The following is a 55,115-nucleotide window of genomic DNA, read 5'->3' as shown; positions in this document are numbered from 1 at the left end:
GACCGCCGAGAGCGTCGTCGTCGCCGATTTCAAGACCACGGCCCGGCCCCCGCGCGAGGCCGATGCGATCCCGGTCACGACGATCGCCCAGCTTGCCGCCTATGCCGCGCTGATGCGGGAGATCTATCCGGGGCGGGAGGTTCGGGCTCTGGTGATCTATACGGCGAGCCTCGCCTGTTTCGAACTGGAGGCCGACCGCCTCGACGCCGCGCTCGCGGCCCTGGCAGCCGGTGAGGAAGCCGCTTCCGCCGAGGGATCGTTCCCGCCATGAAATTCGTGCCGCATTCCCTCGCCCTGCGCCCGCGTCTGCTGATCGCTCTGGCCGCGGGAGCCTTGCTCGCGATGCTGTTGCCGGGCGACTGGCGCTGGGCGACGCGCCTGCTGGTCGCCTGGGATGCCGGCGCCGTCCTCTATCTCGGCCTGCTGGCAGCGACGATGTTCACGGAGACGGTCGATCAGATTCGGGCGCGGGCGGAGCAGCAGGACGAGGGCGCCGTCGCCATCCTCGTCATATCCTGCCTCGCGGCGACGGCGAGCCTTGCGGCCATCGCGGTCCAGCTCACGGGCATCGGGGCGGTGCCGGCGGCTGAGCGCGGCGCCCATCTCGCGCTCGGCGGCGTCACGATCCTGTGTTCCTGGACGTTGCTGCACGCCTTCTTCACCCTGCACTATGCCGGCATCTATTATCGCGGCGGCAAGACCGAGCCCTGCCTCGATTTTCCCGGCAGCGGCACGCCGAACTATGTCGATTTCCTGTATTTCTCCTGCACGATCGGCTGCACCTCGCAGACCTCGGATGTCGGCGTGACCACGCGCCGCGCGCGCGGCGTCGTGCTCGTGCATTCGATCCTGGCCTTCGTCTTCAACACCTCTATCCTGGCGATGGCGATCAATGTCGGGGCGAGCCTGGTCTCGGGAGGGTCGTGACGCGCCGGCCTCACCTCCGCCCTGCGGTGCACGCGCCTTGACCGGAGGGGCCGGCGTTCATAGCTTCGCTGGCGAAGGGCGACGATGCCGCCCATGGATTCGAAAGGCAGCCAGTCATGGCAACGAGCAAGGTAACCGACGCGAGCTTCGAGGCCGATGTCCTGAAGTCGTCCGAGCCGGTCGTGGTGGATTTCTGGGCGGAATGGTGCGGTCCCTGCCGCATGATCGGCCCGGCGCTCGAGGAAATCGCGACCGAGCTCGGCGGCAAGGTCAAGATCGTCAAGATGAATGTCGACGAGAACCAGCAGATTCCGGCTCAGTTCGGCATCCGCTCGATCCCGACGCTGATGCTGTTCAAGGACGGCAAGCTCGCCTCCCAGAAGGTCGGCGCCGCCCCCAAGAGCGATCTCTCGCGCTGGATCTCCGCGGCGGTCTGATCCGCCTGCTTCAGACATGAAAAAAGGCCCGCTTCCGATAAGGAGGCGGGCCTTTCGTCGTCATGCGCCGTCGAATGTCAGTTCTTGCGGGAATCGAGCGCGAAGGCGCCGGGGCCAGCGGTCGCGATGTAGAGGAAGATGAAGCAGAACAGCATTGCCGCCTCGCCGCCGTTCAGCAGCGGATAGAAGCCCTTCGAGCCATGGGCCATCCAGTAGGCGACGGCCATCAGGCCGGAGAGAACGAAGGCGGCTGGCCGGGTGAAGAACCCGACGAGGACGAGCGCGCCGCCGACGATCTCGATCACGCCGGCGGTCCAGGGCAGGCTCATGGCGGAGGGCAGGCCCCAGGACGGAGCAGCCGGGAAGCCGAACAGCTTCTGCGTGCCGTGCGAGATGAAGCTCAGCGCGGCGAAGATGCGAAGCAGGCCGAGTGCATAGGGCTGGAAGCGCGACAGAAACTGCATGCGGTGGTCCTTGGTTGGGGAGAACTGCGGATGGCTCAGGTGTTCCAGTTCCGGGTTCTAGGCGAGCCCCCTGAATTTGCGCAATATCCGATTTGATGACGATTTCGTTTGCGTGTTTGCAAGTTCGATCACGTTTGCGCGACGGCTGTGTCCGTGCCGCCGCAGTGCACGCTTTACGAACCCTTAAAAGCGCCATGTTTGAATCCTGTGTGACCTGACCGCATTGCGACGCGGCATGGCGGCCGAAAACGGGGCAGGATGAACGACCGGATTGCACGAGGCGAGCGGCGCGAGCCCTCCTTTGGATATGAGCGTGGCGAAGGCCATGTGGACGGTGACATGCGCCTTTCTCCAGACGATCGCCCTTCGCGTTTCCGGAATGCTCCGGCACAGCCCGAGCCGAGCCGACAGCTCCGCAACCCGCCCAAGCGCGGCAACAAGCGTAGCGGTGGCGGCGGTGGGGGCAAGCGCCGTGGCCGACATCGCCGCCGCTCGTTCCTGGGCGGGCTGTTCTACTGGACGATGGTGCTCGGCCTCTGGTGCGTTATCGGCCTTGGCGGGCTCATCGCCTATCACGCGTCGCAATTGCCGCCGATCGACCAGCTCACCGTGCCGAAGCGGCCGCCGAACATCGCGATCCTCGCCGCCGACGGCTCGCTTCTCGCCAATCGCGGCGAGACCGGTGGGCGCACCGTCACCATCGGCGAGATCCCGCCCTATCTGCCGCGGGCCTTCGTCGCGATCGAGGACCGGCGCTTCTACGAGCATTTCGGCATCGATCCGATCGGCATCACCCGCGCGCTCGTCACCAACCTGCGCGGGCGCGGCGTGGCGCAGGGCGGCTCGACCTTGACCCAGCAGCTCGCCAAGAACCTGTTCCTGACGCAGGAGCGTACCGCCGCCCGCAAGATCCAGGAGGCGATCCTGGCGCTCTGGCTGGAGCGCACCTACACCAAGGACCAGATCCTCGAGCTCTACCTGAACCGCGTCTATTTCGGCTCCGGCGCCTATGGCGTCGAGGCTGCCGCCCAGCGCTATTTCAACAAGTCGGCGCGCTCGGTGACGATCGCGGAGGCGGCGATGCTGGCCGGCCTCGTCCAGGCGCCGTCGCGCCTGGCGCCCAACCGCAATCCCGAGGCGGCCGAGAAGCGCGCCCAGCTCGTCATCGCCGCGATGGCCGACCAGGGCTTCATCACGCAGGCCGCGGCCAAGACCGCGCTGACGGCGCCGGCCGAGGTGCCGGAGCGCGTCGGGGCGGGCTCGGTCAACTACGCCGCCGACTACGTCATGGACGTGCTCGACGATTTCATTGGCGCGGTCGACGGCGATGTCACCGTCCTCACCACGATCGATTCGAAATTGCAGGCGTCGGCCGAGACGATCCTGGTCGATGCGCTGTCCGCGCAGGGCGCCAAGCTGAACGCGTCTCAGGGCGCGGTCGTCTCGCTCGCGCCCGACGGGGCGATCCGCGCCCTGATCGGCGGCCGCGACTATACCAAGAGCCAGTTCAACCGCGCCACGGCGGCGCGCCGCCAGCCGGGCTCGTCCTTCAAGCCCCTCGTCTATCTCACGGCGATGGAGAAGGGCCTGACCCCCGACACCATCCGCGACGACGCCCCGGTCTCGATCAAGGGCTGGGAGCCGGAGAATTATTCGCGCAACTATCGCGGCCCGGTGACGCTGGCGACGGCGATGCAGCATTCGCTCAACACGGTCGCCGCGCGGCTGATCCAGGAGGTGACGCCCAAGGAGGTCGTCCGCACCGCCCAGCGCCTCGGCATCTCCTCGGCCCTGCAGCCGAACCTGTCGCTGGCGCTCGGCACCTCGGAGGTGACGCCGCTGGAGATGACCGCGGCCTACGCGACCTTCGCCAATGGCGGTCAGTCGGTGCTGCCCTATGTCATCCGCGAGGTGCGCCAGACCACTGGCAAGGTCGTGTATGCCCGCAAGGCAACGAGCCTCGGCCAGGTCATCCAGCCGCAATATCTCGCGATGATGGATACGATGTTCACCGGCGTGATGAACGGCGGCACCGGCAGCAAGTTCAACATCCCGGGCTGGCAGGTCGGCGGCAAGTCCGGCACGACGCAGGATTACGGCGACGCCTGGTTCGTCGGCTTCACCGCCAAGCTCGTTACCGCCGTCTGGGTCGGCAACGACGACAATTCGAAGATGAAGCGCGTCACCGGCAGCGGCCTGCCCGGCGAGATCTGGGGCAAGTACATGAAGGCCGCCCATGCCGGAGCGCAGCCGATTCCGTTGCCCGGTGGCTTCTGGCAGGGCGCGCCGCGGCCGCTCGATCTGGGCGCGCCGGTCGCCGAGGCCCGCCAGCCGGAGGCGCCCCCGCCGACCAGCGACCGGGCCTGGGTGCCGCCGGCGCCGCAGGAGAAGAACTTCTTCGAGCGGCTCTTCGGCGGCTGACGAACCCTGTCGTCATTCCCGGGCTTGATCCCGAGATACTCTTGCTGGGCGAGAAGCGGGTCCTTTAGCTCTTCGCCGCGCGGATGCCCCGCGTCGCGCGGAACAGGACGAGGGCGGCGACGCCCAGCGCCGACATCACCAGTGGCAGCGGCAGCGCCGCGTTCTTCAGGAGATGCCCGACGAGCAGCCCGACGCAGGCCGAGAGCAGCATCTGGCACAGCCCGTTGAAGGAGGAGGCCGCACCCGCCCGATCCGGGAAGGGCATCATCGCCGAGGCCTGGGCTTGCGGCATGGTCAGCCCGACGCCGCAGGCATAGAGCGCCATCGGCACGACGACGCCGGCAGGCCCGCCGAATCCGGTGAGCACCCCGACCAGCATGGCGAGCCCGCCGCCGGCGAGGCAGGCGACGCCGATGGCGATGACCCCGTCCATGCCGCGCCGTCCGACCAGCCGCTGGGCGATGATCGTGCCGGTGATGTAGCCGAGCACGCCGAAGCCGAAGGAGAAGCCGTATTCGACCGGCGTCAGCCCGTAGACGCCGATCAGCACGAAGGACGAGCCTGAGATGAAGGCGAACAGCCCGGCATAGGCCAGCGCCGTCAGCGCGACATAGACGCGGAAGGCGCGGTTGTGCAGCAGCGTGCCGAACCCCTTGAAGATGCTGACAAGCGAGAGCGGCTGCGGCGAGCGCGCCCGCAGCGTCTCCGGCATCACGGTGATGATGACCACGGCGAGCACCAGCGCGAAGGCGAGCGAGGCGAGGAAGGTCGAGCGCCAGCCGAAGGCGACCTGCAGCACCCCGCCGATCACCGGTGCGACCGCTGGCACCAGCCCCATGATCATGCCCATCCGGGCGAGTTCGCGGCCGGCGCGCGGCCCGTCATAGAGATCGCGCACCATGGCGCGGCCGAGCACGATCGGCCCGGACGCGCCGAGCGCCTGGAAGGCTCGCGCCAGCGTCAGCGCGCCGATCGAGGGTGCGAAGGCACAAGCCAGCGTCGCGATTCCGAACAGGGCAAGGCCCGCGAGCAGCACCGGCCGGCGTCCAAGTCGATCCGAAAGCGGCCCCCAGAAGATCTGTCCGGCGGCGAAGCCGAACAGGAACGAGGAGAGCGTCGCCTGCGCGCCCGCCACATCCGTCTCCATCACCCGCGCGATCTCGGGCAGGGAGGGCAGGTAGAAATCGGTCGAGAGAGGCCCTAGCGCCGTCAGCATGGCGAGGATGGCGGTCATCGCCAGCGTATCGGGACGAAGCTTCATGCACGGCCTCCGGCGCAGCCGGAAGGGCCGCGCTGCCCTGCTACGACGTCAGCCGGTCATCCGGCAATGGCCCGGGCCCCCGGCCGATCCTGCGTCTCGCCGTGATAGGCGGTCGCCCGCATCGAGGGGCGCGCCGAGAACGCCTCATGCCAGCGCGTCAGCCTCGGCCGTCCGATCCGGAAATCCGGGAGGTCGCGGAATTCGAGCCAGGCGAGCGCCGTCGCCAGGCCGATATGGCCGATATGGACGGGCTCGTCGAAGCTTTCGCTGCGTTCCAGCAGGTCGAAGGATTCGACGAGCTTCGCGGTCTGTCCCTCGCTCAAGGGCGGATAGCGCAGGTGCTCCGGCCGTCGCAACGTCTCCCAGCGCAAAGCGATGCCGGCATCGCAGAGCCCCTGCGCGATCGCATGCAGGCGCAAAGCCTGCCAACGGGCCTTGCCCTCGGCCGGGATCAATCGACGGCCGTCATGAAGCCCGTCGAGATAGTCGCAGATCACCAGCGAGTCGAAGATCGCGCCGGCTTCCGGCGTGATCAGTACCGGCACCTTGCCGAGCGGATTGACCGCGAAGACCTCGGGGTTGCGATTGGTCGGGCTCGTCTCCTGATCGATGATGTCGAGGCGGTCGGCGACCCCCGCCTCATGCGCGAAGACGATGGTCTTGCGCGCATAGGGCGAATGGCTCTGCGAATGCAGCGTTAATCGCTCGCTGGGCGGCAAGCTCACGCGACGTCCTCCGGCTTGAGGCCGACGAGTTCGGTATAGCGCGCGGGGTCGGTCGCTCCTTCGGTATTGACGAGGAAGACGCGGGACTTGCTGTCGAGCTTCAGCGCTGCGCGGGCCTGCGGGTCGCGCAGTGCTGCCAGCAAGCCGGCCAACCCCGCCCCGCCGCTTTCGCCGGCGACGATGGCGGGGTCACCTGCGACGGGGCGCGCAAGCCGGTTCATCGCCTCGACGGCATCGGAATCCTCGGCCGTCATGAAGGCATCGGCGGCGCGGTAAAGCACGCGCAGCGCCAATGGCGAGGGATCGTAGCATTCGAGCATCGCCATCACGGTCGGCGCGCCATGCGGGATCTTGCCGGGCTTGCCGTTCTTGGCCGCCTCGAAGATGCAGGCGGCGCGCGACGGCTCGACCACCGTGAAGAACGGCCGCTCATCGCCAAAGCTCGTCTGCATCTGGGCGGCGAGCGCGGCCGCGATGCCGCCGACGCCGGCCTGCACGAAGACATGGCTCGGCCGCTCCGGTATCTGCGCCAGCCCCTCGCGGGCGATGGCGGTGTAGCCCTGCATGACGAGGCCGGGGATGCGCTCATAGCCGTCCCAGGAGGTGTCGGAGACGATGGTCCAGCCGCGCTCGGTCGCGACACGCGCCGCCTCGACCACGGAATCGTCATAGGTGCCGTCGACGCGCACCATCTCCGCGCCGAAGCGGGCGATCGCCGCGACGCGCTCGTCGCTGACGCCGCCATGGACGAAGATCACGGCCTTCGCGCCGAGCAGTTGCGCGCCCTGCGCCACCGACCGTCCATGGTTGCCGTCGGTCGCGCAGGCGAAGGTCATGCCGGTCGCCGCCTCGCGAACGGCGGGATCGTTCATGTCGGCATCGCTCAAGCGGCGCCCGAGCTTTTCGGACGCGGCTTCCAGCGCGAGCCGGATCACCGCGTAGGCGCCGCCGAGCGCCTTGAAGCTGCCCAGCCCGAGGCGCTGGCCCTCGTCCTTGATGGAAAGCGCGCCGATGCCGAGCGCGGCGGCGAGGCCCGGCAGGCTGTGCAGCGGCGTCGGCACATGGTTCGGCCGCACCGCCAGATGCGCCGCAATTGCATCGGCACCGGCCGGCCCCAGCGTCGCGACATCCTCCGGATGCAGGGCCGAGCGGTAATCCGGGTGATGGTTGAGCAGGAACATGGCGGCCTCGTCTGGCTGATTGCCTGAATGGATATTGCATCCCAGGTGAAAAAGGCGCTGGATTTGTCCCATGTCCTTGCAAGTTTCTTTCTCGGGATGAGGCATGGCCGAACCGACCGCTCATCAACTCGACGCTTTCGACCGTGCGATCCTTGCGATCCTCCAGCAGGATAACACCACGCCCCAGCGGGTGATCGGCGAGCGCGTCAATCTGTCGGCGCCGGCCGTGCAGCGCCGCATCCGCCGGATGGAGGCGACGGGTGTCATCCAGGCCAATGTCGCGGTCGTCGATCCCGCCGCGCTCGGCCATCCGATCACGCTCTTCGTCGAGATCGAGCTGGTCAGCGAGACGGCCCCCGATATCGATGCGGCCAAGAGCGCTTTCCTCGCCGCGCCGGAGGTGCAGCAATGCTATTACGTCACCGGGGAGGTCGATTTCATGCTGGTCGTGCTGGTGCCGAGCATGGCGGCCTATGAGGCCCTGACGCGGCGCCTCTTCTTCGCTGATCCCAATATCCGCAAGTTCCGCTCCTTTGTCGCCATGGACCGGGTCAAGACCGGTCTCGCGGTGCCAATTTCGTAGCCGCCCTGCGGCTCAGGCGGGGCCGCTATCGCCGAGCCGTCTTGTTCCGGCCGCTGCGATATGCGACCGCGGACGGACGTGACGAACGAGCCTGACGGGCCTTGCCGTGATCACCGTGAAAGCCACCGAAACGCCGGCCGGGACAGGCGATGCGCCGCAGGGCTGGCGCGCGCTCGTCCGCTCCAGCGAAATCGGTATCGTGGTACTGGCCTGTGTGGTCGGCGTCCTCGCGGGGCTCGTCGTGCTGGCGATGTCCTTCACGACGCAGCTCCTGCATGAGATGATCTTCGGGTTGCCGCATACGCAGCGGCTCTCGATCACGACCACGATCCCGCCCTGGCGCGCACTTGCCGGACCAGTTCTCGGCGGCCTCGTCATCGGCTGCGCCTCCTGGCTGTTCTTCCGCCGCCGCAAGCAGCCGATCGATCCGATCGAGGCCAATGCCCTGCATGGCGGGCGCATGTCCTTCCGCGACAGCGTCTTCGTCGCGCTGCAGACGATGGGCTCCAGTGGTGCGGGTGCCTCGGTTGGACTCGAAGCCGGCTACACGCAGGCGGCGAGCGGGCTCGCCTCGCATATCGGCCGGCGCCTGCGCCTGCGCCGCGCGGATATGCGCCTGATGGTCGGCTGCGCTGCCGGGGGCGCCATCGGCGCGGCCTTCGATGCGCCCCTGACCGGCGCCTTCTATGCCTTCGAACTGATCCTCGGCAGCTATTCGATCGCGGCCTTCGTGCCGGTGATGGCCGCGACCTTCATGGCGACGGTGACCCACAGCGTACTCGCGCCCGCATTGCTCGCGGTCGAGGTGCCGCCGATCGGGTCGATCACGGTGGCGGATTTGCCGCTCGTCGTCATGCTCGGCGCCGCCTGCGGGCTCGTCGGCATCGTCGTGATGCGCGCCGCCGCCTTCGTCGAGGCGGGGTTCAGGCGCTCGCGGATCCCGACCTGGCTGCGGCCTGCTTTCGGCGGCCTCGTCGTCGGCGCGCTGGCGGTCTGGAACCCTTCCGTCTTTTCGGCCGGCCACGGCGCGATCAATCTCTATCTCGGCATCGATGCCAGCCTCATGCTGTTCGCGCTGGTGCTCGTCGCCAAGGCGCTGGCCTCCTCGGTCTCGATCGGCTCGGGCTTTCGCGGCGGCCTGTTCTTCGCCTCGCTCCTGCTCGGCGTGCTGACGGGCCGCCTCTTCATCGGCGTGCTGACGCTCGCCTTTCCCAACCTCGCCGGGCACGAGACGCTGTTCGCGCTGGTCGGGATGAGCTCGCTTGCGGTCTCGATCGTCGGCGGCCCGATGACGATGACGCTGCTCGCGCTCGAGATGACCGGCGATCTCAAGCTGACGCTTGCCGTGGTCGGTGCGGCCGGCGCGGCCTCGCTGGTGACGCGCCGCCTCTTCGGCTTCTCCTTCGCGACCTGGCGCTTCCACCTGCGCGGCGAAAGCATCCGCGGCGCCCATGATGTCGGCTGGATGCGCGATCTCACGGCCGGCAGCATGATGCGCATCGAGGTGCCGAAGATCGCGGCCGATGCCACCATTGCCGAAGCGCGGCTGAAATACCCGCCTGGCTCGACCAGCTATCTCGTCGCCGTCGGCCCGGGCGATGCCTATGCCGGCATGGTGCCGCCCGGTGCGCTCTACGAGCCCGATCCGGCATTGGACGAGGAGGCGGCAGCGGAGCCCGCCCCCCGCACCGTTCGCCATCTCCTGCGCAACACGGATCGGATGCTGCTCGCCGACATGTCGGTGCGCGACACGCTGAAGCTGTTCAATGAGGCGGAAAGCGAGGCCTTGCCGGTCGTCGCCGATCGCGACAGCCGCCGCCTTGTCGGCATCCTCAGCGAGGCGCATGCGATCAAGCGCTACAGCGACGAGGTCAGCCGCCGCAATCGCGAATTGACCGGAGAATAGCCGGAAGGCTCAGGCTGAACGTAGTGCGACGCTCGCCACGACCTGCCAGTCGGCGATCGGCACATCCTGTCCGGAGGTCACGATGCCCACGCGGTCGAAGCGGATGGCGCGCCCGGCGAGGCGGGCGTTGATCTCGGCGATGGCTGCAGCCTTCGCACCCGCCTCGACCTCCCCATAGAGCAGCGAGACATGCGGCATGAAGCTCGCGAAGCCGCTGGGATCGAGCGACTGCTTCAGCTTCGCCAAAGCGGGCGAGACGGCGAAGCGGGCATAGAACGAGCGGAAATAGGCGTCGCTGCCTTCGACGACGGAGACCGGCTCCGCGAAGGCCTCGACCGCCCCGGCGGCCGCGGTGATCGCCTGCCTCAGCAGCTCGGGCGTCGTCTCGGTGTCGCCCTGCAATGTCAGATGCGGGGCGAAGAGCGGCGTGCCGAAACGGCCCGACAGCTCGCCGATGATTCCGGCCAGCATCGCTTCGTCCGCAGGCGCCGGCATCAGCCAGAGAGAATGAATCCGCACTGTCATCCGAGTTTCACAAAGCTCTTGCATAGACTGCGCCCCGTGCGTAACGTTTATTTCAACTGAGCCGGCGATGGAAGAAATATTCCATTGTCAGGCGATAAGAGCAGAGCCGGGGGAGTAGGCGCCTTGCAGCCGGAAACGCAAGCCAGAGCGGGTAGCGGCGCAGCCATCGGCGTGCGCGGTCTCAAGGTCGCCTATGGCGGCACGCGCGTGCTGCACGGCATCGATCTGGATTTCACGCCCGGCAGCTTCACCGCGCTCCTCGGTTCCTCCGGCTGCGGCAAGACCACGTTGCTGCGCTCGCTCTCCGGTTTCGTTCCGGTCGAGGAAGGCTCGATCGTCGTCGGCGGCAAGGATGTCGCCGGACTGCCGCCGGAAAAGCGCGGCATGGCTATGGTCTTCCAGTCCTATGCGCTCTGGCCGCATATGACCGTGCTCCAGAATATCGGCTACGGCCTCAAGCTGCGGGGCAAGTCGAAGGCCGAGATCGCCGCGAAGGTTGGCCAGATGCTAGGTTTCCTCGGGCTTGCCGGGTATGAGGACCGCAAGGTCACGGCCCTCTCCGGCGGCCAGCGCCAGCGCGTTGCGCTCGGCCGGGCGCTTGCGATCGATCCCGGCATCCTCCTGCTCGACGAGCCGCTCTCCAATCTCGACGCCAAGATCCGCATGGTGATGCGCCACGAGATCCGCGCCATTCAGCAGCGGCTCGGCCTGACCGCCGTCCACGTCACCCATGACCGCGAGGAGGCCATGACCATGGCCGACCGGCTCGTCATCATGCAGGCTGGCCGGGTCGCTCAGGTCGGCACGCCCGAGGAGGTCTATGACCGCCCGGCCAGCGCCTTCGTCGCCAATTTCATGGGCGCGGAGAATGTCCTGCCGCTCAGCATCAACCGCGAGGAGGGCCGGGCTTCCGTCGCGGCCGGCGAGGCCCGCGCGACGCTTGCAGGCGCTGCGGCAGCAGTGCTGCCGAACGGTGATGCGCTCGCCTATTTCCGCGACGACGTCGCGAGCCTCGGCGCCCTTGATGCGGCGGCGGCCGGCGGCGATCTCGTCGTCCCCGGCACGATCGCCGCGCGCGCCTATCCCGGTGGCATCTACCGCTACAAGGTCGAAGCCGCCGGCCGCCAGATCACGGTCGACGATACCGGCCGTCACGAACTCGGAACGAAGGTCGGGCTGCGCATTCCGCTGCAGCGCCTTCACATCTTCCCGGCGACCGAGGCCGGGATTGCCGCCTGACAGGGAGTCAGACCCATGCGCATCCTCACGCTTGCCTGCTCGCTTGCTGCGCTGATCGTGGCATCGCCGCTATCCGCGCAGACCCTCAACGTCGCCTCCGCCGGCGACCAGAACATGGTCGACTACGTCAAGGACTATCTCGGGCCGATGTTCGAGAAGGCCCATCCCGGCGTGAAGGTCGTCTCGGTCGGTACCGGCCCGGGCGATTCCGGTTCGCAGAAGATCTACGAGAAGCTCGACGCCCAGAAGGGCGCGGCCTCGACCGATTTCGACGTGCTCGTCATCCATCAGAAAGCGGCCGGCCAGATGGTCAAGGAAGGCCTGCTCAACAAGTACACGGCCAATGTCGAGACGGCCAAGCTCGCCACCGGTGACTCCGCGAAGAATTCGCTCGGCACCGATGTCAGCGGCTTCGTCATTCCGATGTTCCAGTCGCAGACCGCGCTCGCCTACAATGCCGACATGGTCAAGACGCCGCCGGCGACCTTCGCCGAGCTCGCCGATTGGGCCAAGAAGAACCCGAAGCAGTTCGGCTATAACGGCATCAAGGGCGGCATGTCCGGCGTCTCCTTCGTCGCCGGCTGGGTCTATGCCTTCGGCGGTGACGCCGAGAAGTTGATGAAGGGCCCCTATGACGCGGCTACCAAGACGAGCTGGGACAAGGCCTTCGCCGATCTCAAGGCCTTCAATGCCAATGTCGTGATCACCCCCGGCAATGCCGGCACGCTCGACATGCTGAACCGCGGCGAGATCGCGATCGGCCCGGTCTGGGTCGACATGTTCTATTCTTGGCAGGCCGACGGCAAGCTGCCGCCGAACATGAAGCTGAAGCTCGTCTCGCCCGGCATGCCCGGCCAGCCGATGTATTATGCCGTGCCGGAGAAGTCGGCCCAGAAGAAGCTGGCCGAGGCCTTCATCGCGCTCGCGACCTCGCCGCAGGTCCAGGCCGACGGCATCGTCAAGAAGTTCAACTGGTATCCGGGCATCGACGCCAAGAACCTCGAAGGCAAGCTCGACAAGGCCGCCTGGGACAAGCTCTTCACCGACGTCACCCCGGCTGAGCTCGCCAAGAACGGCAAGCCCTTCCCGATCGCGCCCTATTTCAACGACATCCTTGAGGGCTACGAGAAGAAGGTCGCGAACTGAGGTTCGCCTGACGGGGCGGCGTGGCCTCCGCGTCAACTCGTGCCACGCCCTCCGTCATCCTCGGGCTTGATCCGAGGATTTCATGACCAGCTCGCTCTGGTTTTCGAGATGGCCGGGTCAAGCCCCGGCCATGACACCCCTTCTAGCTCAGCGCGATTGGTTAGCCGGAACCGAGAATGTCCCTTTCCCAACGCAATCTCGCCTTGCTGCTGATCGCGCCCGGCCTCGCGCTCGTCGCGGCATTGTTCCTCTATCCGCTCTGCTTCTCGCTGATCTCGGCCTTCACCGGGCCTGAGGGAGGCTTTTCGCTGCAGGCCTTCGGCAAGGCGTGGGAGCTTTACTCCGGCGATGTCGTCTTCACTGTCATCATCGTTCTGTCGTCCTGCCTGCTGACCGGGCTTGCCGCCATCATCATCGCCGGCACGCTGACGATGGGTGAGAACCGCTGGATCGTCGGCACGCTGAAGGCGCTCTATCGCTGGCCGCTCTTCATCCCCTTCATCGTCGCGGCGCAGTGCATGCGCACCTTCCTCGCCAAGAACGGCCTGATGAACAACACCTTCGTCTCCATGGGCTTGATGGAACCGTTGCAGGCGGTGAGCTTCCTTGATTGGCGCGGCATCATCGCGACCTTCGTCTGGAAGCAGACGCCCTTCGTCGCGCTGCTGCTGGCCGGCGCGCTCGCCTCGCTTGACCGCGCCACGCTGGAGGCCGGCCGCAATCTCGGCGCCTCTCGCATGCGCGTCCTCGTTGAACTCGCCTTGCCGCAGGTGATGCCGCAGCTCCTCGTCGCGCTCGTCCTCTCCTTCGTGACGATGCTGTCGGTGCTCTCGGTGCCGATGATGGTGGCGGGCTCGCAGCCGACCATGCTGACCGTCGACATGGCCTTCCGCATCAACGCCTATGGCGACTACGCCACGGCCAATGCGCTTGGCGTCATCACCTATCTGATCTCGGCCGGCGCGGCGATCATCTACCTCAAGCGCGGCATGGCGAAGGAGAACGCGCCATGATCCGCGCCGTCTCCGGCCTGCGCATGGTCCTTGCGGCCTTCGCGCTCGCGGCCTTCGCCTTCTTCCTGATCGGGCCGCTGGTCAATCTGGCGCTCTGGTCCGTCGCCGAGCGCTGGTACACGCCCTACAAATTGCCGGTCGTCTACGGCACGCGCTACTGGGAGCAGGTCTTCCGCCCGACCGGCGACGCCATGGCCTCGCTCGGCACCTCGGTCTGGATCGCGGTGCTGACGGTGCTCGTCGCGCTCGCGCTCTCGATTCCCGCCGGCTATGCGCTGGCGCGATTGAAGCTGCCGGCGCGCGCCTTCTTCATGGTGCTGTTCCTGCTGCCGCAGGCCTTCCCCTCGGTTGCGATCTACATCAACGTCGCCCGCGTCTTCTATTCGCTCGGCATCAACGGAACCGTTTTCGCCGTGGTGCTCGTCCATGCCGCGCATGGTCTCGTCTATTCCGTTTGGATCGCGGCCGCGGCCTTCGCCGCCGTCGACAAGGATCTCGAGCTCGCCGCCCGCAATATCGGCGCGTCGCCGCTCAAGGCTTTCTTCTCGGTGACGCTGCCTCTGGCGGCGCCCGGCATCATCGCCAGCGGCATCTTCGTCTTTCTTGAGTCGCTGGACGAGTTCACCGGCACCTTCTTCGTCGGCGTGCCGCAGGTCACGACCCTGCCGCTCCTGCTCTACAGCGCGGCGATGGGCGGCAATTATCAGGTCGCCTCGATCACGGCGCTGATCCTGCTCGTGCCCTCGGTGCTGTTCATGCTGTTCATCGAGCGCTTCCTGCGTGCCGATGTGCTCGCCAAGGTCGGCGCCTGACCTCGGCCGTCTGAAGCCGCACGCCGTTCCAATTGGTTATCGATCAGGGCCGCTGCCACCGCAGCGGCCCTGATGCGTTTGCGCGCGCATCTCGAAAATCGGCTTGCCCGCAACTAATATACTAGTATATGAATCGCGAAACAAAGCCTTGGGAGGGCGCGCATTGACGGTCGGTGGCATCATGGCTGCGGGTTCGGGTTCATCGGGACGGCGCACGGCCGCCGCGGTGATCCGCGATGCGCTGCGCGCCGAGATTGTCTCGCTCGCCATCCCGCCCGGCACCCCGATCGTCGAGAAGGACATCGCAGAGGCCCATGCGGTCAGCCGCACGCCGGTGCGCGAGGCCCTGCTGAAGCTCGCCGACGAGGGGCTGGTCTCGATCTTCCCGCAGTCGGGCACTTTCGCCGCGCTGATCCCGTTCCGGGCCCTGCCCGAGGCGCTGGTGATCCGCCGTTCGCTGGAAGAGACCTGCGCGAGGCTCGCCGCACAACATGGCGCCGGCCGGGCCGACGGGCTCGCCCGCATCATGGATGAACTGGCGGCGCGGGCCGATCGCGGCGAGCGCGAGCTCTTCCACCAGTCCGACGACGCCTTTCATGCCGGCATCGCCGAGCTTGCCGGCTATCCCGGCATCTGGCGCTTCACCCAGCAGGTGAAGCTGCAGATGGACCGTTTCCGCCGGCTCACCCTGCCGCAGCAGGGCCGCATGGAGCGCGTGCTGCGCGAGCATGGCGCGGTGGTCGAGGCGATCCGCCGCGGCGATGCGGAAGCCGCGGCCCACGCCATGGGCGAGCATCTCGGCAAGCTCTTCGACGACCTCGACGCGGTCGCCGCCCTCAACAGCCCCTATTTCGACATGGGCGACGGTTCGGAGCGGCCACGGCGCGCCGCTCCGCCGGTCGCCCGACTGGAGACGACATGACCATCGACATCCGCCAGGTTTCGCATCCGGAGGCCGTGAAGGGCTTCGACACCGCCGAATTGCGCCGCCATTTCCTGATCGAGACGCTGTTCGTTTCCGGCGAGGTCAAGCTGACCTATAGCCATCTCGACCGCGTCATCGTCGGCGGCGCCATGCCGGGGGGCAAGCCGGTCGTGCTGCCGACGCCGAAGGCTGTCGGGACCGATGCCTTCCTGAAGCGCCGCGAGCTCGGCATCGTCAATGTCGGCGGTCCCGGCAAGGTCTCCGTCGGCGGCAAGGATTACGCTCTGGCCAAACGCGATGCGCTCTATGTCGGCAAGGAGGCGGGCGAGGTTTCCTTCGCCAGCGACGATGATGCGAATCCGGCTAAGTTCTACCTGCTCTCCACCCCGGCCCATGCCGTGCACCCGACCAGGGTGATCCGCGAAGCGGATGCCAAGACGCTGCATCTCGGCGAGCAGGCCACCGCCAACAAGCGCACGATCCGCCAGTACATCATCCCCGGTGTCTGCGAGACCTGCCAGCTCGTCATGGGCGTGACCACGCTGGACGAGGGCAGCATCTGGAACACCATGCCCTCGCACACCCATGACAGGCGCTGCGAGATCTACCTCTATTTCGACGTGCCGGCCGATGCCCGCGTCTTCCATCTGATGGGCGAGCCGCAGGAGACCCGTCATCTCGTCGTCGCCAACGAGCAGGCGATCCTGTCGCCGGGCTGGTCGATCCATTCCGGCGTCGGAACGAAGGCCTATTCCTTCATCTGGGGCATGGGCGGCGACAATGTCGACTACACCGACATGGACATGGTCGCCACCGGGGACCTGCGCTGATGGCCTCGCCCTTCGACCTGACCGGCCGCACGGCGATCGTCACCGGCGCCAATACCGGGCTCGGCCAGGCGATTGCGGTCGCCATGGCTCAGGCGGGGGCCGGCATCGTCGCGGTCGGTCGTTCCAGCATGGCGCAGACGAAGGCGCTGGTGGCGGAAACCGGCAATCCTTTCCATGAGATCACCGCCGATCTGGCAACGCTGCAGCCGATCGCCGGCATCGTCGAGCAGGCCGACGCCGCCGCGAAGGCCGACGGCTCGCGTCTCGACATCCTCGTCAACAATGCCGGTATCATCCGCCGCGCCGACGCCATCGACTTCACCGAGGCCGACTGGGACGCGGTGATGGACGTCAACCTGAAGTCGACCTTCTTCCTGACTCAAGGGGTCGCCAAGCGCATGCTCGCCGACGGCAAGGGTGGCAAGGTCATCAACATCGCCTCGCTGCTCTCCTTCCAGGGCGGCATCCGCATCCCCTCCTACACCGCCTCGAAGAGCGGGCTCGCCGGATTGACGCGGTTGCTCGCCTGCGAATGGGCGGGGAAGGGCATCAACGTCAACGCGATCGCACCCGGCTATTTCGTCACCAACAACACGGAAGCCCTGCGCGCCGATCCCGCCCGCAACGAGGCGATCCTCGCGCGCATCCCGGCCGGGCATTGGGGCAAGCCGCAGGAAATCGGCGGCGCCGCCGTGTTCCTCGCCTCCGAGGCGGCTGCCTATATCCACGGCGTCGTGCTGCCGGTCGACGGCGGCTGGCTCGCGCGCTGACGGGGAGGGCCGGACGATGCGCTACAAATTCGATTTCGGCGCCCTCGTCGAGCACTGGCCGGAATTCCTCAGCGGCGCGCTGACCACGCTGCAGATGACCGCCTTCGCCGTCGTCTTCGGGCTGGCGATCGGCATCCTCTGCGCCATCGGTCGGCGCAGCGCCTCGCCCGCCCTGCAATGGCTCTGCGGCTTCTATATCGAGACGATCCGCAACACGCCCTACCTGATCCAGATCTTCTTCATCTTCTTCGGGCTCTCCAGCATCGGCATCAAATTGCCGATCCTGGTCGCCGCTGTGCTGACGCTGGTCATCAATGTCGGCGCCTATACCGCCGAGATCGTCCGGGCCGGCATGGACACGATCCATCCCGGCCAGATCGAGGCGGCGCAGGCGCTGGGCCTCTCGCAGCCGCAGATCTACTGGGACGTGATCCTGCGCCCGGCGCTGGAGCGGGTCTATCCGGCGCTGACCAGCCAGTTCGTGCTGATGATGCTGGCCTCCTCGATCACCTCGCAGATCTCGGCCGAGGAGCTGACGGCGGTCGCCAACAACATCCAGTCCTTCACCTTCCGCGCCTTCGAGACCTACATCGTCGTCGCCGTTCTCTATCTCCTGCTCGCCGTCCTCCTGAAGCTCGCCTTCTACGGCTTCGGCCAGATCATCTTCCCGCGCCGCCGGCGCCTCGGCACGGCTCTGTGAGGGCGTGATGGGCGGCTTCACCCTCGTTCACTTCGTGTATCTGCTGCAGGCGACGCTCTGGACGGTCGTGCTGACCGTGCTCGCCTTCGGGCTGGGCAGCCTCGCCGGTTTCGTGGTGATGCTGGCACGCACCGCGCGGACCCGCTGGATCCGGGCGGTGTCGATGATCTATGTCGACGTCATCCAGGGCACGCCGCTGCTGATCGTGCTGTTCCTGATCTATTTCGGCCTCGCCGTGGTCGGGATCGAGCTGCCGGCGCTGCTCGCCGCCGCGATCTCGCTGATGATCTATTGCAGCGCCTTCCTCGGCGAGATCTGGCGTGGCTGTGTCCAGTCCGTGCCGCGCACCCAGAGCGAGGCGGCCGAATGCCTCGGCCTGACGCGCTGGCAGACGCTGGTCGACGTCATCCTGCCGCAGGCGATGCGGATCGCGACGCCGCCGACGGTCGGCTTCCTCGTTCAGGTGCTCAAGAACACCTCGCTCGCCTCGGTCGTCGGCTTCGTCGAGCTGACCCGCGCCAGCCAGGTCATCAACAACTCGCTGTTCCAGCCCTTCCTCGTCTTCGGCATCGCAGGCGCCCTCTATTTCGCACTCTGCTACCCGCTGTCGCGGCTCAGCCGGGCGCTCGAAAGGAAACTCAATGTCGGCCGCCGTCAGCCTGCGTGACGTCCACAAGCGCTTCGGCGAGGTGGAGGTCCTGAAGGGCGTCTCCTTCGACGTGGCGCCGGGCGAGGTCGTGGCCGTCATCGGCCGGTCCGGCTCGGGCAAGTCGACGGCTCTGCGCTGCGTCAACCGGCTGGAGACGATCCAGTCGGGCGAGATCGAGGTCCATGGCCGGCGCGTCGACGATCCCCAGCTCGACCTGCGCGCTTTGCGCCGCGATGTCGGCATGGTCTTCCAGAGCTACAACCTCTTCCCGCATCTGACGGTGGCAGAGAACATCACGCTGGCCCCCCGGCGCGTGCGCAAGACGCCGCAGGCGGAAGCCCGCCATATCGCCGTGGAGGCGCTCGCCCGCGTCGGCCTCTCCGACAAGATCGATGCCTATCCAGAGCAGCTCTCCGGCGGCCAGCAGCAGCGGGTCGCTATCGCCCGCTCGCTGGCGATGGAGCCCAAGGTCATGCTGTTCGACGAAGTCACCTCGGCGCTCGATCCGCATCTCACCGGCGAGGTGCTCAAGGTCATGGAAGCGCTGGCGAAGGGCGGCATGACCATGCTCGTCGTCACCCACGAGATGGCCTTCGCCCGGCGCGTCGCCGACCGCGTCATCTTCATGCACACCGGCAAGGTCTGGGAGACCGGCGCCGGCGAGATGCTCGCAAATCCTCAGACCCCCGAGCTCAGGGAATTCCTCGCCAACGGGCTCTGACGATCCCGCGGCCGTCCGGCCGCCCGACGACCATAACGACAACGAAAAGGGAAACGACCATGACCACGATCACCCGCCGCTCTGCCCTCGGTCTCGCCGCGACCGCCGGCGCCTTCCTTGCCCTGGGCAGCGCAGCCCATGCCGATCAGCTCGCCGACATCAAGAAGGCCGGCAAGATCCGCGTCGCGGTCGCGATGGGCGTGCCGCTCTTCGCCTTCGTCGACGGCCAGCTCAAGCCGACCGGCTCCGATGTCGAGACCGCGAAGCTGATCGCCAAGGATCTGGGCGTCCAGCTCGAGCTGATCGAGATCACCAACGCTGCCCGCGTGCCGACGATCCAGACCCGCAAGGCCGACATCCTTGTCGCCAATCTCGGCATCACCGCCGAGCGCAAGAAGGCGGTCGATTTCTCGGTGCCCTATGCGACGTTGAACATCATCGTCGCCGGCCCCGACGGCGTCGAGATCAAGGATTACAAGGACCTGACCGGCAAGCGCATCGCGGTGACCCGCGCCACCGTCAACGACCAGATGGTGACGCAGAATTCCAAGGGCGCCGAGATCGTCCGCTTCGAGGACGACGCGACCCTGATCACCGCCGTCGTCTCCGGCCAGGTCGACATCGTCTCGACCCAGACCGCCGTGCTCGCCGCGATGAACGAGAAGCGCAGCGGCGCCAAGCTCGCGACCAAGTTCGTGCAGCAGGAGCTTAATCTCGGCATCGCACTGCCGCAGGGCGAGACGGAACTGAAGTCCTGGCTCGACGGTTGGATCAAGAAGAAGGTTGCCGATGGCGAACTCAACGCCGTCTTCAAGAAATTCCACAATCGCGACCTGCCGGCCGACCTGACCCAGCGCGGCTGATCTGCGTCTGCGATCGGCGGTGGGCTTGCGCGCCTGCCGCCGATCCGCAACTCTGCGGTCCCTCGTCTGAAACGGGTCTTCCATGGCGAACGCGGCCGCTCCGTCCTCCCCCGTTCCGCCGGGCCGTCCCTTCGCGGGCCTCATCCCCAGCCTGATCGGCTTTGGCGGCGCACCGCTCGGTGATCTCTATGGGCATCTCGACGAGGCCGCGGCGCAGGACACGGTCCGTGCCGCGCTCGCGGCCGGCATCAATCTCGTCGATACCTCGCCGCTCTACGGCCACGGCCTCTCTGAGCACCGCATCGGTGCCGCACTCCGCAGCGTGCCGCGCGACAGCGTCATCATCTCCACCAAGGTCGGCCGCTGGATGCAGGCCGGCGAGCCGAAGCGCGACGGCTCGGGCTATGCCGGCGGCCTGCCGCACCCGGCGGTGATCGACTATACCTATGATGGCGCGATGCGCTCCTTTGAGCAGTCCCTGCTCCGCCTCGGCACCGACCATATCGACATCCTGCTGATCCATGACGTCGATATCTGGACCCATGGCGACAGGATGGAGCAGCGCTTCTCCGAGGCGATGGACGGCGCCTATCGCGCGCTGGAGAGGCTGCGTGCGTCCGGCGCGGTCAGGGCCATCGGCGTCGGCGTCAACGAGGCCGAGATGTGCGTCCGCTTCGCTCGATCAGGCGATTTCGATGTGATGATGCTGGCCGGCCGCTATTCGCTGCTGGAGCAGGGCGCCCTGCCTGAGTTCCTGCCGCTGGCGCTGGAGAAGAAGATCGCGGTGATGCTGGCCGGAGTCTTCAACTCCGGCATTCTCGCCACCGGTGCCAGACCCGGCGCCTTCTACAATTACAAGCCGGCGCCGCCGGAGGTACTGGCGCGCGTTGCCCGGATCGAGGCGGTCTGTGCCAGCCATGGCGTCGCCCTGCCGCAAGCGGCGCTCGCCTTCTGCGCCGCCCATCCGGCGGTGGCGACGATCGTGCTCGGCGCGGTGACGCCGCAGGAGGTCGCCCGCAATCTCGACCTCGTCGCGCGGCCGGTACCGGCCGCGCTCTGGCGCGATCTAAAGGCCGAGGGCCTGCTGGCCGAAGAGGCGCCGGTCCCCGAGGCCTGAGCCTTACTTGGCCGCCGGCCCCGTCGAGCCGAGATAGTCGACCGCGCAGGCGACGTGCAGCTTCATCACCGCGATCGCCTCGTCGATGGTGACATGCTCCTCGTCGGTGCCCATGCTGATCGGCGAAGGCCCGCAGATCAGGGCGGGCACGCCGCGCCAGCGCCAGTAGCGGGTGTCGGTGCCGCCCAAGCTGGAGACCGGCGGCGCGTCATGGCCGAGCAGCTCGCGGATATTGCCGCGCAGGATATTGGCCATCTCGCTGAACGGATCGGTCAGGCTCGCCGGATAGCTGTGGTCCTCGTTGACCACCATCTCGCAATCGGCCTCGCGGGCGAGGGTTTCGAGATCGGCGCGGATCGCGTCGCGGTCGGAGCCGATCGGGATGCGCATGTCGAGATGGGCGACGCAATGCGTCGGGATCTGCGTCGCCTTCTGCCCGCCCTGCAGGATGCCGACATTGACGGTGATCCGCCGGGCGACATCGCCCGCGCCTTTGCCGAGATTGAGATCGGCCGCCGCGATCGTCTCGGCCGAGGTCAGAACCGCATCGATCTCGGGCGGCAGCGCGGCGAGCTTGAGATGGTAGCGGTCGTAGATCGCGGTCACGAGCCGGCTCACATCCGCGATCGGATTGCGCGCCCGGTGGGCATAGCCGCCATGGCCGCCGATGCTTTTCGCCGAAAGCGAGAAGCGCAGCGTGCCCTTCTCGGTGAAGCGCAGGTTGGCGAGGCCGCTCGGCTCGCCGTTGAGGCAGCAATCGGCCTCCATCTCGTCGCCGAATTCATCGAACAGGAACTTGGTGCCGTAGCGCCCGCCTGATTGCTCGTCCGAAACCACGGTCAGCGACAGCGCCCCATTGAGCTTCTCGCGATGCGGATAGAGCTGGCAGAACGCGAGGATCGAGGCGAGCGTCCCGGTCTTCATGTCGGAGGCGCCGCGGCCCATGATCTTGCCGTCGATGATCTCGGCTTCCCAGAGCTTCTCGTTGGTGACCGGGAAGATGTCCATATGGCCGTTGAGCATGAGATGGCGGCCGGGCTGGCCCGCCTCCCAGCGGCTGATGATGTTCGGCATCTCCGGCACGAAGGCCTCGGTGCGATGCGCCACGCCGGCGGCATCAAGCAGCTCGCGCACGAAGGCCGCGGCCTCGCGCGTATCGCCCGGCGGGTTGACGCTCCTGATGCGCAGGAAGCGTTGCAACAGCGCGACGATCTCGTCGCGGCGCTGATCGATCGCCTGAAGCAGTTCGGCCTTCAGGGCGGCGGTAGTCTCGGACATGGTCGTGGTCTTCTTGGACGGCGTTTCAAAAAGGATGGAGTGCTTAGCTACGGGCGCGGAACGACATCGCCTGCGTGAGCTCGGTCTTCTCCAGCCGCGCGGCGACGCAATAGGCCGGGTTGAAGACATTGGCGATGTCGTAGCGCACCGCCTGCCCGAGCAGATGGCTCGCCTCGATCGGATCGACGCCGAGAGCCTCGCCGACCCAGCGCAGCAATTCCGTCGTGGCGAATTGCAGCGGCTGGTCGAGCGGGCGCCCGCTCGCGATCACCAGCAGGTCGGTCTCGGTCTCGCAGCGCGGCCAGCGGAGGCCCTGCTTCTTGACGAGCTTCACTGAGAATTCGACCTCGAACGAGGTCTCGACACCGGTGCCGGCGATCTCGCCATCGCCCTGGCAGGCATGGCCGTCGCCGAGGAAGAACAGCGCGCCATCGACGAAGACCGGGAAGGCGATGGTCGCGCCCGGTCCGAACAGGCGATAATCCATATTGCCGCCATTGGCGCCGCTGGTCGCGGTCGAGATCGCCTGGGCGCGTTCCGGCGCGACGCCGAAGCAACCGAGCATCGGCGCGAGCGGGAAGCTCCAGTCCTTGATACGGGCGGAGGGCTCGAGCAGCTTTACGGTGCCGGCCTGCGCGTCGATCGCCCATTCATAGCGCTCGCGCTTCGGCAATTCGTGCAGCATCGCGGGGTCGAGCACGCCGGGCGCCAATGGCGAATAGGTCCAGCCGGTCTTCCGGTTAGGCGTCATCCGCTCGATCGTGACGAGCAGGGCATCGCCGGGCTCCGCGCCAGTGACGAAGAACGGTCCGGTCATCGGGTTGCCGCGCGGGGCATGCTGCGCGCCGTCGCCGCCGAAGCCCGCCGCATCGAGCGTGGTGGTGACGACACTGTCGCCGCTGGCGATCTCCAGCACGGGCGGCAGGGTGGCGAGCACGTTCGAATATTGCGTGGGAGCAAAGTGGTGGCGCGCCATGGAAACCTTCCTGAGCGGGATTTGCGTCTGTGTCCTGCGGTGACCGTAGGAGCAAGCCGCCGGCTTGAGAAGCACGCGCGGGCGAAGGGGCGCCCTGCATGCTGGTCAGCAGGCGCCGGCGCTGGACAAGACATGTCGATGTCAGGACATGGCGGACAGGGTGTCCGTCGAACTAATCGCCTGCGGTGATCATGGTGGTTCGGAAAGCGCTGCATTTGTAGCCGCTTGCCGCAGGTTTCGTTCAAATCGAGCGGCCTTGGCCCGCATCGATTCGCGCCCGATGTCTGGTCGTATCCGGGTAAGGCGAGGCATGCGCGATGGCGCGATCAACCGACAGGCTCTCCGCGTCGAGCCGAAACCGGTTGGACGCGAAGAGCCCTGGATTTGTCAGGCTGCGGCACCTGTCCTGCGCGGTAACACCCAGTCCGGGCGGATGAAATGGCAGGTATAGCCATGCGGAATGCGTTCGAGGTAGTCCTGATGCTCGGGCTCCGCCTCCCAGAAATCACCGACCGGCTCGACTTCGGTGACGACCTTGCCCGGCCACAGTCCCGACGCATCGACATCCGCGATCGTATCGAGCGCAACAGCCTTCTGCTCATCGCCGCTGAAATAGATCGCCGAGCGGTAGCTGGTGCCGCGGTCGTTGCCCTGGCGGTTGAGCGTGGTCGGATCGTGGATCTGGAAGAAGAATTCGAGCAAGCGGCGATAGCTGGTCTGCGAGGGGTCGAAGGTGATCTCGATCGCCTCGGCATGGGTGCCGTGATGGCGATAGGTCGCATTCGGCACGTCACCACCGGAGTAACCGACCCGGGTCGAAACCACGCCGGGCAGCTTGCGGATGAGATCCTGCATGCCCCAGAAGCAGCCCCCGGCGAGAACAGCGCGTTCGGTCGTCATCAGATATCCTCCACCTGGTCGAGATAGTCTCTGTAACCCTGCTCGATCATCTCGTCGCGTGGCACGAAGCGCAGCGAGGCCGAGTTGATGCAGTAACGCAGGCCACCGCGATCGCGGGGCCCGTCCGGAAAAACATGGCCGAGGTGGCTGTCGCCATGGGTCGAACGCACTTCCGTACGGACCATGCCGTGGCCGTCGTCGCCCAGCTCATTCACGTTCGCCGGTTCGATCGGCTTGGTGAAGCTCGGCCATCCGCAGCCCGACTCATATTTGTCCGATGATGCAAACAGCGGCTCACCCGAGACGATGTCGACATAGATGCCGGGTTCCTTGTTGTCGAGAAGTGCCCCGGTTCCAGGGCGCTCGGTCCCATTCTGCTGGGTGACCCGATATTCCTCGGGCGACAGCCTGGCGATCGCAGCTTCTGTCTTCCTGTAGGCTGACATGGATCTCTCCTTCGAACTCATGCCAGGAAATGGGTATTCGTTCCGAGGCTGTCCAATGCGCCGCGCCTATAATTTCCATGCTGTCACCGGCGCACCCGCGAAGTTCATGGTCACGCATAACGCCCGATCAGCAACCGAAGCTGCCCTGCGGCGGCTCGACGGGGGGATGGCCTTCAGCCTTTCGCTTCGTCATCCGGATGCGGCATTTCGCAGAACTTGCCGCCGAGATAAAGTCCCGCGGGCGATAGCGGGTCGAGTGCCGGGGAGCTGGCTTCGACCTTGGCCCGGAACGGCTCCGAGTTGTCCTGCGGGTGATAGCCGAGATGGCCGGCACCGCTATTGTCCACCGCCTTCACCGCGTTGTCGGAGGTGCCGAAGGCAATCGTGTGCCCGACGAAGGGCGCGCTCAGCGCCGCCGTGACGAGGCGCACGCAATCGGCGAAGGACAGATAGGACCAGAGCATCCGGCGATCGGCCGGCTCCGGGAAGGACGAGAAGATGCGCAGGCACGCCGTCTCGATGCCGTGCTTGTCCCAGTAGAGCCGGCTGAGGCTCTCCACGAAGGTCTTGCCGACGCCATAGAGGCAGTCGGGCCGCACCGGCGCATCGACTGAAATATGCGCGCCGATCTCGTGGAAGCCGATCGCGTGGACGGACGAGGCGTAGACGATGCGCTTGACCCCGTGTTTCCGCGCGCCCTCGTAGATGTGATAGGAGCCGCGGATACTGGAATCGAGAATCACCTGCCACTCGCGTTCGGTCGGCGCGCCGCCGAAATGGACGATGGCATCGCATCCTTCGGTCGCGGCGATCGTGGCTTCCATATCGGCGAGGTCGAAGATTGCCGCCTCCTCGTGGGCAGCAAGCGGGCCGAGTGGCTCGCGATCGGCAAGGCGGATCACCCCGGCGAGCGGAGCAAGGCCGGCGCGAAGCTGCGAGCCGAGACGCCCGGCCGCGCCGGTGATCAGGATGCGGTTGTAATGCGGCATGCTATCCTCGCGTCTGGCGGCCTCGTCGTGCCAGTGCGGCCATGTTCGGGCCATCCCGGTCGAAGGCCGCAGTGAGGCATCGACGGGCGATCGCTGACAAGCCGCAGCACTGCGCAGGCCGCCATGCCGCTGCCTCTGCCGCTAACGGGGCAACTCACCGCGCCGGGACGCGGCCAGCACATCGGCCACCCGCTCCTCGGACAGGCCATAATCGGCGCGGGCCGCCTCCGCCGAGACATAACCCAGGGCGAGGTCGCGCTCCACGCTGCTTGCGGGCCGCTCGGCGGATGCGCCATAGCCCGCGCCCCCCGGGAAGGCCATGACGACCTTGCGGCCATGCGGCACGAACTGCTTGCCCTTGCCCTTCATCGCCGTGCCGTCGTCGAGCGCGATGGTGGTCGGCGCTCCGCCGCCGCCGCCGCGCCGGCCGCGGGCGGGATGGTGGACCCGGTCGAACATCGCCTGGATGTCGAACTCGTAGCCCTCCCAGGCGCCGACCTCCATATGCTGCCCGAGGCCGCCGCGATGCTGGCCCTTGCCGCCGGAATCGGGCCGGAGCTCCTTGCGCCAGACGATCACCGGGCCGACCTGCTCGGTCGCCTCGACCGGCATCGTCATCACGCCGGAAGGGAAGGCGGTCGCGTTCATGCCGTCGAGTGCGGGCCGGGCACCGGAGCCGCCCGAATTGAAGGTCAGGACCTCGGCGCGCACGGGATCGGCGGGCCAGGGGCCGTCGCTGCGCGGCCGGAGCGAGACCTGGAAGTTGCAGAGGCTCCCGGCGCCCTCGGCCGGGACGAGGCCGGGCAGGAGCTTGTCGAGCGCGTCGTAGATCGTGTCCGGCACCATATGGCCGATGATGTGGCGGAGCGCCACCGGCGCCGGCCAGACGGCGTTGACGATGGTGTGCTCCGGCGCCGTGATGCGGAACGGCTCCAGCGACGCCGCATTGTTCGGGATTTCCGGCGCGATGGCGCATTTCAGCGCGTAGCAGGTATAGGCCTTCGTATAGACCAGCGGCACGTTGATGCCGTTCTTGTCGACGCCGGAGGTGCCGGCCCAGTCGCAGAGCACGCCGTCCGGCTCGATCGAGATCTTCACCTTGAGGTCGATCGGCCGGCTGTAGCCGTCGATCCGCATATGGCCCTCGGCCTGCCCACGCGGCAGCGCGGCGATCTTGTCGAGCGTCGCCTGGCGCGAATTGGTCAGGATGAAATCGGAGATGCCGGCGAGGTCGGCGAGCCTGAACTCGACCATCATGTCCACCAGCCGGCGATGGCCGATCTCGTTGCAGGTCGCCAGCGCATAGATGTCGCCGACAAGCTGGTCGGGCTCGCGGACATTGCCGCGGATGATCGTGACCAGCGTCTCGTTGACCGTGCCGCGGTCGACGAACTTCATGATCGGGATATGCAGGCCTTCCTCGTAGACCGAGTTGGCATCGGCACCGAAGCCGCGCCCGCCGATATCGACGATATGGGCGGTGCAGGCGAAGAAGCCGACATGGCGGCCCTGGTGGAAGGACGGGCTGACGACGGTGATGTCGTGCAGGTGGCCGGTGCCCTCCCAGGGGTTGTTGGTGATGTAGACATCACCCTCGGCGATATTCTCGCGCCCGATGCGGCGGATGAAATGGGCGACGGCATCGGCCATGGCGTTGACGTGGCCGGGCGTGCCGGTCACCGCCTGCGCCAGCATCTCGCCTTTCTCGTTGTAGACGCCAGCGGAAAGGTCTCCCGCCTCGCGCACCGAGGTCGAGAAGGAGGTGCGGATCAGCGCCTGGGCCTGTTCCTCGACGACCGAGATCAGGCGGTTCCACATGACCTGATAGGCGACCTTGGAGATCTCAGACATGGGCGGGCTCCTTCCGCGCGGCGATGGCAGCGGCGGGTGCGGCTTCGGCAAGGCGGATGTCGATGCAGCCGTCGTTCAGCGTGACGGCGAAGCGGCTCGACGGCAGGATGATGGTGGTCTCGTCCTCGGTGACGATGCCGGGGCCGCTGATCCGGCTGCCGGCGGGCAGGGCAGTGCGGCTATGGGCTTCAGCCTCGACGCGGCGGCCGAGCCCGGCATCGAAGACGGAGCGGCTGCCCTCAGCCGGGGCTTCGCGCATCTGCGAGACCGGAGCGACCGGAGCAACCGCCTCCTGTGGCGTATGCGCGTTGACCGACCAGACGGTGATCTCGGCCGCGAGACCCTTCACCGTGCGCCCGAAAAGATTGGCGTATTCGTGCTCGAAGCGCTGGAGGATGACGGCCGGATCGGCGGCGCGAGCCTCTTCAGGCGTCAGGATCACCGGGATTTCCCAGCCCTGGCCGGCATAGCGCATGTAGATCTTGTATTCGGCCTGGATCGCGCCGGCCCAGCCGCAGGAGCGCACCACTCGCGTCGCTTCCTCTTCCATCTCGTCGAAGAGTTTGGTGACGCGCGCCGTGTCGAACTGGGCGAGCCGCATGAACAGCGTGCGGTTGGCCTCGAAGCTGAACGGTGCTCGCAGGAAACCGATGGCCGAGCCGACGCCGGCGCCGGGCGGCACGAGGCAGCGCGCAATTCCGAGCTTTTCGCAAAGGCGGCCGGCATGCAGCGGGGCGGCGCCGCCGAAGGCGATCATCGTGTATTCCGAGAGGTCCTCGCCGTTCTCGACGGCATGGACGCGGGCGGCGTTGGCCATGTTCTCGTCGACGACCTCGGCGACACCCCAGGCGCTTTCCTGGGCGTCCATGCCCAGCCTGCCGCCGATCTCGGCTGTCAGCGCCGCGGCCGACTGGTCGGCGAAGAGCGGGATCGTGCCGGCGGCGAAATTGTCCGGATCGATCTTGCCGAGGATCACGTCGGCATCGGTCACGGCCGGGCGTTTGCCGCCGCGGCCGTAGCAGGCCGGGCCGGGCTCAGAGCCTGCGCTTTCCGGCCCGACGCGGATCTGGTTCATCGAGTCGACATGGGCGAGGCTGCCGCCGCCGGCCCCGATCTCGACCATATCGATCACCGGGATCGAGATCGGCATGCCTGAGCCCTTCTTGAAGCGATATGTCCGGGCGACCTCGAAGACGCGGGCGGTCTTCGGCGTATAGTTCTTGATCAGGCAGATCTTGGCGGTGGTGCCGCCCATGTCGAAGGAGAGCACCTTCTTCAGCCCGTGCCGCGCTGCGATGTCGGCGGCGAAGACGGCGCCGCCTGCCGGGCCGGATTCGACGAGGCGAACCGGGAATTCCGAGGCGCTCTCCAGCGAGATGATGCCGCCGCCCGAATGCATCAGGAAGATCGGGCAGGAAGCGCCCTCGGCTGCCAGTCGCCCCTTGAGCCGGACGAGATAGCTCTTCATCAGCGGCTTGATGAAAGCGTTGGCGATCGTCGTGTTGAAGCGCTCGTATTCCCGCATCTGCGGCGAGACTTCCGATGAGAGCGAAACCATCGCGCCCGGCAGGCGCGCAGTCAGCACCTCCTGGATCAGGCGCTCATGCGCGTCGTTGACATAGGAATGCAGCAGTCCGACTGCGACGCTCTCGTAGCCGGCTTCGCGCAATTCATCGACGAGGGTCTCGACGGCGGCCCGATCGAGCGGGATCAGGACGTTGCCGCGCGCATCCATGCGCTCCTTGACCGTGTAGCGGCGGTTGCGCGGCAGCAGCGGTTCCGGCAGCGTCAGGTTGAGGTCGTATTGCTCGAAGCGGCTTTCGGTGCGCATCTCGATGACGTCGCGAAAGCCTTCGGTGGTGATGAGAGCGGTCTTGGCGCCGCGCCGCTCGATCAGCGCATTGGTCGCCAGCGTCGTGCCATGGATGATCTGCCCGATCGCCGAGGCCGCGATGCCGGCCTTCTCGCAGACACGGTGCATGCCTTCGATGATCGCATCCTCAGGGGCGGTATACGTGGTCAGGACCTTGGTCGAGAACCGCTGTCCGTCCTGCTCGAGCACGACATCCGTAAAGGTTCCCCCGATATCGACGCCCAGTCGGGCCCCGAGAATGGACATGGCTTACGCGCCTCCGTTGTCTGATGAGGCGAGGATGGAATGCGGCATCGATGTCGTCGAATTATTATTATCTATGATATTTGATAAGGGATATTTATCAGTTGGATCCGCGCTCGGCGTGTTCGGCGGGCCGCCGGGCGTCGCCCTGATGATGCCGCGCTGCCCGTTCGCTGGCGAGTTCGGCCGCCCGCTTGAGCAGGAAGCTGGCTGGCGTATGGGCGTATGAGGCCGTGAAGATCAAAGCGCTCGGCTTCCATTCATAGGGGAACTCCACAAGCTCTCCGGTGTCGAGAAGCTTCTCCACCAGCGTCCGCGACATCGGCGCGATCCCGAGGCCGTCGATGGTCATCTGCAGGCTGGCTGCGAGGCTGCTCGACGGCACGATCCGGACCGGCCTCTCCCAGTTGTCGCGGAAATGCGCCGAGAGCTCGACGAAATGGCGTGTGTTGCGCGCATGGGTCAGGATCGTGTGCGAGGCCATCGTCGCCAGTTCGGAGCCGGTGAGCCCAAGCTGCGGCGAGGCCACCCACAGATAGGGCACGGAGCCGAGATCGACATTGGTGATGTTGAAGTTCGGGATCGGGCCGTTCAGCAGGCACAGGTCGAGCGATCGCGACACCAGCTCCTCGCGCAGGTTGATCGTCAGGTCGACCCTGAGCTCGACATCGACATTCGGAAAGACCTGCCTGAGGTCGAGCAGATAGTCGCGGAGCCAGGTCTGGGCGATGAGCTCGGCGACGCCGAGCCTGAGGATGCCGATCTGCTGGTCGGAGCGGATCGATTGCTGCGAGAACTCCTCCGAGGCCTGCAGCACCCGCTCGGCCTGGCCGAGCAGCGAATGGCCGATCGGCGTCAGCGCGACCGAGCCGGAATCGCGGTGGAACAGCCTGACGCCCAGCACGGATTCGAGCTGCGAGATGCGCACGGAAATGTTCGGCTGGGTCGTGTTCAGACGCTCGGCCGTCGCCCGGAAGCTGCCGAGCTTGGCCACCCAGACGAAACTTTCGAGCTGCTTCAGCGTCCAGTTCGGCATCGCTTATTTCCGGCATAGCCGCGCGAGCAGATAATGGCGGCATATCCTCGATAAAGAAAATGCATCGCGAAAACAGCAAAATTCAATTGGCTGCTATCGGCGGAACGCGGTGGACTATCGTTAGCCGTCGATCGGGCTTCGGCTCGGCTCCGGCTCCAAACGCGCATGGATGTCTCCACAGCGCGACAAGAACGAGGGGAACCATGAACCGCAGAGCTTTGATCGCCTCCGCCGCCCTTGCCCTGAGCATCGGGTTTGCCGTTCCCGCCAGCGCCCAGACGAGCTGGACCATGGCCTCGGGCTATCCGGAAAGCAGCTTCTTCACCCAGAACATCCGGGAGATGATCAAGGAGATCGAGCAGAAGAGCGGCGGCAAGCTCAAGATCGACCTGCGCTCGAACGACAGCCTGATCAAGCTCGACGCGGTCAAGCGCGCCGTCCAGTCCAGCCAGATCCAGATCGGCGAGATCCGCCTCGGCGTCTACGGCAACGAAGCGGCGATGTACAATCTCGACAACATCCCCGGCGTCGCCACGACCTATGACCAGGCGACCAAGCTGACCGATGCCCAGCGCCCGTTCTTCGAGGCGATGTTCAAGAAGAGCGGCTTGCGCGCCATTACCTATGTCGCCTGGCCGGGGCAGGGCTTCTACACGAAGGCCGAGCTCAAGGGGCTGGCGGACCTGAAGGGCCAGAAGCTGCGCATCTATTCGAAGCAGACGCAGATCATGGGCGAAAAGCTCGGTATGGAGGCTCTGATCCTGCCCTTCGCCGAGGTTCCGCAGGCCTTCTCGACCGGCATGATCCAGTCGCTCTGGACCAGCGCCCAGACCGGCACCGACGTCCAGATCTGGGACTACGTCAAGCACTTCACCTATACCGGCACGATGCACAACAAGAACGCGATCCTGGTCAACGAGCGCGCCTTCCGCCAGCTCGACCCGGCGACGCAGAAGGTGGTGCTGGAGGCCGGCGAGGCCGCCACGAAGCGCGGCTGGGAACTCTCCAAGAAGGCCGGCGAGGAACGCGAAGGCGTGCTGAAGAGCCATGCCGTGACCATCGCCCAGTCGCCGAAGGATATCCTCGACGCAATCGAGGCGGCTGGAAAGGGCATGGTCGCCGACTGGCTGGGCACCGCCACGGCCGAGGAGAAGGCCGTCTATGAAAACTACCAGAAGAGCCTGAAGTAACCGGCTTCCGCGCGCCACTCTTTCAATCAAATCATGGCCAGTGGGGTGACCGGTGATACGCGGAGTTCTCGACAGGTTCTATGAAGCGTGCGGCTACATCGCCGCCGCCTTCATGGTCGGCATCGGGCTGGCCATCGTCACCCAGATCGTGGGGCGCATGCGCGGCGTCACCGTCGACGCGACCGAAGCGGCGGGCCTGTGCCTGGCGGCATCGACCTTCTTCGGTCTCGCCCATACCTTCCGGCGCGGCGGCCATGTCCGGATCAACCTGCTCATCGACCGCCTGCCGCAACGCTGGCGGCACGGCGTCGAGATCTTCAACTGCCTGCTCGGCACGGTGGTGGTCTCGTTCCTCGCCTGGCATGTCGCATCGCTGGCGCTGCAGTCGCGCGAGTTCAACGATGTCAGCCCCGGCCTGCTGGCGATGCCGTTCTGGATCCCGCAGACCGGCGTCGCCATCGGCATCGCCGCCCTGGCGATCGCCTTCATCGACGAGCTGATCTGGCTCCTCGCCGGCGGCAAGCCGCGCTACGAGGCGCCCGACGAAGTCGAGCTCGACAGGCCGGTGGCATAGGGGCCGATCATGGACACGACCGTTCTCGCCTCGCTGGTCCTCGCCAGCTCGCTCCTCCTGCTGCTCGCCAGCGGCGTCTGGGTCGCACTCTCGCTCCTCACCGTCGGCATGGTGATGATGGGGCTCTTCACCACCGCGCCGATGGGTTCGCTGATCGCGTCCACGCTCTGGGATTCGAGCTGGGGCTGGGCGCTGACCTCGCTGCCGCTCTTCATCTGGATGGGCGAGATCCTGTTCCGCTCGAAATTGTCGGCGGACATGTTTCAGGGGCTCGCACCCTGGGTGTCGCGGCTGCCGGGCCGGCTGCTCCATGTCAACGTGCTCGGCTGCGGCATTATGGCGGCGGTCGCCGGCTCATCGGCTGTGACCTGCGCCACGATCGGCCGGATCAGCGTGCCCGAGCTGGAGAAGCGCGGCTATCCGCTCAACATGACGATCGGCACGCTCGCGGGCTCCGGCACGCTCGGCCTGCTGATCCCGCCCTCGATCATCATGATCGTCTACGGCGTCACGGCAGAGGTCTCGATCGCGCGGCTCTTCATCGCCGGCGTCCTGCCCGGCATCCTGCTGATGGCGCTGTTCATGGGCTACACGGCAATTTGGAGCCTGCTCAACCCGGACAAGATGCCGCCGGCCGAGCCGCCGGTGCCGTTCCTGGAGAAGATCTACCGCTCGCGGCGCCTGATCCCGGTGGCGTTGCTGATCGCCTCTGTCGTCGGCTCGATCTATGGCGGCATCGCCACCCCCACGGAGGCCGCGACCATCGGTGTGATCGGGGCGCTGATCCTGGCGGCGGTCGGCGGCGGGCTGACGCGTGCGAGCTTCATGGACGGCTTGATGGCAGCCATGCGGACCTCCTGCATGATCTCCTTCATCATCGCCTGCGCCGCCTGCCTGACGATCGCCGTCGCCTTCGTTGACATTCCCCGCTCGCTCGCGGGCTGGGTCGACGCGATGCATCTCTCGCCCTACGCGCTGCTGGCGGTGCTGGCCGTGTTCATGCTGATCCTCGGCTGCTTCCTCGAGGGCATCTCGATCATTGTGCTGACCTCGTCGGTGATGTTGCCGATGGTGCAGGCGGCAGGCATCGACCTGCTCTGGTTCGGCATCTTCGTGGTGATCCTGATCGAGGCGGCGCAGATCACCCCGCCGGTCGGCTTCAACCTGTTCGTGCTGCAGAGCATCACCGGCAAGGACATCCTTGCCGTGACGAAGGCGGCGATTCCTTATTTCTTCGTGCTGATGCTGCTGCTGGTCCTGATCACGGCGTTCCCGCAGATCGTCACCATCCTGCCGAAGATGATGACGGGATAAACCCGGGGCAAATGCGATGATCCGCTCCTGGCCGCCTACGGCGGCCAGCTTTGAGGATAACGCAAACTGGCGACGAACCTCCGAATGGCGGCGAGAGCGAATATCGCGCGCCGGGACCGTTGGCGTCAGCTTGTGGCGAAGCCCCAGGGTCGGCTTCTGGGGCAAACCCGAATGGCATCGCCTCGAGGCTGATTCCGACCCGGAACACTGTCGAACGCAAGTGACTGTCGGGTCATCGCTGGGGGCAGCACGACACTGAGCTATCGATGCCGTCATCGAAACATATGCTGAGTGTCGAAATGCATGGCGGACAGGGCGGGATTCGAACCCGCGATACGGTTTCCCGTATACACACTTTCCAGGCGTGCGCCTTCAACCACTCGGCCACCTGTCCGGCGCGCTGCTTATGACTGCCGGCCCGTGATCTTTCAAGGGCCGAGATGCAGGGTTTTGCACAATCCCGGTAAATCGCGGGTCATCGGTTGCGATCTGCGGCCAGCATGGTCACATCTGGGCACCGAAGCGGTGCGCCGGCCGGACGTTTTGCGGCGTGGATTGCGATAGGGAGCGGATGGTGAGGTTTCTTCTCCGGTTGATCGGCTATGTATTCGTCGCGGCCGGCTTCGTCGCGCTGGTGATCGACGGTGCCCGCTCGATCGCGAATGCCGGATTGCGCTTCATGCCGGTCAGCGAGGCCCTGATCGCTCTCGTTCAGGAGCGCTACCAGCTGATCCAGCCGGCGATCGAGCGCAACATTCACCCCTGGCTCTGGGACCCGCTGCTGCTGACGGTGTTGCGGGCGCCAGCGGCGGTCGTCGCCCTCCTGCTCGGCTTCGCGCTGCTCTGGCTCGGACGGCGCCCGGAGGCGGCCATCGGCATCGTCACGCGTCGGTGATGGCGCCCCTTGCGCCCAGGCCCCTGTGATAGCGAGAGACGCAGGCTTTAAGCGTCGAGCTCGAACGAAACGGAGCGAATGACGTTCTCCCTGCGCTATCGGGCGAAGAACCCGGCCGGCTATTGCGGCCTGGGCGGCACCGGCGTGGCCTGCCAGATCGGCCTCGGCGTCGAAGCCTGACGACAAGGGGAGGCACCGCCTCCCCTTCTTTTCGATCTGTTGAGTTCCCGATATGTTCTTGCGTTGCCGCCAAAGCTTCGCTAGCCTTCCCAAGCGGTAAGGGAGCGGGGCGCAAGATGGTGGCGCGAGTCGCGACGGTGGCGTTCGAGGGCATCGAGGCGCGCGCCGTCGACGTTCAGGTCCAGGTCGCGCCGGGCGGCGTCGCCTTCGTGCTGGTCGGGCTGCCCGACAAGGCCGTTGCCGAAAGCCGCGAGCGGGTCCGCGCCGCGCTCCTCGCCTCGGGGCTTGCGCTGCCGGCCAAGCGCGTCACCGTCAATCTCGCCCCGGCCGACCTGCCCAAGGAGGGCAGCCATTACGATCTGCCGATCGCGCTCGCTGTCATGGCCGCGATCGGGGCGATTCCCGCCGATGCCCTCTCCGGCTACGTGGTCCTCGGCGAACTCGCGCTCGACGGCTCGACTACCCCTGTTGCGGGCGTCCTGCCGGCCGCGATCGCAGCTTATGCCAAGGGGCAGGGGCTGATCTGCCCGGCGGGGTCCGGCCCGGAGGCGGCCTGGGCGGCTGCCGATATCGACATCCTGGCGCCGCGTTCGCTGATCCAGCTCGCCAATCATTTCAAGGGCACGCAGGTCATGGCCCGGCCCGAACCGGCGGTCGCGCGCCAGGCTGGCCCTCTGCCTGACCTCGCCGACGTCAAGGGCCAGGAAAGCGCAAGGCGCGTGCTCGAGATCGCGGCGGCGGGCGGGCATAATCTCCTGATGAACGGGCCCCCCGGCGCCGGCAAGTCGATGCTGGCGAGCCGCCTGCCCTCGATCCTGCCGCCGCTCTCGCCGCGCGAGCTGCTCGAGGTCTCGATGGTCCTGTCCGTTGCCGGCAAGCTCGCCGACGGTGCCCTGACCGACCGGCGACCTTTCCGGGCTCCGCACCATTCGGCCTCGATGGCCGCGCTCGTCGGCGGTGGCTTGCAGGCCCGGCCGGGGGAAGTCTCGCTCGCCCATCACGGCGTGCTCTTCCTCGATGAACTGCCGGAATTCCAGCCGCAGGCGCTCGACGCCCTGCGCCAGCCGATGGAGACCGGCGACGTCCTGATCTCCCGCGCCAATCACCGCGTCGTCTACCCCGCGCGCTTCCAGCTCGTCGCCGCGATGAACCCGTGCCGCTGCGGCCGGGCGACCGAGCCCGGCTTCGCCTGCCGGCGCCAGCCGAACGACCGCTGCATGGCCCAATATCAGGCGCGCGTGTCCGGTCCGCTGCTCGACCGGATCGATATCGCGATCGATGTGCCCGCGGTGACGGCGGCGGACCTCATTCGCCCTGCCGCAGGCGAGAGCTCGGCGACGGTCGCGGCGCGCGTCGGAGCGGCCCGCCGGCTTCAGGCGACGCGCTTCGAGAGCCTCGGTTTCGGTCACGTCATGACCAATGCCGCCTGTCCCGTGCCGGTGATCGAGGAGGTCGCGCGGCCGGACAATGCCGGGCTCGCGCTGCTGCGGGATGCAGCGGAGGCGCTGCGATTGACGGCGCGTGCCTATCACCGCGTGCTGAAGGTCGCCCGTACCCTCGCCGATCTCGATGAGGAGGCGAAGGTCGGCCGGCGTCACCTGGCCGAAGCCTTGTCCTACCGGGCGCGAGGGGAGGACCTCGTTCAGGCCGCCTGAGGTGGCAGGGTTAACCGATCCTCTCATCCAACCGGTCGAATTCGCGCTATTCGCAGGCGGCTTTTTCAAGGCGGGCTGCGTAGATCGAAGGGCATGGCTTCTTCGATCTGGTCATGGTTCGCCCTTGCCTTCGCGGCTTTGCTTCTCCCGGCTGCGGGTGCCGTGCTGTGGCTGCTGCGCCAGCGCGGTGACCTCCGCCGGCAGGTGGCCTCGCTCGCCCATGATGCCGAAGCCCTCAACGACCGGCTCTGGACTCTCGCCGATAGCGAGGAACGCTATCGCAGCCTGATCGAAGCCCAGGGCGACCTGATCGTCCGGCGCGACGGCGCGCGGATCGTCTATGCCAACCGGGCCTACGCCGCCCTGTTCGGGGCCGGGGAGCAGGATCTGGTCGGCAGCCGGATGCTGCTGCCGCAGCTCGCCCTCCGCCCGCTCGTGCTGCTGGAAGGCGGCGCCCGCAGCTTCGACGAGTGCCTCGCGACCTATGAAGGCGAACGCTGGATCTCCTGGATCGAGACCGTCGTTCCCGGGCCCGACGGGCGTACGCTGATCCAGCGCGTCGGCCGCGACATCTCGGCGCGCATCGCCGGCGAGGATGCGCTGGTCGAGGCGCGGGCCCGCGCCGAGGCGGCGAACGAAGCAAAATCGCGCTTCCTGGCGACCGTCAGCCACGAATTCCGCACGCCGCTCAACGGCATTCTCGGCATGGCCGATCTCCTCACCGATACCGGCCCCGATGCCGAGCAGGCGACCTATGTCGCCGCGCTGCGCACCTCCGGCGAGGCCTTGCTCGCGCTGGTCGACGACATCCTCGATTTCGCCAAGGTCGAGGCCGGCAAGCTCGAACTGGTCGAGGAACCCTTCGATCCGGCCCAGCTCGTCGAGACCGTCGCGGAATTGATGGCGCCGCGCGCGCAGGCCAAGGGCATCGAGCTCGCAGCCCATATCGCGCCCAACTTCCCGGCAAGGCTTGTCGGCGATCGCGACCGATTGCGCCAGGTCCTGCTGAACCTCGTCGGCAATGCCGTGAAGTTCACGGAAGCCGGCGGCGTGGGCTTGAGCATGGCCTGCACCGATGATCGCCTGGAGATCGCCGTCGCCGATACCGGGCCGGGCATTCCGGCCGACCGGCTCGATACCATCTTCGGTGAGTTCGAGCAGCTCGACCCTGGCATCGACGCCCGGCAGACGGGCACCGGCCTCGGCCTCGCGATCGTTCGACGCCTCGCGCGCCTGATGGGTGGCGAGGTGCGGGCCGAAAGTCGATTGGGCGAGGGCGCGACCTTCCGTGTCACCCTGCCGCTGGTCGCGGCAATCGATGCGCCGGAGGCGCGGATTCCGCACTGGCCGGGGCAGCATGTCCTGCTGGTCTCGCCGGCTCCCTTCGCCGCGCGCTTCCTGGCCGAGACGATCCGGACGACCGGAGCTTCGATCTCCATCGCCGGCACGGTCGAGGCTGCGCGGGTGAAGCTCGCCGGGGATATCCCGGTCACGGCGGTGCTGGTCGACCATGCACTCGGCGATGAGCCGGCCAAGCAGCTCGCGGCGGCGGTTGCGGCGGCCGGCATTCGCGATTGCCTGATCCTGCTCTCGCCCCATGCGCGCCGGCAGTTCGGGTCACCGCAGGCGGCGGGTTTCTCTGGCTTCCTGATCAAGCCGGTGCGGACGCGCTCCCTCTATGAGCGCCTGGGCAACGGGCTTCCGCCCGGGGCGGCCGCGATCGGCGAGGCTCCGGCGCCGGCGTCGATGCCCACGCGTCAGCCGGGCACGGGGCTGACGGTGCTGGTCGCCGAAGACAACGAGATCAATGCCCTGCTCGCGACGCGCACCTTGGAGCGTTTCGGTTGCACAGCCATCTGGGCGCGTGACGGGGGCGAGGCTTTGAAGCGGGTCGAGGCCAGCTTTGCCGGCACGGCGCCGCCATTGGCGCTTGCCTTGCTCGATGTCCGGATACCGGTGATGACCGGGCTCGATTGCGCCCGTGCGATCCGCGCCCTGGAAAGACGGCTCGGCCGTGCCGCGACGCTGCCGCTGGTGGCGGTCACGGCCAATGTCTCGGCGGCCGACCGGGCCGCGGCCTTTGCCGCCGGGATGGATGATTGCCTGGCGAAACCACTGGAGCGCGAGGCCCTGCTGCGCTGGCTGGAGCGCCTGTCGCAGAACGCGGCCGGCAGCCTGACGGCTTGACGACCGTCATCGCTCCGACGCAGTTTCGTCGCGAAGTTGTAAGATCGTCGGAGCAAGCCTACCTCATGCCGGTAGCGGCAGGAGATGAGAAAAGCGATGGCACTGCACGTTTCTGGAAGCAAGAACGCGCTGCCTGGCCGGTCGTCAGCCGGCAATCCATTCTCGCGATTCGCGCCGTTGATGCTGATGAGGGGCGGATCCATGCGCCGCACCGGTGACGGGACCGGCGAGACGCCGCCGCTATCGGGCACGCTCGGCCGGCTCGGCTCGCTCGAGGTTCGGCTGGCGCGCGGCCCGCGCGAGATCTGGCGGGCGCAGCGCCTGCGCTACCGGGTCTTCTATCAGGAGATGTCGGCCAAGCCCGACGTGATCTCGCGCATGTTCCGCCGCGATGCCGATCGTTTCGACAAGGCCTGTGACCATCTTCTCGTCATCGATCATGCTGCGCGCGGCCGCTTCGGCGGCATCAAGCCCAAGGTGGTCGGCACCTACCGTTTGATGCGCCAGAGCGCGGCCGAGCGGCTTGGCGGATTCTATACGCAGGGCGAATTCGATCTCGGCCCGATGCTGGCGCGCCATCCCGGCCAGCGCTTCCTCGAGCTCGGCCGCTCCTGCGTCCTGAAGCCCTATCGCACCAAGCGGACGGTGGAGCTGCTCTGGGCCGGTATCTGGGCCTATCTCCAGCATCACCGCATCGATGCGATGTTCGGCTGCGCTTCCTTCGACGGCACCGATCCCGATGCGCTGGCGCTGCCGCTGAGCTTCCTGCACCATCAGGCCCGCTCGGAAGGCGACTGGGCGGCGATCGCGCACGCCGAGCATTTCGTCGGCATGGATCGCCTGCCGCCGGAGATGGTCGACGCCAAGCTCGCCCTCAAGCAGCTGCCGCCCCTGATCAAGGGTTATCTGCGCATCGGCGCCCGCTTCGGCACCGGCGCCGTGATCGACCACCAGTTCGGCACGACCGACGTGCTCGTCGTGCTGCCGGTCTCGGCGATCGACAAGCGTTATGCCGACTATTACGGCGGCGAGACGCCGCGCCGCGCCGCCTGACTATTCGCCGGCTTCGGCGAGGGCGCGCAGCGCTTCGCGATAGGTCGGGTAGCGGAAGGCATAGCCCAGTTCCCGCTTCACCAGCGCATTCGAGACGCGCTTGCTCTCGCCATAGAAGCTCGCCGCCATCGGCGAGAGTTTTGCCTGCTCGAAGGGGATTTCGGGCGGTGGCTGAAGGCCTGTCAGCTCGGCCGCGAAGGTGATGACGTCCTGCGGCGGGCCGGGCTCGTCGTCGGTGACGTTGTACATCGCGCCCTGGCGCGGCTGGGCCAGCGAGGCCATCAGCACCCCGGCGATGTCATCGACATGGATGCGGTTGAACACCTGCCCCGGCTTGATCAAGCGTGTCGCCTTGCCCTCGCGCAGCTTGACGATGGCGTTGCGGCCCGGCCCGTAGATTCCCGACAGGCGGAAGATCTGCACCGGCTTGCCGCTGTCGCGTCCAAGCTGCAGCCAGGCCTCCTCGATCGCGACGCGCTGGCGGGTACGGGCATTGGTCGGCGCCGGCGGCGTGGCTTCGTCGATCCATTCGCCGCCCTGGTCGCCATAGACGCCGATCGTCGAGAGATAGCCGATCCAGCCCAGTTTTGGCGCTGCGGCGAGAGTTTCGCGCAAGGGGCCGAGCGCCGGGTCGCCATCCTCCGCCGGCTGCACCGAGACCAGCACCGCATCGGCCTCCGCCACCGCCTTGGCAAGCGCCGACGAGACCGCGAAGCCGCCAAAGACCAGCGTCCGGATGCCCTCGCGGCTGAGGTCGGCCGCCCTCTCGGCGGAGCGGACAGTGCCCGTCACCTCCCAGCCCCGCGCCAGCGCGGCGCGCGCGAAGAACCCGGCGGAATAGCCGAGGCCGAGGATCAGGATATTCATGCGGCGTCTTCCGTCCGGGGCGTGAGCGCGAGCCATTCGGCGCGCACCTGCGAGTCAGTTTCGTTGCCGAGCCCTGCTGTGGCGAGCCCTCTGGCGCGCGCGATATCGAGCCGTCCCAGCGCCCAGACAGCCATGGCGCGGACCAGCGGCGAAGGATCGGCGAGATGGGGCAGGGCGCTCTCGATCAGCTCAGGCCGGCCACTGTTGCCGATCGCGATCAGCACATTCCGCAGGAAGCGGTCGCGCCCGGTACGCTTCACCGGCGTGCCCGCGAAGAGCGTGCGGAAGGCGGGATCGTCGAGGCGGGCAAGCGCGGCGAGGTCGAGTCCGTCGAGCTCGTCCTTGAGCGCGAGCCGCGTTTCCTGCGCGGCGGCCGCGAACTTGTTCCAGGGGCAGACGGCGAGGCAGTCGTCGCAACCGAAGACGCGGTTGCCGATGCCGGGCCGCAAGGCGGCGTCGATATGGCCTGCGTGCTCGATGGTGAGATAGGCGATGCAGCGGCGGGCATCGAGCTGGTAGGGCGCCGGGAAGGCATCGGTCGGGCAGATATCGAGGCAGCGCCGGCAGGAGCCGCAATGGTCGCGTTCGGCCGGATCGGCCGGCAGTTCGGCGGTGGTGTAGATCGCGCCTAGCAGGAGCCAGGAGCCATGTTCGCGCGAGACCAGCACGGTGTGCTTGCCCTGCCAGCCGAGTCCGGCCGCCTGCGCCAGCGGCTTTTCCATGACAGGGGCGGTATCGACGAAGACCTTGACGTCGGCGCCGCCGCGCGCCGCGAGCAGCCCCGCGACGCTCTTCAGCTTGCCCTTGATGACGTCGTGATAGTCGCGCCGTCTCGCATAGAGCGAGATCGCCGCCTTGTCGGTTTGCGCGAGCATGGCGAGCGGATCGCCTTCGCCGGCATAGTTCATGCCGAGCATCACGACGGAGCGAACCTCGCTCCAGAGTTCGCGCGGATCGGCGCGCTGCGCCTGGCGCTCCGCCATCCAGCCCATCTCGCCCTGGTAACCTTTGGCGAGCCAGGCTTCGAGCCGGCCCGGCGCCTGCGGGATCGCATCGGCCCCGGCGACGCGCATCACCGCGAAGCCTTCGTCGCGCGCGCGCTCGGCGACGGCGCGCTTGAGCTTCTCTGCGTTCAAAAATCCAGATTGTCGTAATGGGCGCTCGGAGCCATGCCGGGTATGCGGTCGCTCAGCAGCGGCCGGAAGCTCGGTCTCGACTTGATCCTCGCATACCATGCGCGAGCCGCCTCATCCTCTTCCCAGGGCACGTCGCCGAGATAGTCGACGCAGGACAGATGCGCCGCTGCCGCGAGATCGGCATAGCTCATCTGGGCGCCCGCGAGCCAGTTCCTCTTGGCCAGCAGCCAGGAGATATAGCGCAGATGATAGCGCACATTGGCGCGCGCCGCGCGGATCGTGCTCATATCGGGCGAGCCGCCGCCATCGTCGCGGCTCATGAAGCGCTTCATCACCTTTTCCAGCACGAGCGGGCCGGTGATTTCCTCGTGGAACTTGAGGTTGAACCAGTCGAGCAGGCGGCGCACCTCGATGCGCTCGCCCGGCCCTTCAGGCAGCAGGCGGCGGTCGCCCAGCGCCAGGCCCCGCGTCTCGTCGAGATATTCCGCGATCGGCCCGGCGCCGGGAACGGTGAGGCCATTCTGCTCCTGGAAGACGGGCGTCGTGCCCGCGGTATTGAGCTCGATGAACTCCCGTCGGCGCTCCCAGACGCGTTCCTCGACCAGCTCGGCCTCCATGCCGAACTCGCTGAGCGCGAGGCGGATGAAACGCGAATGCGGGCATAGCGGGTAATGATACAGGGTCGCCATGGCACTCATGAGCACTGTGAAGCAGGTGAAATGCGACGGAAGCAGGGCCGCCGGGCTTGCAGCGACCCGATAGGCGACGGCGGCTTGCTATAATCACGCCGGAAAACCGCCACAACCCGCGGCGATGCCGAAGCCCGCAATTTGCCGGTGCTGCTTCGCGAAGTGGTAACCAATTTGCAAAGAGCTGGGCGTAAGCCGGCGGAAGGCTGGTGCAGACGAACGTCCGTGCCGCCTGATTCGCGCGAGGAAAGCCTTCCATGCACAACCTGATCGAAGCCTTCGTTCTCGGCATCGTCGAGGGCCTGACCGAGTTCCTGCCGGTCTCTTCGACCGGGCATCTGCTCCTGATCGGCCATTTCCTCGGCTTCGAATCCAACGGCAAGACCTTCGAGGTTCTGGTCCAGCTCGGCGCGATCCTGGCGATCACGCTGGTCTATTTCCGCCGCCTGCTCGATATCGCCTTGCGCATTCCCAGCGACCCCTCGGCCCGCCGCTTCGTCATCGGCGTGCTCATCGCCTTCCTGCCGGCGGCGGTGATCGGTGCATTGCTGCACGGCTTCATCAAGGGAGTGCTGTTCAACCCCTTCATCGTCTGCTGCACGCTGATCGCCGGCGGCCTGATCCTGCTCGTCGTCGACGAGTTGGAATTGCAGGAGAAGCACACCGACGCCACCACCTTCCCGCTGCCGATGTATTTCAAGATCGGCCTGATCCAGTGCCTGGCGATGGTGCCCGGCGTCTCGCGCTCGGGCTCGACCATCGTCGGTGCGATGCTGCTCGGCGCCAGCAAGCGCGCGGCGGCCGAGTTTTCCTTCTTCCTGGCGATGCCGACCATGGCCGGCGCCTTCGCCTATGACCTGCTCAAGAGCTACAAGTTCCTGACCTTCGACGACGGCGTCATGATCGGCGTCGGCTTCGTCGCCGCCTTCATCTCGGCGCTGGTCGTGGTGCGCAGCTTCCTCGATTTCGTCTCGAAGCGCGGCTTCGCGCCCTTCGCGTGGTGGCGGATCATCGTCGGCATGGTCGGCCTCGCCGGCCTCTGGATCGTCGGCTGAGACCTGTCGTTTAAGCCGGCCGCGCCGGGTCGTTGAGCGAGTCCGCCAGCGTCGGCGTCCGGCTCGCCGCAAATTGCGGCAGCGAGGCCGTCTGCCGCTCGATCATGCGGTGGACCACCGGCGGGTTCGGGCCGCTATGTAGCGCGCGGACCTGCTCGCCGATCTCGGCATCGGCTTGGGTGACGCGCTGGTTCTGCCGGACATATTCGACCCAGGTCGGGCTGTCATAGCGCTCGATCCACAGCGTCGGATCGGTCAGGTCGCGCAGCAGGGTCCAGTGCCTTGCGCCGTCGCGGCGCCGGATGCGCCGGCGTTCCGCCATCGTGGTCAGGAAGGCGACGACGTCCTCGGGCTTGATGATGTATTCGATGGTGACGATGACCGGGCCGGAGCGCGGCTCGATATCGACCGCGACCTTGGGCTCGCGCCAGCGGCTGAGCGGGTCGAGATTGAGCTCCTCGAGCGGCGGCAGCCGGTAGCGCAGGCCGAGCGCCGCTCCGATCAGGAGGGTGGCCGCCGACATCAGCAGGGCCTTCTCGACGCCGAAATGCAGCGCCGAGCGGCCCCAGGCCCAGCTGCCCATCGCCATGCCGCCGAAGGTCGCCATCTGGTACATCGCCAGCGCCCGGCCGACGACCCAGCGCGGCGCCGAGAGCTGCACCGTGGCGTTGAAGGTCGAGAGCGCCAGAACCCAGCACGCGCCGCAGACGCACAGGCCCGCCATCGCCAGCCAGATCGTCTTGCTGAAGGCGATCAGCGTGACGCCGCAGGCATAGGCGACGAAGGTCGAGCGGACGAGCGCTTCCGTGCTCATCGACCGTCGCAGGCGTGCGCTCATGAAGGCGCCGGCCACCGCGCCGGCACCGAAGGCGCCGAGCAGCACGCCATAGGTCAGCGGGCCGCCGCGCACGAGATCGCGCGCGATCAATGGCAGCAGCGCCAGGCCGACGATGGCGCCGAAGCCGTAGACGAAGGCGCGCAGCGTGACGGTCCGGATATTCGGGGACATCGCGACATAGCGGATGCCCGCACTCATCGCGATGAACAATGTCTCGCGCGGCAGCAGGCGCTCGACCTTCGGCGGCGACCAGCGCGCCAGCACGATCAAGAGCGGGATATAGCTGAAGGCGTTGATGATGAAGGCGGCCACCGCACCGGCCGCCGCAACGATCGCGCCGCCGATCGCGGGACCTACGCTGCGGGCGATGTTGAAGGCGACGCTGTTGAGCGTCACCGCGGCCGGCACGTCGCGGCGCGGGACCATGTCGCCGACCGAGGATTGCCAGGCCGGATTGTTCAGCGCCGTGCCGCAGCCGATCAGGAAGGTGAAGGTCAGCAGCAGCCAGGGCGTGATCAGGCCGAACCAGGCGCAGACCGCGAGCCCGATCGAGACCGTCAGCATGAAGACCTGCGCGGTCAGCAGGATCTTGCGTCGGTCGTAATTATCGGCGATGGCCCCGGCCGCCAGCGAGAACAGCATCACCGGCAAGGTCGTCGAGGCCTGGACCAGCGCCACGAGCTCGGCCGAGGGCGAGATCGAGGCCATCATCCACGACGCGCCGACCGCCTGGACCAGGCCGCCGAAATTCGAGACCAGGCTGGCGAACCAGACGGCGCGGAAGATCGGCTGCTGCAGCGGGACGAAGGGCGAGACCCGCGCCTGGGTAGGCTTGATGCCCTCCGAGGCGAGCTCGGCTTCTACGACATCGGCCGTGGGCTGGGCGTGCGGGTCGTCAGGCATGTCACAGGGTTAGAGCATGAGTGCTGGAGGGGGAAACCCTTTCCATCTGGAAGATGTCGAAACTTGGAAAGTTTTTCTCTCACGCCGCCGGAGCGGGCGCGCTCTGACGAGCCTGCCGCGGCGGGCGGGCTTTTCGAGCACGCAAGCCATGGCCGAGGGCTACCGCGAGGCCCGCGAGCACGACCCAATGCGCCGGCCGGATCGAGGCATAGTCCTGATAGGTCAGGATGTCGGCATTGGCCTGGAAGACCAGCCAGGCCGAGACCCCGGAGGTCGCCGCATACCAGCCCGCTTCCAGCCCGGCAGTGAGCAACCCCGCGAGCAGCGACACGCCTGCGAGCACCGGCACCGAGACCGGCAGCTTCCAGCGATACAGGCCGCGATAGAGCATCAGGAGCAGGAACAGCCCGCTCATCAGCACCGGCTCGGTGACGTCGATCTTCGATTGCAGCGCGAAATGCAGCAGCGCCAGCATTGCGATGGGGTAGACGAGGTTGTGCAGGCGCTGCCAGTTCTTGCCGAGCCGGCGGATCATGCCGTCGGTCGAGGTCACGCCCTGCGCGACGAGGCCGATGAGCGCGACGAAGCCGATGGTCAGGTAGAAGCGCTTGACGATCTCGGAGACGATCAGCCCCCAGTCGAAGGCCATGTCGATGCAGTAGAGCGCGAGATGGCCGAGCGCATAGGCCATCACGCCGAGGCCGAGCATGCGACGGATGCCGATCAGCTTGCCCCAGTCGAACAGGCGCCGGAACGGCGAGACCGCCAGCGTGGCGATGAGGATCCTGACCGTCCAGGTCCCGATATGGTGGATCGCCTGCGTCCAGGGCTTGGAGCCGAGCTGGTGCATCCAGGCGGCGTAGAGCAGCATGAGTGCCGGCACGAGGAGCAGCGCGAAGGCCGCAGCCCGCAGGCCGGAGAACCGGCCCTGCCGGTCGGTCCAGGGCAGCCAGGTTCGTAAGGCGGCATTCGTGGTGCGGGTGCTCATAACCCCGGCATAAACGATGGGGTCGGCTGCTGTCCTGCACGTCTGGACACAAGCGCGTGAATGGTTTGTCCTGCCGGCCCTTTCAACCGGGTTTCGCCATGGCTTCCAGCACTCCCACCGTCGTCTTCGATGTCGGCAATGTCCTGCTGCGCTGGGATGCGCGGCTGATCTATCGCGCGCTCATCCCCGAGACCGAGCGGCTCGACTGGTTCATGCAGAACATCTGCACCGGCGACTGGAATCTGGAGCAGGACCGCGGCCGCTCCTGGGAGGAGGGCGTCGCGCTGCTGGTCAAGCAGCATCCCGAATGGGAGCGCGAGATTCGCGCCTTCGACGAGAGCTGGCACGACAGCGTGCCCCATGCCATCGCCGACAGCGTCGCGGTGCTGGAGGAGCTGAAGGGGCAGGGCGAGAAGGTCTACGCCATCACCAATTTCTCGCGCGAGAAATGGGCGGAATGCCTGATCCGCTTCCCGTTCCTGCAGAGCTTCGACGGCGTCGTCGTCTCCGCTCATGAGCGGATGCTGAAGCCGGAGCGCGCGATCTATGAGGTGCTGCTCGATCGCTATCGTCTGACGGCCGGCGATTGCATCTTCGTCGACGACAGCGAGAAGAACGTGGTGGGGGCCCGCGCCGCCGGCATGCGGGCCGTCCATTTCGTCGAGCCCATCGACCTGCGCGCCGAACTGCGCGGTCTGGGCGTCAGGCTCTGACGGGCAGAGCCTGACTTGTGAGCGAGCAGCCGCTCAGGCCGCGCTCTTGATCGCGACGGTCGGCACCAGGCCGGCCGCGTCGACACCGCGCGCTTCGCCGACCAGCCGGGCGCCGGCCCTGGTCGCGAGGAAATCGGCGAGGACAGCGTCCTCCTGGCGCACGAAGCCCTTGGCGGGCAGCTTGCCGGCGAGGAAGAGCTCGACCATCGCGACGCAGCCGGCGGCGGTGGTGAGCTGGATCGCACCGAGCTCGTCATTGCCGTCATAGCGCAGCACGACGCTCTCCTCCTCCAGGCGGCCGTTCCGCTCGCCCACGCCGGTCACGAAAATCACGACCACGTCCTTGCGGGTGAAGGGTGCGGAGTGCGTGAGGATGCGGCGGAGCGTCTCGCGGTCATCGGCGAGATCGAGGTCGCGCAGCAGGAGCTTCATGATCTCGGCATGGCCGGGATAGCGCAGCGTCTTGTAGCTCATGTTGCGGACCTTGCCGGCGAGCGTCTCGGTCAGCGTGCCGAGGCCACCCGAGGTGTTGAAGGCCTCGTAGGCGACGCCGTCGATCATCACGCTCTCGATGCCTTCGAGCGCCGGCACCAGGGTCGGCTGGCCGTCGAAGACGATCTCGCAAGGGTTGCAGTATTCGTTGATCAGGCCGTCGACCGACCAGGTCACATTGTAGCGCAGTGCATTGGTCGGATAGAGCGGCAGCGCGCCGACGCGCATCTTGATCGCGCGGACATTCTCGAAGCGCGCGGCCATGTCGGCGCCGAGGATGCAGATGAAGCCGGGAGCCAGGCCGCATTGCGGCACCAGCGCGACATCCGAGGTCTCGCCGAGTTCCTTGATATAGGAGGTCGTGGCGACGTCCTCGGTGAGGTCGAAATAATGGGTCTTGGTCTCGGCCGCGACCTTGGCGATGCCCTTGTTCAGGAAGTACGGGCAGGCGCTGACGACGATGTCGCGGTCTTTCAGGAAGACGCGCAGCGCGTCGAGATTGGACGCATCGACGGTCTCGGTGGCGAAACGGCCGCCAGAGGCGTGCTTGAGCTGCGCGGCGGAGGCGTCGGCCAGCGTCACCTGATGGCCCTGCTCGGCCAGCATGCCGGCGATGATGACGCCGATCTGGCCGGCGCCGAGCACGGCAATGCGCTTCTGGATGGTCATGTCGCGATCTCCTGGTTGAGTGTCGGGTCGGCCAGGAGCCTTCCCCTCGATACGGAGCATCGCCGCGAGCCGTGCCGGCTTTAACGGGCGGATCGTCGGAGGAGCGCGTTATGGTGTTTCAGTTCGATGGGAAATGAACCAAGACGATGGGAAACGCCGGAAGCCGCCGGCCGCCTCGCCCTCAGCGTTCGAACTTGCGGGCTAGAATCACCGAGGATGTCGTCCGGCGCACGCCTTCCATCTCGGCGATCCAGTCGATGATCGTGTCGAGGTCGCTGGAGGTCTCGCATTCGATCTTGACGCTGAGGTCGAAATGACCGCTCAACGTGTGGCATTGCACGATTTCCGGCCGTTTTTTCAGCGCAGCGACCACGCCGCCCTGCTGTTTCATCTCCAGCTCGATCAGGATCAGGGCCGCGATCGTCGTTGCAGGCCGGCTCGCCTTGCCGAGGATCGTGGTGTAGCCGGCGATCACTCCGTCGCGTTCGAGCCGGCTGAGGCGCCCTTGCGCCGTCGCCCGGGAGACGCCGAGCTGCTTGGCGATCTCGGACAGCGGCAAGCGCGCATTCTCGGTGAGGATGCGGATGAGCTCGCGGTCCTTCGCGGCGTCTGACGGCCGTGCCATGTCGTCTCCAGGGGTTTGGCGGGCCGTCATATAGCAGGGAAATAGTGATGCCCTGCAAGGGGCCGGCGTGTTTCGCCATCCGCGAGCGTCTCAGAGACTGCTGAGCGGGAATTCGCCCGAAAAGGAACATCTTGTGGTCCGAAGCATTGTTCGCGCGCCGGAGGGGACTTGCTTCGGGGCGCAAATCGGAGTGGCATGCCGACCGGCGGCAGCACGCTTTGCCATGGAGAACGCCATGTTCAGGACTCTCATTCTCGCATCCGCATCGGCCTTCGCGCTCGTTTCCTTCTCCGTGGCGCCCGCCTCGGCGCTGACCATGAAGGAATGCAGCGTCAAGTATCAGGACGCCAAGAAGGCCAATACGCTGAAGGGCCAGAAGTGGAACGACTTCCGCAAGGCCCAGTGCGGCGACGACGACGCCGCTGACGACGAGGCAGCCGCTGCCATGCCGGCCGAGCCGGCGAAGCCTGCCGCGTCCGCCATGCCGGCCGGGTCGGCTGCCAAGCCCGCGGCGATGCCGGCGGGCAAGGCCAAGGCTGCGATCTTCCCGAAGGCGGTTTCGCAGAAATATTCGAGCGAGACCGCCGGCAAGGCGCGCCTCAAGACCTGCGTCGATCAGTACAATGCCAACAAGGCTGCCAATGCCAATGGCGATCTCAAGTGGATCGAGAAGGGCGGCGGCTACTGGAGCCAGTGCAACACCAAGCTGAAGGGCTGATCCTCGGCAGGGTATCTGTTTCGGGAACGCCGCGCCGGAAGGCGCGGCGTTTCGCGTTTCTAAAGCGACTGGGAGGGGCGCGATCCCGGCTCGGCCGGCCGGCTCGGCGCCGGATTGCCGGGCCTCTGCCCCTTGCCGATCATCTCGCCGCGGGTGCGGATGACATGGGCGGTCACCACCTCCTGGACCCGCTTTTCCGCGGCCTCGCGCACGGCATTGCGATTGGTCGGCCGGCCGTCCTCGGTTTCGATGATTTCGATCGTGGCATGGGTCAGGGCGTCGACATCGCCCTTGCAGAACAGCATGGCGGCCTTGGCGACGACCTCTGCCTTCTCGTCCGTGAGCAGCATCGGCGCGCCCTCGCGGCCGATGCAGGCCAGCATCTTGCTGCGGATCAGGTCGCGGGTCTTCTCCAGCAAGGCCTTCTTCTCGGCCCGCGCCGCGCGTTCCTGCTCTGTCGACTGGGGTGTTTGCGCCTGGGCGGGCGCGCCGGGCGAGACCGGGCCGCGCACATTGGTGCTCTGTTTCACGCATTCGACCAGCGCCGGCAGCATCTCGCCGGTCGAGGTCAGCGCAAAGGTATAGCGCGCGTCATTGGCCACCAGCTCGAGATAGCGCCCCTGCCGGAAGGCATTGATCAGGGTGGACTGCGCCGGCATGGCGATCGTGACGAGCGTCGGCGACTTGATGTTGGCGGTCACCTCGATGGTCGAGCTGCGGTCGAAGACGAGCCGTAGCTTCAGCGTCTCGCCGGTTCTCAGCTTCCATTCGGGCTTCGAGAAGCCGAGCAGCCAGGAGAATTGCGCGGTCACCGAGGTCAGCATCGTCACCCCGCTCTTGTAGCGGGCGCTGACGGCGCAATGCGAGAAGGCACCGCTCTGGTCGTTGGTGAAGGTGCCGCCCGACCAGTTGCCGACGACGATCTTGCCGAAAGGACCTGCGGCTGCCGCCGGCAGCGACAGAAGGCAGCTCAGGGCGACGATCGCAGCCCGCATCAGGATTCCTCCGTTGATATCCCGCCACAAGGCTAGAGCAGGATGGCAGCCGGGGGAAACCCGCTTTTTCAGGCCGCTTCACGCCGGAGCGGTCGCAGCAGCATCGCCAGAAGGTCGCTCTGGCTGACGAGCCCGACCAGACGCTCGTCGTCATCGACGACGATGACAGCGTGATGGCTGCCATCGGTGAGGGCGGCGATGAGATCGACGGCCGGCTCGTCGGGGCGCGCGATCACGGCAGGGGACATCACGTCGCGAACGCGCAGGCCGGGATGGGTGAGTTCGCGCAGGCCGACCGTGCCGAGCAGCCGGTTCTCGCGATCGATGACGGGCAGGGTGCGGATGGCATGGTCCAGCAGCAAACGGCGGGCGGTCTCGATATCGTCGTGCTGGTCGACGCGGACGAGATCGCGGGACATGATGTCGGCGCAGCGCGGCAGCTCGCGCTTGCGCGCCAGCGCGTGGAGTTCGACGCGCCGGAGCAGCCGGTCGAGATCCTCGCGGTCGATGTCGAAGGCCTCTCCGACATCGCTCAGCGCGGCGTCGATATCGTCCTCGTTGAAGCCGACGCGCTGGCCGGAGGGCGGGTCCTTCGTGCCGTGGGTGTTCGCCGGTGCTGGTGGGCGATGCGGATAGCTGTGGCTGGAGAAGCGGTGGAACGCCACGCCGAGCATGGTCAGCACGAGCGCGTTGAGCCCGACCGGGACGAAGGCGAAGCCGAGCCCGTAGGTCGCGACGGCGGGGCCGCCGAGCGCAGCGGTCAGCGCCGCCGCTCCACCCGGCGGATGCAGGCAGCGCAAAAGCGACATTGCTGCGATCGCGAGCGCCACCGCACAGCCGGCAGCCACCGCCGGCTCCGGCACGTAGCGGCTGACGAGGAGGCCGATCAGGGCTGAGACGGTGTTGCCGCCGACGATCGGCCAGGGCTGCGCCAGCGGACTCGACGGGATCGCGAAGAGCAGCAGAGCTGACGCACCCATCGGTGCCACGAGAAGCGGCAGATGCGGGTCATTGCCGAGCAGCAGGCCGCAGATCAGCCCGGTCGCGCCGACGCAGACGAGCGCGCCGACGCAGGAGACCAGCCGGTCGCGCCAGGTTGCACCGGCCAGGATCGGCACGAAGAACCGGAAATGCGAGCGCCGGCTCGCGGGCGAAGGAGGGGAAGCGGAACTCATGACGGCCGATTGGGCTGCTCAAATATAGTGCAGGCTCAATAGGCGGATCGCGATTGTCTGGGCAATGTCAATCTGCCGTCAGATTGGCTGTTTTCATGCAAAAGGCAGAAACGTCTTTTCAAGCCGCGCGATTGGGGAATTTCGATCTAGCGAGGACCGCCCGGCCGCGTTGGCCGGGCGGTCGGTCATCATCAATCGACGACGCGCACCGCGCCCTTGGCCGCGCTCGTCGTCGTCGCGGCATAGGCCTTCAGCGCAGTGGTGACCTTGCGCTTGCGCGGCGCGGCCGGCTTCCAGGCATCCTTGCCCTTGGCCTCCATCGCGGCGCGGCGGCGTGCCAGATCCTCGTCGGAAACTTGGAGCGAGATGCTGCGATTGGGGATGTCGATCGCGATGATGTCGCCGCTCTCGACCAGGCCGATCGCGCCGCCCTCGGCCGCTTCCGGCGAGACATGGCCGATCGAGAGGCCTGACGAGCCGCCCGAGAAGCGCCCGTCGGTGATGAGCGCGCAGGCTTTGCCCAGCCCCTTCGACTTCAGATAGCTCGTCGGATAGAGCATTTCCTGCATGCCCGGCCCGCCGCGCGGCCCCTCGTAGCGGATCAGCACGATATCGCCTTCCTTGACCTTGCGGTTGAGGATGCCTTCGACCGCCGCGTCCTGGCTCTCGAAGATCACGGCCGGCCCGGAGAACTTGAGGATCGAGGCATCGACGCCGGCCGTCTTCACGATGCAACCGTCGAGCGCGATGTTGCCGAACAGCACCGCGAGGCCACCGTCCTTCGAATAGGCATGCTCCGCGCTGCGGATCACGCCCTTCTCGCGGTCGGCGTCGAGCTCGGCGAAGCGACGATCCTGGCTGAAGGCGGTCTGCGTCGGCACGCCGCCGGGCGCCGCGCTATAGAAGGAGCGCACCGCCTCGCTCTCGGTCTGGGTGATGTCCCAGCGCGCCAGCGCGTCCGCCATCGTCGTGCTGTGCACGGTCGGCAGTGAGGTGTCGATCAGCCCGGCGCGGTCCAGTTCGCCGAGGATCGCCATGATGCCGCCGGCGCGATGCACGTCTTCCATATGCACGTCGGCAACGGCGGGCGCGACCTTGCACAGCACGGGCACGCGGCGCGAGAGCCGGTCGATATCGGCCATGGTGAAGTCGATCTCGGCCTCGTGCGCTGCGGCCAGCAGATGCAGCACCGTGTTGGTCGAGCCGCCCATGGCGATGTCGAGCGTCATCGCGTTCTCGAAGGCCTTGAACGAGCCGACCTTGCGCGGCAGCACGCTCTCGTCGTCCTGTTCGTAATAGCGGCGGGCGAGATCGACGATCAGGTGGCCAGCCTCGACGAAGAGGCGCTTGCGATCGGCATGGGTGGCGAGCGTCGAGCCGTTGCCCGGCAGGGCGAGACCGAGCGCCTCCGTCAGGCAGTTCATCGAATTGGCGGTGAACATGCCCGAGCAGGAGCCGCAGGTCGGGCAGGCCGAGCGCTCGATCACGTCGACCTCGGCATCGGTATATTTGTCGTCGGCGGCCGCGATCATCGCGTCGACGAGGTCGACCTTCTTCAGCACGCCCTCGGCGATGAACTTGCCGGCTTCCATCGGCCCGCCCGAGACGAAGACCGTCGGGATGTTCAGGCGCATCGAGGCCATCAGCATGCCGGGCGTGATCTTGTCGCAGTTGGAGATGCAGACCATCGCATCGGCGCAATGCGCGTTGACCATGTATTCGACGCTGTCGGCGATCAGCTCGCGCGAGGGCAGGCTGTAGAGCATGCCGTCATGGCCCATCGCGATGCCGTCATCGACCGCGATCGTGTTGAACTCCTTGGCGACGCCGCCGGCCTTCTCGATCTCGCGCGCCACCAATTGGCCGAGGTCCTGGAGATGGACATGGCCCGGCACGAACTGGGTGAAGGAATTCACCACCGCGACGATCGGCTTGCCGAAATCGCTGTCCTTCATGCCGGTTGCGCGCCACAGGCCGCGGGCGCCGGCCATGTTGCGGCCATGGGTGGAGGTGGCGGATCTCAAGCGAGGCATTGCTAAGCGTCTCCGGTCTCGGGCTCGGCGGTTTGGGCTCTGATTGTCCCGTTGCGCGACAGGCTATCGCCCCCGCGCCCTGCGACAAAATTGAATTCTTCGATTTCCATGATCGGTGCCGTGCATGGCGGCCCCTCGGCCTTGCCTACGGGACAGATGGTTTCCGAATTGCGATAACGGCTCCCGCTTGATGGTTATGAGGTGAGGGCGTCGCACCATGCTGCGCAATATCGACGTCGACCTGTTGCGCAGCTTCGTCACGGTTGCGGAACTCAGGAGCTTCACGCGCGCCGCGACTGCACTGTTCCGCAGCCAGTCGACCGTCAGCACCCAGATCCGCCGCCTCGAGGAGCTGGCCGGCCAGACGCTGTTGCAGCGCTCGCCGCACGAAGTTCTTCTCACGCGCGCGGGCGAGCAGTTCCTTGGCTATGCCCGCCGCATCGTCGCGCTGCATGACGAGGCGCTGGACGTCATCAATGCGCAGAGCGTCAGCGGCCGGGTCAGACTCGCGGTGATGGACGATTACGCTACCATCGTCCTGCCGGAGACGCTGGCGCGCTTCGCGCGCTCGCATCCGGATGTCGAGCTCGAGGTCACGACGGGTTTCACGCGCGATCTCCTGAACAGCCTTGGCGAAGAGTTCGATCTCGTTCTCGCGACCCAGAAGGCCGGCAATGGGCGCGGCGAGGTCCTGCGCAAGGAGCAGACGGCCTGGGCCTGCTCGGACCGCATCGCCTTCTCGTTGGAGGAACCCTTGCAGCTCGCCTTGCTCAAGGCGCCCAACATGTTCCGCGAATGGGCGCTCGAAGCGTTGAACGAGGCGGGCCTGCGCTGGCGCATCCTGTTCTCCTCGTCGAGCATCGGCGCCGTCGAGGCGATGGTCGCTTCCGGCGTGGCGCTCACCGTGGTCAAGGCCGGCACAGCCCGTCCCGGCTTGCAGTTGCTGGGTGCCGAACGTGGCTTGCCCGTCCTGCCGGCCTCCGAGATCGCGCTCCACCTGGCGCCCGGGCGAGCCTCGGCCGCCGTCGCAGCGCTCAGCACCTTCCTGGCGGAAGCCTTGAGCGAAGCTGCTTCTCTTCCCTGAAGATCCGCCTGTCTCCGACTTTTGTGGGCCGTCCGGAACTGTCTCGGATGACGTGGACAGAGGACTGGCAGCAGAAGGGGGCCTGGGCAGCCCTTATCGAGGGGTCGAAAACTGCGACTTTCGTCTAAGTCATTGGAATAATGACGAAACCAATTTTTGTCGAAAAACTTTCAAAAAGCGCGTTGACAGGAGAAAGGGGTCCCGCCTATAAACCGGCCATCGAGACGGCGCCGCCGCTGAGCGGCGCCTCTTCTGCGCTTCCTAAGGACGCTGAGGCTGA

53 protein-coding genes, 1 tRNA gene and 1 pseudogene (1 of these 55 running past the window's edge) are annotated in these 55,115 nt (G+C 66.8%); 31 read left to right on the top strand and 24 right to left on the bottom strand.

Going from position 1 to position 55,115, the window contains the following annotated elements; translation table 11 throughout:
- The 3 genes from addA to trxA form a co-directional block, all read left to right on the top strand.
- Positions 1-271, top strand: the 3' portion of a protein-coding gene (gene addA, locus AC1RLU_RS19970) for a double-strand break repair helicase AddA (protein WP_492797755.1). The gene continues 3,242 nt to the left of window position 1, outside the view; only the last 271 of its 3,513 coding nucleotides appear in the window; its start codon lies beyond the left edge, outside the window; the stop codon is at positions 269-271.
- Positions 268-927: a DUF1345 domain-containing protein gene (locus tag AC1RLU_RS19965; protein ID WP_061971780.1), complete on the top strand. Its 660-nt coding sequence runs from the start codon at positions 268-270 to the stop codon at positions 925-927. Before addA ends, AC1RLU_RS19965 begins: the two co-directional genes overlap by 4 nt.
- Before the next feature lie 116 nt (positions 928-1,043).
- On the top strand, positions 1,044-1,364 hold the full coding sequence (gene trxA / locus AC1RLU_RS19960; RefSeq protein ID WP_061971781.1) for a thioredoxin: 321 nt from the start codon (positions 1,044-1,046) through the stop codon (positions 1,362-1,364).
- Between the two features lie 77 nt (positions 1,365-1,441).
- Here the strand turns inward: trxA and AC1RLU_RS19955 are convergent, their stop codons facing one another.
- The gene (locus AC1RLU_RS19955; protein WP_061971783.1) at positions 1,442-1,828 is read right to left on the bottom strand and encodes a DoxX family protein; all 387 of its coding nucleotides are present in this window, start codon (positions 1,826-1,828) and stop codon (positions 1,442-1,444) included.
- Positions 1,829-2,086: 258 nt separating this feature from the next.
- On the opposite strand from AC1RLU_RS19955, the gene AC1RLU_RS19950 reads away from it, so the two are divergent.
- On the top strand, positions 2,087-4,249 hold the full coding sequence (locus AC1RLU_RS19950) for a transglycosylase domain-containing protein (RefSeq protein WP_061971785.1): 2,163 nt from the start codon (positions 2,087-2,089) through the stop codon (positions 4,247-4,249).
- 64 nt (positions 4,250-4,313) lie between these two features.
- Here AC1RLU_RS19950 and AC1RLU_RS19945 read toward each other — a convergent pair whose 3' ends face one another.
- The 3 genes from AC1RLU_RS19945 to AC1RLU_RS19935 are packed head-to-tail and all read right to left on the bottom strand — an operon-like array spanning position 4,314 to position 7,416.
- Positions 4,314-5,510, bottom strand: a complete 1,197-nt coding sequence (locus AC1RLU_RS19945) for a multidrug effflux MFS transporter (protein ID WP_492797753.1) — start codon at positions 5,508-5,510, stop codon at positions 4,314-4,316.
- Between the two features lie 56 nt (positions 5,511-5,566).
- The gene (locus AC1RLU_RS19940; RefSeq protein WP_492797752.1) at positions 5,567-6,235 is read right to left on the bottom strand and encodes a glutathione S-transferase family protein; all 669 of its coding nucleotides are present in this window, start codon (positions 6,233-6,235) and stop codon (positions 5,567-5,569) included.
- Entirely contained in the window at positions 6,232-7,416 is a 1,185-nt protein-coding gene (locus tag AC1RLU_RS19935; RefSeq protein WP_492797750.1) for a diaminopropionate ammonia-lyase, read from the bottom strand. The genes AC1RLU_RS19940 and AC1RLU_RS19935 overlap by 4 nt, the downstream gene beginning before the upstream one ends.
- A 103-nt stretch (positions 7,417-7,519) precedes the next feature.
- Between AC1RLU_RS19935 and AC1RLU_RS19930 the strand changes: the two genes are divergently transcribed.
- Positions 7,520-7,999 (top strand): Lrp/AsnC family transcriptional regulator, encoded by a 480-nt coding sequence (locus AC1RLU_RS19930; protein WP_113586306.1) that lies wholly within the window; start codon positions 7,520-7,522, stop codon positions 7,997-7,999.
- A 115-nt stretch (positions 8,000-8,114) separates the two neighbouring features.
- Positions 8,115-9,905, top strand: coding sequence for a chloride channel protein (locus AC1RLU_RS19925; RefSeq protein ID WP_061971886.1), 1,791 nt, complete (start codon positions 8,115-8,117; stop codon positions 9,903-9,905).
- Positions 9,906-9,914: 9 nt separating this feature from the next.
- Here the strand turns inward: AC1RLU_RS19925 and AC1RLU_RS19920 are convergent, their stop codons facing one another.
- A complete protein-coding gene (locus AC1RLU_RS19920) occupies positions 9,915-10,400 on the bottom strand; it encodes a haloacid dehalogenase (RefSeq protein ID WP_492798211.1) in 486 nt (161 codons plus the stop codon).
- A gap of 153 nt (positions 10,401-10,553) precedes the next feature.
- Between AC1RLU_RS19920 and AC1RLU_RS19915 the strand changes: the two genes are divergently transcribed.
- The 12 genes from AC1RLU_RS19915 to AC1RLU_RS19860 all read left to right on the top strand — a co-directional run bounded on the left by AC1RLU_RS19915 (position 10,554) and on the right by AC1RLU_RS19860 (position 21,215).
- Positions 10,554-11,669: an ABC transporter ATP-binding protein gene (locus AC1RLU_RS19915; protein ID WP_492797748.1), complete on the top strand. Its 1,116-nt coding sequence runs from the start codon at positions 10,554-10,556 to the stop codon at positions 11,667-11,669.
- 15 nt (positions 11,670-11,684) lie between these two features.
- Positions 11,685-12,815 carry an ABC transporter substrate-binding protein gene (locus tag AC1RLU_RS19910; RefSeq protein WP_492797746.1) on the top strand — a complete coding sequence of 377 codons (1,131 nt, stop codon included), beginning with the start codon at positions 11,685-11,687 and terminating at the stop codon, positions 12,813-12,815.
- A gap of 176 nt (positions 12,816-12,991) precedes the next feature.
- The gene (locus AC1RLU_RS19905) at positions 12,992-13,828 is read left to right on the top strand and encodes an ABC transporter permease (protein WP_492797745.1); all 837 of its coding nucleotides are present in this window, start codon (positions 12,992-12,994) and stop codon (positions 13,826-13,828) included.
- Complete coding sequence (locus AC1RLU_RS19900; protein ID WP_061971798.1) at positions 13,825-14,640, top strand: ABC transporter permease; 816 nt, start codon at positions 13,825-13,827, stop codon at positions 14,638-14,640. Before AC1RLU_RS19905 ends, AC1RLU_RS19900 begins: the two co-directional genes overlap by 4 nt.
- A gap of 181 nt (positions 14,641-14,821) precedes the next feature.
- Positions 14,822-15,562 (top strand): GntR family transcriptional regulator, encoded by a 741-nt coding sequence (locus tag AC1RLU_RS19895; protein WP_492797744.1) that lies wholly within the window; start codon positions 14,822-14,824, stop codon positions 15,560-15,562.
- Entirely contained in the window at positions 15,559-16,395 is an 837-nt protein-coding gene (kduI, locus tag AC1RLU_RS19890; protein WP_492797743.1) for a 5-dehydro-4-deoxy-D-glucuronate isomerase, read from the top strand. The genes AC1RLU_RS19895 and kduI overlap by 4 nt, the downstream gene beginning before the upstream one ends.
- Positions 16,395-17,165 carry a 2-dehydro-3-deoxy-D-gluconate 5-dehydrogenase KduD gene (gene kduD / locus AC1RLU_RS19885; RefSeq protein WP_492797741.1) on the top strand — a complete coding sequence of 257 codons (771 nt, stop codon included), beginning with the start codon at positions 16,395-16,397 and terminating at the stop codon, positions 17,163-17,165. The genes kduI and kduD overlap by 1 nt, the downstream gene beginning before the upstream one ends.
- Positions 17,166-17,181: 16 nt before the next feature.
- Positions 17,182-17,865 (top strand): amino acid ABC transporter permease, encoded by a 684-nt coding sequence (locus tag AC1RLU_RS19880; protein WP_492797739.1) that lies wholly within the window; start codon positions 17,182-17,184, stop codon positions 17,863-17,865.
- A gap of 7 nt (positions 17,866-17,872) precedes the next feature.
- Positions 17,873-18,532 (top strand): amino acid ABC transporter permease, encoded by a 660-nt coding sequence (locus tag AC1RLU_RS19875; protein ID WP_492797737.1) that lies wholly within the window; start codon positions 17,873-17,875, stop codon positions 18,530-18,532.
- Positions 18,507-19,235: an amino acid ABC transporter ATP-binding protein gene (locus AC1RLU_RS19870; protein WP_061971808.1), complete on the top strand. Its 729-nt coding sequence runs from the start codon at positions 18,507-18,509 to the stop codon at positions 19,233-19,235. The genes AC1RLU_RS19875 and AC1RLU_RS19870 overlap by 26 nt, the downstream gene beginning before the upstream one ends.
- Before the next feature lie 59 nt (positions 19,236-19,294).
- A complete protein-coding gene (locus AC1RLU_RS19865; protein WP_492797735.1) occupies positions 19,295-20,098 on the top strand; it encodes a transporter substrate-binding domain-containing protein in 804 nt (267 codons plus the stop codon).
- Positions 20,099-20,180: 82 nt separating this feature from the next.
- A complete protein-coding gene (locus AC1RLU_RS19860) occupies positions 20,181-21,215 on the top strand; it encodes an aldo/keto reductase (RefSeq protein WP_492797734.1) in 1,035 nt (344 codons plus the stop codon).
- Between the two features lie 3 nt (positions 21,216-21,218).
- Here AC1RLU_RS19860 and AC1RLU_RS19855 read toward each other — a convergent pair whose 3' ends face one another.
- From AC1RLU_RS19855 to AC1RLU_RS19820, 8 genes are all read right to left on the bottom strand, one after another.
- Positions 21,219-22,493 (bottom strand): M20/M25/M40 family metallo-hydrolase, encoded by a 1,275-nt coding sequence (locus AC1RLU_RS19855; RefSeq protein WP_492797732.1) that lies wholly within the window; start codon positions 22,491-22,493, stop codon positions 21,219-21,221.
- A gap of 43 nt (positions 22,494-22,536) precedes the next feature.
- On the bottom strand, positions 22,537-23,469 hold the full coding sequence (locus AC1RLU_RS19850) for an acetamidase/formamidase family protein (protein WP_492797730.1): 933 nt from the start codon (positions 23,467-23,469) through the stop codon (positions 22,537-22,539).
- A 387-nt stretch (positions 23,470-23,856) separates the two neighbouring features.
- Positions 23,857-24,369 carry a peptide-methionine (S)-S-oxide reductase MsrA gene (gene msrA, locus AC1RLU_RS19845; protein ID WP_492797729.1) on the bottom strand — a complete coding sequence of 171 codons (513 nt, stop codon included), beginning with the start codon at positions 24,367-24,369 and terminating at the stop codon, positions 23,857-23,859.
- Positions 24,369-24,815 carry a peptide-methionine (R)-S-oxide reductase MsrB gene (gene msrB / locus AC1RLU_RS19840; RefSeq protein WP_492797728.1) on the bottom strand — a complete coding sequence of 149 codons (447 nt, stop codon included), beginning with the start codon at positions 24,813-24,815 and terminating at the stop codon, positions 24,369-24,371. The genes msrA and msrB overlap by 1 nt, the downstream gene beginning before the upstream one ends.
- 173 nt (positions 24,816-24,988) lie before the next feature.
- Positions 24,989-25,804 (bottom strand): NAD-dependent epimerase/dehydratase family protein, encoded by an 816-nt coding sequence (locus tag AC1RLU_RS19835; protein WP_492797726.1) that lies wholly within the window; start codon positions 25,802-25,804, stop codon positions 24,989-24,991.
- A 141-nt stretch (positions 25,805-25,945) separates the two neighbouring features.
- Positions 25,946-27,655 carry a hydantoinase B/oxoprolinase family protein gene (locus AC1RLU_RS19830; protein ID WP_170843386.1) on the bottom strand — a complete coding sequence of 570 codons (1,710 nt, stop codon included), beginning with the start codon at positions 27,653-27,655 and terminating at the stop codon, positions 25,946-25,948.
- A complete protein-coding gene (locus AC1RLU_RS19825) occupies positions 27,648-29,774 on the bottom strand; it encodes a hydantoinase/oxoprolinase family protein (protein WP_492797724.1) in 2,127 nt (708 codons plus the stop codon). The genes AC1RLU_RS19830 and AC1RLU_RS19825 overlap by 8 nt, the downstream gene beginning before the upstream one ends.
- A gap of 97 nt (positions 29,775-29,871) precedes the next feature.
- Positions 29,872-30,807, bottom strand: coding sequence for a LysR family transcriptional regulator (locus AC1RLU_RS19820; protein ID WP_492797722.1), 936 nt, complete (start codon positions 30,805-30,807; stop codon positions 29,872-29,874).
- 203 nt (positions 30,808-31,010) lie between these two features.
- Between AC1RLU_RS19820 and AC1RLU_RS19815 the strand changes: the two genes are divergently transcribed.
- Genes AC1RLU_RS19815 through AC1RLU_RS19805 form a run of 3 tightly spaced genes read left to right on the top strand, consistent with a single transcriptional unit; the run spans position 31,011 to position 33,885 of the window.
- A complete protein-coding gene (locus tag AC1RLU_RS19815; protein WP_492797720.1) occupies positions 31,011-31,997 on the top strand; it encodes a TRAP transporter substrate-binding protein in 987 nt (328 codons plus the stop codon).
- 52 nt (positions 31,998-32,049) lie between these two features.
- On the top strand, positions 32,050-32,571 hold the full coding sequence (locus AC1RLU_RS19810; protein WP_492797719.1) for a TRAP transporter small permease: 522 nt from the start codon (positions 32,050-32,052) through the stop codon (positions 32,569-32,571).
- A gap of 9 nt (positions 32,572-32,580) precedes the next feature.
- Positions 32,581-33,885, top strand: a complete 1,305-nt coding sequence (locus AC1RLU_RS19805; RefSeq protein ID WP_061971832.1) for a TRAP transporter large permease — start codon at positions 32,581-32,583, stop codon at positions 33,883-33,885.
- Between the two features lie 304 nt (positions 33,886-34,189).
- On the opposite strand, the gene AC1RLU_RS19800 is transcribed toward AC1RLU_RS19805, so the two are convergent.
- Positions 34,190-34,279: transfer RNA gene (locus AC1RLU_RS19800), tRNA-Ser, on the bottom strand.
- A 180-nt stretch (positions 34,280-34,459) separates the two neighbouring features.
- On the opposite strand from AC1RLU_RS19800, the gene AC1RLU_RS19795 reads away from it, so the two are divergent.
- The 6 genes and pseudogenes from AC1RLU_RS19795 (at position 34,460) to olsB (ending at position 39,855) form a co-directional block, all read left to right on the top strand.
- Positions 34,460-34,780, top strand: coding sequence for a hypothetical protein (locus AC1RLU_RS19795; protein ID WP_413813557.1), 321 nt, complete (start codon positions 34,460-34,462; stop codon positions 34,778-34,780).
- 93 nt (positions 34,781-34,873) lie between these two features.
- Positions 34,874-34,960 (top strand): annotated as a pseudogene (locus AC1RLU_RS19790) (peptide-methionine (S)-S-oxide reductase MsrA); the annotation flags it as partial.
- Positions 34,961-35,076: 116 nt separating this feature from the next.
- Positions 35,077-36,615 carry a YifB family Mg chelatase-like AAA ATPase gene (locus AC1RLU_RS19785; protein WP_492797716.1) on the top strand — a complete coding sequence of 513 codons (1,539 nt, stop codon included), beginning with the start codon at positions 35,077-35,079 and terminating at the stop codon, positions 36,613-36,615.
- A gap of 93 nt (positions 36,616-36,708) precedes the next feature.
- Positions 36,709-38,802: a hybrid sensor histidine kinase/response regulator gene (locus AC1RLU_RS19780; RefSeq protein WP_492797715.1), complete on the top strand. Its 2,094-nt coding sequence runs from the start codon at positions 36,709-36,711 to the stop codon at positions 38,800-38,802.
- Positions 38,799-39,020: a hypothetical protein gene (locus AC1RLU_RS19775; protein ID WP_492797713.1), complete on the top strand. Its 222-nt coding sequence runs from the start codon at positions 38,799-38,801 to the stop codon at positions 39,018-39,020. The genes AC1RLU_RS19780 and AC1RLU_RS19775 overlap by 4 nt, the downstream gene beginning before the upstream one ends.
- Positions 39,004-39,855 carry a l-ornithine N(alpha)-acyltransferase gene (olsB, locus tag AC1RLU_RS19770; RefSeq protein WP_492797711.1) on the top strand — a complete coding sequence of 284 codons (852 nt, stop codon included), beginning with the start codon at positions 39,004-39,006 and terminating at the stop codon, positions 39,853-39,855. Before AC1RLU_RS19775 ends, olsB begins: the two co-directional genes overlap by 17 nt.
- On the opposite strand, the gene AC1RLU_RS19765 is transcribed toward olsB, so the two are convergent.
- From AC1RLU_RS19765 to AC1RLU_RS19755, 3 genes are read right to left on the bottom strand one after another with little or no spacing between them, the layout of a single operon-like run.
- A complete protein-coding gene (locus AC1RLU_RS19765) occupies positions 39,856-40,722 on the bottom strand; it encodes an SDR family oxidoreductase (protein WP_492797709.1) in 867 nt (288 codons plus the stop codon).
- Positions 40,719-41,858, bottom strand: a complete 1,140-nt coding sequence (queG, locus tag AC1RLU_RS19760; RefSeq protein WP_492797707.1) for a tRNA epoxyqueuosine(34) reductase QueG — start codon at positions 41,856-41,858, stop codon at positions 40,719-40,721. Before queG ends, AC1RLU_RS19765 begins: the two co-directional genes overlap by 4 nt.
- Positions 41,855-42,547 (bottom strand): glutathione S-transferase family protein, encoded by a 693-nt coding sequence (locus AC1RLU_RS19755; protein WP_061971842.1) that lies wholly within the window; start codon positions 42,545-42,547, stop codon positions 41,855-41,857. The genes queG and AC1RLU_RS19755 overlap by 4 nt, the downstream gene beginning before the upstream one ends.
- A 257-nt stretch (positions 42,548-42,804) precedes the next feature.
- Here AC1RLU_RS19755 and AC1RLU_RS19750 point away from each other — a divergent pair, with 257 nt between their 5' ends.
- Complete coding sequence (locus AC1RLU_RS19750) at positions 42,805-43,602, top strand: undecaprenyl-diphosphate phosphatase (protein ID WP_061971844.1); 798 nt, start codon at positions 42,805-42,807, stop codon at positions 43,600-43,602.
- 10 nt (positions 43,603-43,612) lie between these two features.
- On the opposite strand, the gene AC1RLU_RS19745 is transcribed toward AC1RLU_RS19750, so the two are convergent.
- Both AC1RLU_RS19745 and msrQ read right to left on the bottom strand, forming a co-directional pair.
- Positions 43,613-45,343 carry an MFS transporter gene (locus tag AC1RLU_RS19745; protein ID WP_082617758.1) on the bottom strand — a complete coding sequence of 577 codons (1,731 nt, stop codon included), beginning with the start codon at positions 45,341-45,343 and terminating at the stop codon, positions 43,613-43,615.
- A gap of 79 nt (positions 45,344-45,422) precedes the next feature.
- Positions 45,423-46,331, bottom strand: coding sequence for a protein-methionine-sulfoxide reductase heme-binding subunit MsrQ (gene msrQ / locus AC1RLU_RS19740; RefSeq protein WP_492797705.1), 909 nt, complete (start codon positions 46,329-46,331; stop codon positions 45,423-45,425).
- Between the two features lie 98 nt (positions 46,332-46,429).
- Here msrQ and AC1RLU_RS19735 point away from each other — a divergent pair, with 98 nt between their 5' ends.
- Positions 46,430-47,044, top strand: a complete 615-nt coding sequence (locus AC1RLU_RS19735; RefSeq protein ID WP_492797703.1) for an HAD family hydrolase — start codon at positions 46,430-46,432, stop codon at positions 47,042-47,044.
- A 33-nt stretch (positions 47,045-47,077) separates the two neighbouring features.
- Here the strand turns inward: AC1RLU_RS19735 and AC1RLU_RS19730 are convergent, their stop codons facing one another.
- Together AC1RLU_RS19730 and AC1RLU_RS19725 are read right to left on the bottom strand one after the other, a co-directional pair.
- Positions 47,078-48,205: a saccharopine dehydrogenase family protein gene (locus tag AC1RLU_RS19730; protein WP_492797701.1), complete on the bottom strand. Its 1,128-nt coding sequence runs from the start codon at positions 48,203-48,205 to the stop codon at positions 47,078-47,080.
- Between the two features lie 181 nt (positions 48,206-48,386).
- Positions 48,387-48,830: an Lrp/AsnC family transcriptional regulator gene (locus tag AC1RLU_RS19725; RefSeq protein ID WP_061971852.1), complete on the bottom strand. Its 444-nt coding sequence runs from the start codon at positions 48,828-48,830 to the stop codon at positions 48,387-48,389.
- 235 nt (positions 48,831-49,065) lie between these two features.
- Here AC1RLU_RS19725 and AC1RLU_RS19720 point away from each other — a divergent pair, with 235 nt between their 5' ends.
- Positions 49,066-49,548 carry a hypothetical protein gene (locus tag AC1RLU_RS19720; RefSeq protein ID WP_061971854.1) on the top strand — a complete coding sequence of 161 codons (483 nt, stop codon included), beginning with the start codon at positions 49,066-49,068 and terminating at the stop codon, positions 49,546-49,548.
- Positions 49,549-49,607: 59 nt separating this feature from the next.
- On the opposite strand, the gene AC1RLU_RS19715 is transcribed toward AC1RLU_RS19720, so the two are convergent.
- The 3 genes from AC1RLU_RS19715 to ilvD form a co-directional block, all read right to left on the bottom strand.
- The gene (locus tag AC1RLU_RS19715; protein WP_492797700.1) at positions 49,608-50,543 is read right to left on the bottom strand and encodes a hypothetical protein; all 936 of its coding nucleotides are present in this window, start codon (positions 50,541-50,543) and stop codon (positions 49,608-49,610) included.
- Positions 50,544-50,611: 68 nt separating this feature from the next.
- Positions 50,612-51,718 carry an HPP family protein gene (locus tag AC1RLU_RS19710; RefSeq protein WP_492797698.1) on the bottom strand — a complete coding sequence of 369 codons (1,107 nt, stop codon included), beginning with the start codon at positions 51,716-51,718 and terminating at the stop codon, positions 50,612-50,614.
- Between the two features lie 191 nt (positions 51,719-51,909).
- Positions 51,910-53,751 (bottom strand): dihydroxy-acid dehydratase, encoded by a 1,842-nt coding sequence (gene ilvD / locus AC1RLU_RS19705; RefSeq protein WP_492797696.1) that lies wholly within the window; start codon positions 53,749-53,751, stop codon positions 51,910-51,912.
- A 217-nt stretch (positions 53,752-53,968) separates the two neighbouring features.
- On the opposite strand from ilvD, the gene AC1RLU_RS19700 reads away from it, so the two are divergent.
- Positions 53,969-54,835, top strand: a complete 867-nt coding sequence (locus AC1RLU_RS19700) for a LysR substrate-binding domain-containing protein (protein ID WP_492797694.1) — start codon at positions 53,969-53,971, stop codon at positions 54,833-54,835.
- Positions 54,836-55,115 lie beyond the last annotated feature (280 nt).

It is taken from the genome of Allobosea sp. GW822-FHT05A11 (assembly GCF_058800455.1).
This window is presented reverse-complemented; position numbering and strand designations above follow the sequence as displayed.

Excerpts from the sequence above, each read along its gene's own strand:
- AC1RLU_RS19755 (WP_061971842.1), bottom strand. The coding sequence starts at position 42,547 with ATGGCGACCCTGTATCATTACCCGCTATGCCCGCATTCGCGTTTCATC.
- AC1RLU_RS19855 (WP_492797732.1), bottom strand. The coding sequence starts at position 22,493 with ATGTCCGAGACTACCGCCGCCCTGAAGGCCGAACTGCTTCAGGCGATC.
- AC1RLU_RS19715 (WP_492797700.1), bottom strand. The coding sequence starts at position 50,543 with ATGCGGGCTGCGATCGTCGCCCTGAGCTGCCTTCTGTCGCTGCCGGCG.
- AC1RLU_RS19920 (WP_492798211.1), bottom strand. The coding sequence starts at position 10,400 with ATGCCGGCGCCTGCGGACGAAGCGATGCTGGCCGGAATCATCGGCGAG.
- AC1RLU_RS19875 (WP_492797737.1), top strand. The coding sequence starts at position 17,873 with ATGGGCGGCTTCACCCTCGTTCACTTCGTGTATCTGCTGCAGGCGACG.
- AC1RLU_RS19955 (WP_061971783.1), bottom strand. The coding sequence starts at position 1,828 with ATGCAGTTTCTGTCGCGCTTCCAGCCCTATGCACTCGGCCTGCTTCGC.
- AC1RLU_RS19725 (WP_061971852.1), bottom strand. The coding sequence starts at position 48,830 with ATGGCACGGCCGTCAGACGCCGCGAAGGACCGCGAGCTCATCCGCATC.
- AC1RLU_RS19750 (WP_061971844.1), top strand. The coding sequence starts at position 42,805 with ATGCACAACCTGATCGAAGCCTTCGTTCTCGGCATCGTCGAGGGCCTG.
- kduI (WP_492797743.1), top strand. The coding sequence starts at position 15,559 with ATGACCATCGACATCCGCCAGGTTTCGCATCCGGAGGCCGTGAAGGGC.
- ilvD (WP_492797696.1), bottom strand. The coding sequence starts at position 53,751 with ATGCCTCGCTTGAGATCCGCCACCTCCACCCATGGCCGCAACATGGCC.
- AC1RLU_RS19745 (WP_082617758.1), bottom strand. The coding sequence starts at position 45,343 with ATGCCTGACGACCCGCACGCCCAGCCCACGGCCGATGTCGTAGAAGCC.
- AC1RLU_RS19710 (WP_492797698.1), bottom strand. The coding sequence starts at position 51,718 with ATGAGTTCCGCTTCCCCTCCTTCGCCCGCGAGCCGGCGCTCGCATTTC.
- AC1RLU_RS19910 (WP_492797746.1), top strand. The coding sequence starts at position 11,685 with ATGCGCATCCTCACGCTTGCCTGCTCGCTTGCTGCGCTGATCGTGGCA.
- AC1RLU_RS19720 (WP_061971854.1), top strand. The coding sequence starts at position 49,066 with ATGTTCAGGACTCTCATTCTCGCATCCGCATCGGCCTTCGCGCTCGTT.
- msrA (WP_492797729.1), bottom strand. The coding sequence starts at position 24,369 with ATGACGACCGAACGCGCTGTTCTCGCCGGGGGCTGCTTCTGGGGCATG.
- AC1RLU_RS19860 (WP_492797734.1), top strand. The coding sequence starts at position 20,181 with ATGGCGAACGCGGCCGCTCCGTCCTCCCCCGTTCCGCCGGGCCGTCCC.
- AC1RLU_RS19700 (WP_492797694.1), top strand. The coding sequence starts at position 53,969 with ATGCTGCGCAATATCGACGTCGACCTGTTGCGCAGCTTCGTCACGGTT.
- AC1RLU_RS19935 (WP_492797750.1), bottom strand. The coding sequence starts at position 7,416 with ATGTTCCTGCTCAACCATCACCCGGATTACCGCTCGGCCCTGCATCCG.
- AC1RLU_RS19735 (WP_492797703.1), top strand. The coding sequence starts at position 46,430 with ATGGCTTCCAGCACTCCCACCGTCGTCTTCGATGTCGGCAATGTCCTG.
- AC1RLU_RS19805 (WP_061971832.1), top strand. The coding sequence starts at position 32,581 with ATGGACACGACCGTTCTCGCCTCGCTGGTCCTCGCCAGCTCGCTCCTC.
- AC1RLU_RS19815 (WP_492797720.1), top strand. The coding sequence starts at position 31,011 with ATGAACCGCAGAGCTTTGATCGCCTCCGCCGCCCTTGCCCTGAGCATC.
- trxA (WP_061971781.1), top strand. The coding sequence starts at position 1,044 with ATGGCAACGAGCAAGGTAACCGACGCGAGCTTCGAGGCCGATGTCCTG.
- AC1RLU_RS19780 (WP_492797715.1), top strand. The coding sequence starts at position 36,709 with ATGGCTTCTTCGATCTGGTCATGGTTCGCCCTTGCCTTCGCGGCTTTG.
- kduD (WP_492797741.1), top strand. The coding sequence starts at position 16,395 with ATGGCCTCGCCCTTCGACCTGACCGGCCGCACGGCGATCGTCACCGGC.
- AC1RLU_RS19950 (WP_061971785.1), top strand. The coding sequence starts at position 2,087 with ATGAACGACCGGATTGCACGAGGCGAGCGGCGCGAGCCCTCCTTTGGA.
- olsB (WP_492797711.1), top strand. The coding sequence starts at position 39,004 with ATGCGCCGCACCGGTGACGGGACCGGCGAGACGCCGCCGCTATCGGGC.
- AC1RLU_RS19850 (WP_492797730.1), bottom strand. The coding sequence starts at position 23,469 with ATGGCGCGCCACCACTTTGCTCCCACGCAATATTCGAACGTGCTCGCC.
- AC1RLU_RS19835 (WP_492797726.1), bottom strand. The coding sequence starts at position 25,804 with ATGCCGCATTACAACCGCATCCTGATCACCGGCGCGGCCGGGCGTCTC.
- AC1RLU_RS19730 (WP_492797701.1), bottom strand. The coding sequence starts at position 48,205 with ATGACCATCCAGAAGCGCATTGCCGTGCTCGGCGCCGGCCAGATCGGC.
- AC1RLU_RS19830 (WP_170843386.1), bottom strand. The coding sequence starts at position 27,655 with ATGTCTGAGATCTCCAAGGTCGCCTATCAGGTCATGTGGAACCGCCTG.
- AC1RLU_RS19945 (WP_492797753.1), bottom strand. The coding sequence starts at position 5,510 with ATGAAGCTTCGTCCCGATACGCTGGCGATGACCGCCATCCTCGCCATG.
- AC1RLU_RS19880 (WP_492797739.1), top strand. The coding sequence starts at position 17,182 with ATGCGCTACAAATTCGATTTCGGCGCCCTCGTCGAGCACTGGCCGGAA.
- AC1RLU_RS19895 (WP_492797744.1), top strand. The coding sequence starts at position 14,822 with ATGGCTGCGGGTTCGGGTTCATCGGGACGGCGCACGGCCGCCGCGGTG.
- AC1RLU_RS19825 (WP_492797724.1), bottom strand. The coding sequence starts at position 29,774 with ATGTCCATTCTCGGGGCCCGACTGGGCGTCGATATCGGGGGAACCTTT.
- AC1RLU_RS19785 (WP_492797716.1), top strand. The coding sequence starts at position 35,077 with ATGGTGGCGCGAGTCGCGACGGTGGCGTTCGAGGGCATCGAGGCGCGC.
- AC1RLU_RS19930 (WP_113586306.1), top strand. The coding sequence starts at position 7,520 with ATGGCCGAACCGACCGCTCATCAACTCGACGCTTTCGACCGTGCGATC.
- AC1RLU_RS19965 (WP_061971780.1), top strand. The coding sequence starts at position 268 with ATGAAATTCGTGCCGCATTCCCTCGCCCTGCGCCCGCGTCTGCTGATC.
- AC1RLU_RS19865 (WP_492797735.1), top strand. The coding sequence starts at position 19,295 with ATGACCACGATCACCCGCCGCTCTGCCCTCGGTCTCGCCGCGACCGCC.
- AC1RLU_RS19820 (WP_492797722.1), bottom strand. The coding sequence starts at position 30,807 with ATGCCGAACTGGACGCTGAAGCAGCTCGAAAGTTTCGTCTGGGTGGCC.
- AC1RLU_RS19900 (WP_061971798.1), top strand. The coding sequence starts at position 13,825 with ATGATCCGCGCCGTCTCCGGCCTGCGCATGGTCCTTGCGGCCTTCGCG.
- msrB (WP_492797728.1), bottom strand. The coding sequence starts at position 24,815 with ATGTCAGCCTACAGGAAGACAGAAGCTGCGATCGCCAGGCTGTCGCCC.
- AC1RLU_RS19905 (WP_492797745.1), top strand. The coding sequence starts at position 12,992 with ATGTCCCTTTCCCAACGCAATCTCGCCTTGCTGCTGATCGCGCCCGGC.
- AC1RLU_RS19870 (WP_061971808.1), top strand. The coding sequence starts at position 18,507 with ATGTCGGCCGCCGTCAGCCTGCGTGACGTCCACAAGCGCTTCGGCGAG.
- AC1RLU_RS19765 (WP_492797709.1), bottom strand. The coding sequence starts at position 40,722 with ATGAATATCCTGATCCTCGGCCTCGGCTATTCCGCCGGGTTCTTCGCG.
- msrQ (WP_492797705.1), bottom strand. The coding sequence starts at position 46,331 with ATGAGCACCCGCACCACGAATGCCGCCTTACGAACCTGGCTGCCCTGG.